The 57,671-nt window shown below is 44.2% G+C and carries 43 protein-coding genes (1 of these 43 running past the window's edge); 30 read left to right on the forward strand and 13 right to left on the reverse strand.

Annotated elements, in window-relative coordinates; translation table 11 throughout:
• Positions 1 to 234 precede the first annotated feature (234 nt).
• Both CLHUN_RS17550 and CLHUN_RS17555 read right to left on the reverse strand, forming a co-directional pair.
• Positions 235 to 726, reverse strand: a complete 492-nt coding sequence (locus tag CLHUN_RS17550; RefSeq protein WP_080065933.1) for a metallophosphoesterase family protein — start codon at positions 724 to 726, stop codon at positions 235 to 237.
• Between the two features lie 16 nt (positions 727 to 742).
• Positions 743 to 1,615 (reverse strand): AraC family transcriptional regulator, encoded by an 873-nt coding sequence (locus CLHUN_RS17555; protein ID WP_080065934.1) that lies wholly within the window; start codon positions 1,613 to 1,615, stop codon positions 743 to 745.
• Positions 1,616 to 2,076: 461 nt separating this feature from the next.
• Between CLHUN_RS17555 and CLHUN_RS17560 the strand changes: the two genes are divergently transcribed.
• The 6 genes from CLHUN_RS17560 to CLHUN_RS17585 all read left to right on the forward strand — a co-directional run bounded on the left by CLHUN_RS17560 (position 2,077) and on the right by CLHUN_RS17585 (position 20,164).
• Positions 2,077 to 3,657, forward strand: coding sequence for a UDP-glucose--hexose-1-phosphate uridylyltransferase (locus tag CLHUN_RS17560; protein ID WP_242656553.1), 1,581 nt, complete (start codon positions 2,077 to 2,079; stop codon positions 3,655 to 3,657).
• Positions 3,658 to 3,770: 113 nt separating this feature from the next.
• Positions 3,771 to 4,970 (forward strand): galactokinase, encoded by a 1,200-nt coding sequence (locus CLHUN_RS17565; protein WP_080065935.1) that lies wholly within the window; start codon positions 3,771 to 3,773, stop codon positions 4,968 to 4,970.
• Between the two features lie 169 nt (positions 4,971 to 5,139).
• Entirely contained in the window at positions 5,140 to 7,548 is a 2,409-nt protein-coding gene (gene secA2 / locus CLHUN_RS17570) for an accessory Sec system translocase SecA2 (protein WP_080065936.1), read from the forward strand.
• A gap of 640 nt (positions 7,549 to 8,188) precedes the next feature.
• Positions 8,189 to 19,315, forward strand: coding sequence for a fibronectin type III domain-containing protein (locus tag CLHUN_RS17575; RefSeq protein ID WP_117387081.1), 11,127 nt, complete (start codon positions 8,189 to 8,191; stop codon positions 19,313 to 19,315).
• A 19-nt stretch (positions 19,316 to 19,334) separates the two neighbouring features.
• Complete coding sequence (locus CLHUN_RS17580; protein ID WP_133051120.1) at positions 19,335 to 19,793, forward strand: hypothetical protein; 459 nt, start codon at positions 19,335 to 19,337, stop codon at positions 19,791 to 19,793.
• 65 nt (positions 19,794 to 19,858) lie between these two features.
• Positions 19,859 to 20,164 carry an RHS repeat-associated core domain-containing protein gene (locus tag CLHUN_RS17585; RefSeq protein WP_165755785.1) on the forward strand — a complete coding sequence of 102 codons (306 nt, stop codon included), beginning with the start codon at positions 19,859 to 19,861 and terminating at the stop codon, positions 20,162 to 20,164.
• 357 nt (positions 20,165 to 20,521) lie between these two features.
• Here CLHUN_RS17585 and CLHUN_RS17590 read toward each other — a convergent pair whose 3' ends face one another.
• The 4 genes from CLHUN_RS17590 to CLHUN_RS17605 are packed head-to-tail and all read right to left on the reverse strand — an operon-like array spanning position 20,522 to position 23,089.
• Positions 20,522 to 20,809 carry a hypothetical protein gene (locus CLHUN_RS17590; RefSeq protein ID WP_080065939.1) on the reverse strand — a complete coding sequence of 96 codons (288 nt, stop codon included), beginning with the start codon at positions 20,807 to 20,809 and terminating at the stop codon, positions 20,522 to 20,524.
• A 22-nt stretch (positions 20,810 to 20,831) separates the two neighbouring features.
• Positions 20,832 to 21,593, reverse strand: a complete 762-nt coding sequence (locus tag CLHUN_RS17595) for an ABC transporter permease (protein ID WP_080065940.1) — start codon at positions 21,591 to 21,593, stop codon at positions 20,832 to 20,834.
• A 9-nt stretch (positions 21,594 to 21,602) separates the two neighbouring features.
• Positions 21,603 to 22,328 carry an ABC transporter permease gene (locus tag CLHUN_RS17600; RefSeq protein WP_080065941.1) on the reverse strand — a complete coding sequence of 242 codons (726 nt, stop codon included), beginning with the start codon at positions 22,326 to 22,328 and terminating at the stop codon, positions 21,603 to 21,605.
• A complete protein-coding gene (locus CLHUN_RS17605) occupies positions 22,325 to 23,089 on the reverse strand; it encodes an ABC transporter ATP-binding protein (RefSeq protein ID WP_080065942.1) in 765 nt (254 codons plus the stop codon). Before CLHUN_RS17605 ends, CLHUN_RS17600 begins: the two co-directional genes overlap by 4 nt.
• A gap of 152 nt (positions 23,090 to 23,241) precedes the next feature.
• Here CLHUN_RS17605 and CLHUN_RS17610 point away from each other — a divergent pair, with 152 nt between their 5' ends.
• Positions 23,242 to 23,949 carry a response regulator transcription factor gene (locus CLHUN_RS17610; RefSeq protein ID WP_080065943.1) on the forward strand — a complete coding sequence of 236 codons (708 nt, stop codon included), beginning with the start codon at positions 23,242 to 23,244 and terminating at the stop codon, positions 23,947 to 23,949.
• Positions 23,950 to 23,953: 4 nt separating this feature from the next.
• Complete coding sequence (locus CLHUN_RS17615; RefSeq protein WP_080065944.1) at positions 23,954 to 25,324, forward strand: sensor histidine kinase; 1,371 nt, start codon at positions 23,954 to 23,956, stop codon at positions 25,322 to 25,324.
• A gap of 378 nt (positions 25,325 to 25,702) precedes the next feature.
• Here CLHUN_RS17615 and CLHUN_RS17620 read toward each other — a convergent pair whose 3' ends face one another.
• From CLHUN_RS17620 to CLHUN_RS17635, 4 genes are all read right to left on the reverse strand, one after another.
• Positions 25,703 to 26,548 carry an AraC family transcriptional regulator gene (locus tag CLHUN_RS17620; protein ID WP_165755786.1) on the reverse strand — a complete coding sequence of 282 codons (846 nt, stop codon included), beginning with the start codon at positions 26,546 to 26,548 and terminating at the stop codon, positions 25,703 to 25,705.
• Positions 26,549 to 26,933: 385 nt separating this feature from the next.
• The gene (locus CLHUN_RS17625; protein ID WP_080065946.1) at positions 26,934 to 28,067 is read right to left on the reverse strand and encodes a hypothetical protein; all 1,134 of its coding nucleotides are present in this window, start codon (positions 28,065 to 28,067) and stop codon (positions 26,934 to 26,936) included.
• Complete coding sequence (locus tag CLHUN_RS17630; protein ID WP_080065947.1) at positions 28,064 to 28,588, reverse strand: RNA polymerase sigma factor; 525 nt, start codon at positions 28,586 to 28,588, stop codon at positions 28,064 to 28,066. Before CLHUN_RS17630 ends, CLHUN_RS17625 begins: the two co-directional genes overlap by 4 nt.
• Positions 28,589 to 28,844: 256 nt before the next feature.
• Positions 28,845 to 29,642 (reverse strand): helix-turn-helix domain-containing protein, encoded by a 798-nt coding sequence (locus tag CLHUN_RS17635; protein WP_080065948.1) that lies wholly within the window; start codon positions 29,640 to 29,642, stop codon positions 28,845 to 28,847.
• Between the two features lie 752 nt (positions 29,643 to 30,394).
• On the opposite strand from CLHUN_RS17635, the gene tpiA reads away from it, so the two are divergent.
• Positions 30,395 to 32,335 (forward strand): triose-phosphate isomerase, encoded by a 1,941-nt coding sequence (gene tpiA, locus CLHUN_RS17640; RefSeq protein ID WP_080065949.1) that lies wholly within the window; start codon positions 30,395 to 30,397, stop codon positions 32,333 to 32,335.
• A gap of 175 nt (positions 32,336 to 32,510) precedes the next feature.
• Positions 32,511 to 34,046, forward strand: a complete 1,536-nt coding sequence (gpmI, locus tag CLHUN_RS17645) for a 2,3-bisphosphoglycerate-independent phosphoglycerate mutase (RefSeq protein WP_080065950.1) — start codon at positions 32,511 to 32,513, stop codon at positions 34,044 to 34,046.
• Positions 34,047 to 34,236: 190 nt separating this feature from the next.
• On the opposite strand, the gene CLHUN_RS17650 is transcribed toward gpmI, so the two are convergent.
• Positions 34,237 to 35,436 carry an Ig-like domain-containing protein gene (locus tag CLHUN_RS17650; RefSeq protein WP_080065951.1) on the reverse strand — a complete coding sequence of 400 codons (1,200 nt, stop codon included), beginning with the start codon at positions 35,434 to 35,436 and terminating at the stop codon, positions 34,237 to 34,239.
• Between the two features lie 255 nt (positions 35,437 to 35,691).
• Here CLHUN_RS17650 and CLHUN_RS17655 point away from each other — a divergent pair, with 255 nt between their 5' ends.
• On the forward strand, positions 35,692 to 36,762 hold the full coding sequence (locus tag CLHUN_RS17655; RefSeq protein ID WP_080065952.1) for a hypothetical protein: 1,071 nt from the start codon (positions 35,692 to 35,694) through the stop codon (positions 36,760 to 36,762).
• Entirely contained in the window at positions 36,713 to 36,916 is a 204-nt protein-coding gene (locus CLHUN_RS17660) for a hypothetical protein (protein WP_080065953.1), read from the forward strand. The genes CLHUN_RS17655 and CLHUN_RS17660 overlap by 50 nt, the downstream gene beginning before the upstream one ends.
• Before the next feature lie 40 nt (positions 36,917 to 36,956).
• On the opposite strand, the gene CLHUN_RS17665 is transcribed toward CLHUN_RS17660, so the two are convergent.
• Complete coding sequence (locus tag CLHUN_RS17665; RefSeq protein WP_080065954.1) at positions 36,957 to 37,379, reverse strand: helix-turn-helix domain-containing protein; 423 nt, start codon at positions 37,377 to 37,379, stop codon at positions 36,957 to 36,959.
• A gap of 210 nt (positions 37,380 to 37,589) precedes the next feature.
• Here CLHUN_RS17665 and CLHUN_RS17670 point away from each other — a divergent pair, with 210 nt between their 5' ends.
• From CLHUN_RS17670 to rnr, 8 genes are all read left to right on the forward strand, one after another.
• The gene (locus tag CLHUN_RS17670) at positions 37,590 to 37,769 is read left to right on the forward strand and encodes an aspartyl-phosphate phosphatase Spo0E family protein (RefSeq protein WP_165755787.1); all 180 of its coding nucleotides are present in this window, start codon (positions 37,590 to 37,592) and stop codon (positions 37,767 to 37,769) included.
• Between the two features lie 301 nt (positions 37,770 to 38,070).
• Positions 38,071 to 39,369, forward strand: coding sequence for a phosphopyruvate hydratase (eno, locus tag CLHUN_RS17675; protein WP_080065956.1), 1,299 nt, complete (start codon positions 38,071 to 38,073; stop codon positions 39,367 to 39,369).
• Between the two features lie 301 nt (positions 39,370 to 39,670).
• Positions 39,671 to 39,919 (forward strand): preprotein translocase subunit SecG, encoded by a 249-nt coding sequence (secG, locus tag CLHUN_RS17680; protein ID WP_080065957.1) that lies wholly within the window; start codon positions 39,671 to 39,673, stop codon positions 39,917 to 39,919.
• A gap of 167 nt (positions 39,920 to 40,086) precedes the next feature.
• Complete coding sequence (locus tag CLHUN_RS17685; RefSeq protein WP_080065958.1) at positions 40,087 to 41,013, forward strand: polysaccharide deacetylase family protein; 927 nt, start codon at positions 40,087 to 40,089, stop codon at positions 41,011 to 41,013.
• Between the two features lie 170 nt (positions 41,014 to 41,183).
• The gene (locus CLHUN_RS17690; protein ID WP_080065959.1) at positions 41,184 to 41,879 is read left to right on the forward strand and encodes a response regulator transcription factor; all 696 of its coding nucleotides are present in this window, start codon (positions 41,184 to 41,186) and stop codon (positions 41,877 to 41,879) included.
• A gap of 1 nt (position 41,880) precedes the next feature.
• A complete protein-coding gene (locus CLHUN_RS17695; RefSeq protein ID WP_080065960.1) occupies positions 41,881 to 43,332 on the forward strand; it encodes a sensor histidine kinase in 1,452 nt (483 codons plus the stop codon).
• Positions 43,304 to 44,815, forward strand: a complete 1,512-nt coding sequence (locus CLHUN_RS17700) for a hypothetical protein (RefSeq protein WP_242656554.1) — start codon at positions 43,304 to 43,306, stop codon at positions 44,813 to 44,815. Before CLHUN_RS17695 ends, CLHUN_RS17700 begins: the two co-directional genes overlap by 29 nt.
• 76 nt (positions 44,816 to 44,891) lie before the next feature.
• Positions 44,892 to 47,351 carry a ribonuclease R gene (gene rnr, locus CLHUN_RS17705; protein ID WP_080065961.1) on the forward strand — a complete coding sequence of 820 codons (2,460 nt, stop codon included), beginning with the start codon at positions 44,892 to 44,894 and terminating at the stop codon, positions 47,349 to 47,351.
• 131 nt (positions 47,352 to 47,482) lie between these two features.
• Here rnr and CLHUN_RS17710 read toward each other — a convergent pair whose 3' ends face one another.
• The gene (locus CLHUN_RS17710; protein WP_080065962.1) at positions 47,483 to 47,710 is read right to left on the reverse strand and encodes an HPr family phosphocarrier protein; all 228 of its coding nucleotides are present in this window, start codon (positions 47,708 to 47,710) and stop codon (positions 47,483 to 47,485) included.
• Between the two features lie 356 nt (positions 47,711 to 48,066).
• Between CLHUN_RS17710 and mtaB the strand changes: the two genes are divergently transcribed.
• The 10 genes from mtaB to CLHUN_RS17760 form a co-directional block, all read left to right on the forward strand.
• Entirely contained in the window at positions 48,067 to 49,434 is a 1,368-nt protein-coding gene (gene mtaB, locus CLHUN_RS17715; RefSeq protein WP_080065963.1) for a tRNA (N(6)-L-threonylcarbamoyladenosine(37)-C(2))-methylthiotransferase MtaB, read from the forward strand.
• 210 nt (positions 49,435 to 49,644) lie between these two features.
• Positions 49,645 to 49,911 (forward strand): IreB family regulatory phosphoprotein, encoded by a 267-nt coding sequence (locus CLHUN_RS17720; protein WP_080065964.1) that lies wholly within the window; start codon positions 49,645 to 49,647, stop codon positions 49,909 to 49,911.
• Positions 49,912 to 50,033: 122 nt separating this feature from the next.
• Complete coding sequence (ruvX, locus tag CLHUN_RS17725; RefSeq protein WP_080065965.1) at positions 50,034 to 50,453, forward strand: Holliday junction resolvase RuvX; 420 nt, start codon at positions 50,034 to 50,036, stop codon at positions 50,451 to 50,453.
• Between the two features lie 161 nt (positions 50,454 to 50,614).
• Complete coding sequence (locus CLHUN_RS17730; protein ID WP_479692038.1) at positions 50,615 to 50,908, forward strand: DUF1292 domain-containing protein; 294 nt, start codon at positions 50,615 to 50,617, stop codon at positions 50,906 to 50,908.
• A 354-nt stretch (positions 50,909 to 51,262) separates the two neighbouring features.
• A complete protein-coding gene (nuoE, locus tag CLHUN_RS17735) occupies positions 51,263 to 51,757 on the forward strand; it encodes an NADH-quinone oxidoreductase subunit NuoE (protein ID WP_080065966.1) in 495 nt (164 codons plus the stop codon).
• Positions 51,758 to 51,816: 59 nt separating this feature from the next.
• Positions 51,817 to 52,395, forward strand: a complete 579-nt coding sequence (locus CLHUN_RS17740; protein WP_080065967.1) for an ATP-binding protein — start codon at positions 51,817 to 51,819, stop codon at positions 52,393 to 52,395.
• On the forward strand, positions 52,379 to 52,753 hold the full coding sequence (locus CLHUN_RS17745) for a (2Fe-2S) ferredoxin domain-containing protein (RefSeq protein WP_080065968.1): 375 nt from the start codon (positions 52,379 to 52,381) through the stop codon (positions 52,751 to 52,753). The genes CLHUN_RS17740 and CLHUN_RS17745 overlap by 17 nt, the downstream gene beginning before the upstream one ends.
• A gap of 31 nt (positions 52,754 to 52,784) precedes the next feature.
• Positions 52,785 to 54,578, forward strand: coding sequence for an NADH-quinone oxidoreductase subunit NuoF (gene nuoF / locus CLHUN_RS17750; protein WP_080065969.1), 1,794 nt, complete (start codon positions 52,785 to 52,787; stop codon positions 54,576 to 54,578).
• Between the two features lie 50 nt (positions 54,579 to 54,628).
• Positions 54,629 to 56,386: an NADH-dependent [FeFe] hydrogenase, group A6 gene (locus CLHUN_RS17755; RefSeq protein ID WP_080065970.1), complete on the forward strand. Its 1,758-nt coding sequence runs from the start codon at positions 54,629 to 54,631 to the stop codon at positions 56,384 to 56,386.
• A gap of 309 nt (positions 56,387 to 56,695) precedes the next feature.
• Positions 56,696 to 57,671, forward strand: partial view of an S-layer homology domain-containing protein gene (locus CLHUN_RS17760; RefSeq protein WP_165755788.1) — the 5' portion only. It continues 137 nt past the right edge of the window; 976 of the gene's 1,113 nt are visible here — the first part of the coding sequence; it begins with the start codon at positions 56,696 to 56,698; its stop codon lies beyond the right edge, outside the window.

Below are 57,671 nucleotides of genomic sequence, written 5' to 3' on the forward strand. Positions count from 1 at the left end.
GGTGTTCTAACACCGCTAGAGAAATATAATCTTTACCTCGCGGCATAAAAAACGACCAGTGGCTTTGTACACCACTAGTCGGGAATATTTTATATTTTTTACTGTCCTCTTGACGGGATGCAGTTCAAAAGCTCCGGTGCCTGTTTTAATTTGTGGAAATGATACCACGTGTTCTACGTGTGGTTATGCCAAGGTCTTGTTATTAAGTGTGATCAAGTGTAATGATTTTGCCCGTTATAGTGTAATAATTTCACCGGTTATATTGTTGCCATGGACCTGCAAAAGGCCATAGCTGCACTTCTCCTGCCTTCTCCTGTCCATAGCCGAGCCGGGGTTAAAGTACAGGATACCATGGTGAAAGGTGTTAACAGGTATGTGACTGTGACCAAAAACAACACAATGAACATTTTCATTTCTGAAGGCTTTTCTGGAATTTTCGGCTGCTGTACCGCTGTACCCGTGACCGTGAAAAACTCCTATCCGGCACTCTTCAACTTCAATTATTTTCTTATAAGGCAGTATGGTCTGAAGGTACTCGTCGTCATTATTCCCCAGTACTGCATATACAGGAGCAAGCTCCTGAAGCTCATACAGCACATGGTCCCTGCATAAATCTCCGGCATGTATTATCATATGGGCTCCCGAAAGTTTGTTCAGCAAGATCTCCGGCAGCTTTGAGCCCCTGCGGGGAATATGGGTATCTGAAATTACTCCTATGGTTGTCATAGTTGCATGCCTCCCGTCATACTTTTCTTATTTGCGAAGGAGTTGTACCGGTAAAATTCTTGAATATCTTATTGAAGTTGGCCAGGTTGTAAAAGCCGCAGTCCAACGCTATGCGGGCAACGGTAGTGTCCGTTTCCCGGAGCATTTCTATGGATTTTGATATTCGCATTTTGTTAAGGTATTCTATGGGGGTAAATCCGGTTGAGAGCTTGAACAGTGTGGAAAAATAGTTGGGAGACATGTAAGCCTGTTCCGCCAGGTCTGTCAGCAGTATTTTTTGCGAATAGTTCCCATTCATATATTCAAATACCTTCTCCAGTTTCTCCAGTCTTCTGCTTTTTGAGGATATGCTCTCAGGACTTTTGCTCTCATCCTGGTAATGCCTTATCAGGTAGGTGATTATGTGCAGGAGCTTGGCTTTTATCATAAGCTTGTAACCAAGAGTCCTGTTAATATATTCTTCTTCAATCTCGGTCAGAAGTGCAAATATCTTTTGGCCTATCTCACTTTTACTGTCTATCCTGTTATTAAAATTCGAGCTCCTTTCAAAAAAAGGCTTCAGGTAATTATAGTCAAAATGGTTTTCGGAGGACCATACCAGTTGAGGTTCAAACATGACCACCGGCATCACCATGTTCACAGGGGGAAGGACCTCCATATAATGTGGCTCGATATTGTTAATCACCACAATGTCGCCTGCATTCATTTCGTAAGCCCTGTTTTCCACATAATAAACTCCCCTGCCCTGCTTGACAAAGGCTATCTCAAGATAATTATGCCAGTGGAAGGTGTTATTCATGCAATAGTAGGGCCCCATATCCGCAAATTTGATATTAAAAGGAAAATCTGCGGGAAAAGGCCTGGGGCTGTATATTTTTGCTGCTTCCATATGTCCTCCTTTACAAATGAATAAAAAGTACCGTTCAAAATAAAATAATTATTTACAATTTGTATATTTAATTCCTGCTAAATCGTAAAATAGTATCATAAGACGGTAAAATAGTCAGAGCTAACAGCGCTGCTTCTTTATATAATAGTATTATACCCTCTATTAACAATGTACAATACGTTTTTGAGCGGCGAATTTACCATTCGGCTACGTTGAAGCCGTTTGTAAGTCACAAAGCCTTCCTTCGCGTCTTCGCCTTGCCGCAAGCCAAATTCTCTCGCTCAAAACTCTCCGACCTCACACCGGGATATTTTGGCAGTTTTCGAGGCGGATGGACGCAGCCTTGCTGATGCAAGGCAAGGACGACAACAAAGAAAAGTGGCAAAATAGCCGGTGTGAGGCGTGTTACACATTGTCAATAGAGGGTAAAAACGGCGTGCATTAAAGGGGTTGACTACAGTATGCAAAAAGAAGTAATAGAACCGGAAGGCAATATGGGAATAAATCCTGCATATGAGATAGAGAGACTGCTCCTGTTCGGGAGAGAGCACGGACTGACAGGTAAGCTGGATGCTGTCATTGCACGGAACCAACTGCTGGCAGTACTTCAAATCCAGGAGCCTTACACAGGTGAAATTGAAGCCGAGGCTTTAAAATATCCCACCGGAATATTGAATCGGCTTGTGGCTTATGCACAGGCGGCGGGACTCTGTGACAAGGGGTCATATACCGCAGGGGAATTGTTTGATACAAAGCTTATGGGCTTTTTGATGCCAAGGCAAGCAGAGATAGAAAGCCAATTCCGCCGACTGCGGGAAAGCAAATCCGTAGAGGCGGCCACAGATTATTTTTATGAGCTCTGTACAGCTTCAAACTATATAAGAACCGCCGCCGTTGAAAAAAATATAGTATGGACGGCAAACACCCGCTACGGCGGGCTGGAAATAACAGTCAACCTGTCAAAGCCGGAAAAAGATCCGGCGGAAATTGTGAGAGAAAGGCTCCAGCCCCAGTCAGGCTATCCAAAGTGCATGCTTTGCCTTGAGAATATAGGATATCCGGGCCGCAGCAACTTTCCTGCGCGGCAGACTCACAGAATCATACCTGTAACCCTTTGCGGAGAGCAGTGGTACCTGCAGTATTCTCCCTATTTGTATTACAGGGAACACTGCATTGTTTTCAGCGAGAGGCATGAGCCCATGAAGATATCGGAAATGACCTTTTCCATGCTGCTGGATTTTGTGCGGCAGTTTCCCCATTATATCTGCGGTTCCAACGCAGACCTGCCCATTGTGGGAGGTTCGATTCTGAGCCACAATCATTTTCAGGGAGGAAAGCATCTCTTTCCCATGCAAAAGGCTCCGGTAATCAGGCGGTTCAGGTCGGAAGAATTCAAAGGGGTTGACATTGCCATTGTTAAATGGCCCTTATCCGTTATACGGGTTGCAGGCAATGACCCGGAAGAGCTGTCGGGCTTTTGCAGCAAGGTTCTCAGTGAATGGAGGCAATACAGCGACAGCAGTGTGGAGGTGCTGGCAGCTTCCCTGGCGGACAACAGCCTTGTGCCCCACAATACAATAACGCCCATTGCCAGACTTAACGAAGCAGGAAAATATGAGCTGGATCTGGTATTGAGAAACAACAGGACTACCTGCGAATATCCCGAAGGGCTGTTTCATCCCCACAGGGAAATTCATCACATAAAAAAGGAAAATATAGGCCTGATAGAAGTGATGGGCCTGGCCATACTGCCGGGGAGGTTGAAAGCTGAACTGGAAAGTGTCAGGGAAATCCTGTGCGGCAGGACTGAAATCTCCGGCAGCATACGGGAAGATGCGCTTCTCTTTAAGCACAGCCGGTGGATAGCCGAGCTTACGGCAAAATATAAGCTGCCTGTGGGAGAGGCAGAAGCAGAGAAGCTTTTAAGGCAGGAGACGGGCAAAAAGTTTGAAACCTGCCTGGAGCATGCAGGAGTATTCAAACAGACCAGGGAGGGCTTGAAGGCCTTTGAACGGTTTATTAAAACCCTGGGCTGCCGCTGAGCCTGAAAAGACTGGAATTATATAGCTGAAGGAAAACGCAGCCGGACTCCCGGCGGGAGCGGTGAAAGACTTCGGCATTGTATAAACAGATTATACGAGGAGGTATCTCAGGCATGGAGAAAGATTATAAGGAGCTTAGGAAAAAGTTCTGTGAGCTGTACGGGGGCAGTGAAGAGGAACTCAGAATTTTTTCGGGGCCGGGAAGGGTGAATCTTATAGGTGAGCATATTGACTACTGCGGGGGCTTTGTTTTTCCTGCCGCTTTGAGCCTTGACTCTACAGTAATCGCAAGGGCAAATAAAGACAATACCTTAAGGATGGCTGCCACGGATTTGCCGGTAAAGGTTGAAGTCAGGCTGGATAATCTCATAAGCGGTAAAACTCTGAGCTGGGGAAATTATCAGGCAGGAGTGGCCTATATGCTGCAAAATGCGGGCTACAAACTGGTGGGAGTGGATATGCTTTTCCATGACACCGTTCCATTGGGTTCGGGCCTGTCCTCCTCCGCTGCAATTGAGCTTGCCGCTGCTGTGGCCCTTGTTACTCTCGGCAATGAGGCCCACGGTATAAATAAGCCTGTGGATTTGGTTGAAATGGCGGTATTGAGCCAAAAAACCGAAAATGAATTCTGCGGTGTAAACTGCGGTATAATGGACCAGTTTGCCTCTGCCATGGGGAAAAAAGATCATGCAATACTTCTTGACTGCTCCACTCTGAAATATGAGTATTTACCCTTGAAGCTGGAGGGGTATAAAATCGTCCTGGGAAATACCAGAAAGAAACGCTCTCTGGGAGAGTCAAAATATAATGAAAGAGTGGCAGAATGTGCAGAGGGACTTGAAATACTGAAAAAATACCTGCCTGAAAAAAAGAATTTGTGCTCAATTACAGTGGAAGAGTTTGAGAGATATAAAAGCAGAATACAAAATGAGGTCATAAGAAAAAGAGCAACCCATGTCATATATGAGAATGACAGGGTTCTGAAGGCGGTGGAGGCCTTGAGGAAAAATGACATTCCGGAGCTGGGCAGACTGCTGGTGGAGGCCAATGCCTCCATAAGAGATTTATATCAGGTCACCGGCAAGGAGCTGGATGTAATGACTGCCGAGGCCATGAAGGTGGAAGGAGTGCTGGGGGCCAGAATGACCGGTGCCGGCTTCGGTGGCTGTACTGTCAATATAGTTCCTGAAGACATGCTGGGCCGGTTTATGGAGCAGGTTGGAAAAAATTACAGGGAACAGACCGGAATTGTTCCACAGTTCCATGTCAGTGCTATAGGGGACGGAGCCAGGGAGATAAAGCCTGAACTCTAGGGTTTTAGTACCGGATATAAAGAAAGCGGTGTGCTGAGAAAGGCATACCGCTTTTTGTCTATTGTTTTGTATTTATTTCCATTATTATAGACTTCTGCCAGGAATTATCGTATAATATGTTGTTTATTATGCGATTTAGTGGATTGTTTGAAGGAATGCGGAGGTTATTATGTTTAAAAGACTTTTAAAGAAACTGGGCAAACCGGCAGAATTCACACGGTATGACGGTCTTGTGGAGAAGATACGTGAAATCGACCTGTCAAGCTTGTCGGATTCCCAGCTTTGCTCATATATTGAGGAATACAGGAAAAGATTCACCCAATGGCTGAAGGAAAGGCAGAAGGAGAAGGCACAGGAGCAGGAGGAACAGGAGGAGCAGGCAGAACAGGCAGAACAGGCAGAACAGGCGGCGGATAATGCCTTGCTGAATGGGCTTCTCAGGGAATGGCCTTTTGCACAGAGCCTTCTGGTGGAAAGCTATGCTGTCACAAAGGAACTCTGCAGGAGATGCCTGGGGCTTGATGCCTATGATTCACAGCTTCTTACGGGCATAGCACTGCACTTCGGAAATATTGCAGAGCTTCCAACCGGGGAGGGAAAGACCATGGCAGCAGTATTTCCCGCTGTGGTCAATGCGTTGGCGGGAAGAGGAGTTCATGTTCTGACCTTTAATGATTATCTTGCCAAAAGAGATGCCCTTTGGATGAAATCCGTCTATGAGAATTGGGGGCTGCGGGTTGAGTTCATACAGGAGGCCATGGAGCCCGGAAGACGCAGGGAAGCCTATCTGGCTGACATAACCTACGTCACTCCAAAAGAAGCCGGTTTCGACTTTTTGAGGGATTCTCTTGTGTACAGCCCCAGGGAAAAGGTGCAGCGCCCTTATAACTATGTTATTGTGGATGAGGCAGATTCGATTATGATAGATGAAGCCCGGGTGCCTCTCGTAATAGCCGGAAAACCGGACGGTGAGCCTGCCGGTATGGACAAGAGGCTGGTGGAAGCTGTTGAGTCCCTGTGCCAGGGAGTGGATTATATGCCTGATGAAAACCTGAGAAATGTCTATCTGACGGATGCGGGCATAAACAGGCTGGAGAAGGTTTTAAACTGCGGCAATCTGTACGACGGCAATCTGGAGCTTCTCACCCTTATAAACAATCTGCTCCATGCCAGAGCCCTTTTAAAAAAGGACATTGACTATATAGTAAGGAACAACAGGGTGGAAATTGTAGATGAATTCACCGGAAGAGTAGCGGATAAAAGAAAATGGCATGACGGGCTTCAAATGGCGGTGGAGGCGCTGGAGGGAATTGAGCATGACCGCAGCAGCAGGATACTTGGGAAAATAACCCTGCAGAACTTTATCAGCCTTTACCCTGAGACCGCAGGTATGACGGCAACTGCCCTGTCTTCCCAGGAGGAGCTGCTGGCTACCTACAACAGAAGGGTGTACGAGGTGCAGCCCCACAAAAAATGCATCCGCATCGATTATTCCGATGAGGTATTTACCCACAGGGAAGCCAAGGAAAGTGCCATAATAGGTGATATAGCTTCGGTGCATAAAACCGGACGCCCCATACTCATAGGCACCTCAAGCGTGGAGGAATCGGAAAAGCTGGCCGCCGGCCTCAAGGACCGCCAGGTGGCTTGTGTGGTGCTCAATGCCAGAAATGACGCCCAGGAGGCGGAAATAATCGCCAGGGCCGGCAGGCTGGGAGCAGTTACCGTCTCTACCAATATGGCCGGCCGGGGTGTTGATATAAAGCTGGGAGACGGAAACCCCGACTCGGAGGAAACCCGCCAGGTCATAGCACTGGGAGGGCTGTATGTTGTGGGAACCAATAAAAATGAGTGTATACGGCTGGACAATCAGCTCAGGGGCAGAGCCGGCCGTCAGGGTGATCCCGGTGCCTCAAGATTTTTTGTAAGCCTTGAGGACCAGCTCTTGACCAGGTTCGGCATAGAAAAGGAGCTGCCCGCAAAATATTTGGGTGTCAGGCAGGAGGCCAGGCTGGAGGACAGCAGGCTGAATTCCCTCATAAATCATATTCAGAGGGTCATAGACGGACAGAACTTCGACATAAGAAAAAGCCTGGGCAAATATTCCCTGCTCCTGGAATACCAGCGAAGGATGCTGGCACAAAGGCGGGAGGAAATAATGGATACCGGAGCGCCGTCGCTGTTTTCAAGCCGAGACCCTCAAATATACAGTCAGTTGTGCGAGCAGCACGGCTCGGAACACGTGGATGCAGTTTCCCGGAGGATAGCCATCCATTGCGTGGATGAGTGCTGGTATGACTTCCTGGAGTTTTGTGAAAGTGTGCAGGAGGGCATAGAGCTGGTCCGGGCCTCAAAAAAGGACCCCCTGGATGAGTACCGGAAGCAGGTCATAGAGGAATTTGACGTTTTAATGTCACAACTGGAGGACAGGGTTGCAGACGAACTGCAAAAGACGGATTTTGCCCTGAGCGAGGACGAGCTTGCAGCAAAAGGCTTCAATACTCCCACTGCCACCTGGACTTACATCATAAACGACAATATCAAGGTAAAGAGGTTTTCCCTGTTGGGATTTCTGTAGGCATACAGGCTGAATAGCAGTTCTTTAAGTAAATGTGAGTTAATATCGTTATTGTAAGTTAACCTGTAGTGCTGATTAAAAATGTGATAACAGAAAGAGAATGCTATTCACTCCCGGACAAGCTTCAAATAAATGCTTGTATATAACGTTTTTGGCGAAATTGTAACACCTTTCGGCATGCTTTTTTAGCCGTCGCAGCAACTCGGCCATCCAGACCTCGGGTGCTGCTTTGCAGTTAAATTGACGTCCTGTCAATTTAACTGCAAAGCAGCATGCGCAAAGCCTACAATTTCAGCAAAAGCTTTTAATCATACTGCGCATTTCATTGAAGTCGTCCTCACGTGAATTGCAAACTTGCCTCTTAATGACTTTATTAACTAGCATAACGGGTTAAGTTAGTATAAGTAAATGCAGGTAAACATAAGCAAATGTAAGTAAAACCAGGTTTTGAAAAAAGACCTGATTTTTTTATGTCCGGGAAAACACCGTTCTATAAAAGCAAAGTCAGCAAATAATTTTTCAATTAAGTAGTATCAGCCCCCTGCATTCTACAAATATTTACAAATAATCCATGATACACTAAATTGTATGAAATCTGAAACGGTAATTTGTAATATATTGTAAAAAAAGGAGCATAAAAATGACTTTTAATAAAAGAACACTAGGCGGCCTTATGGCATTGATATTGTTTTTGGAGTCCTTCGGCTTAGCAGGGGCACAAGCCCCGGACATGAGGCAGTATAAAGCGGAGGCGGGTTACCTGGCTTCCCGGCAGGGCAATTACAATTTCCTGCAAAATGCGGGAGTTTATAAAGACAGCAGGAGGAAATATATTAATGCAGATGAAAAGGCTGTAACAAGGGATATAGCCACAGCTTCGGCAGGCAGTCCGGCAGAAAATGAGAGCGCCGCCGTTAAAGAGACTGTCCCCCCGTCAGACACAGTACAGGAGCCCGCTGCCGTCCTCCGCGGAGATGAAGCTGTTCCGGCGGCAGAGGAGGCAGCAATGGCTATAGGCATTCCCGGGAATATAAAGGTCAGCGCCGGGGAGAGGACTATAGCCGTAAACTGGGACAGTGTTCCTGGGGCACAGGGCTATGAGCTGTCCCTCAACGGAAGTATAACAAGGGTTATAGATACATATTTCACCTATGATAAGCAGGAAGCCAACACTCAATACTTTTTTAAGGTAAGAGCTTTTTCGGAGGACAAGGCCGGTGAATGGAGCCGGGAGCAAGAGTGCCATACACTTCTTTCCGCACCTGTGGGCCTCTCGGCGACGCAGAGCGGCATTTCTGTGGAGCTGGCCTGGCAGCCGTCAAAGGGTGCCGCAGGCTACAGGATATACCGTAATGATATAGAAATAGGATATTCCGCTGTAAATACGTATACGGATATAAGGCTGGAGGATTTTGATACATACATATACAGAGTAAAGGCGGTTAATGAAGCAGGAAATGCTTCCGAGCTGAGCGAGGTGTGCCGGGTGGAAAACACTGCGGCCCAGCAAGTTCCGGGAACAGTGGCCGAACCGGCTGCACCGCAGAAGGCTGACAGCATAACACCGGCAGGAATTAAAGTGCCGGAAACTCAAAATATGGAGGTATTACCGGCTCCTTCCGATTTGACAGCAAAAGCCTCATGCGATTCCCTGCTGGTCAGCTTCAGTCCGGTTGACGGCGCGGAAAGCTATGAGGTTTCCCTTGACGATAATATTATAAGCACAACAGGTTCAAGTCTTATTATTGATAATCTGACTTCCAATACCCGGCATGTGCTAAAGGTCAGGGCTCTCAGCAGCCAGGGGAACAGTGAATGGGGAGATTTAATAACCATATATACCCTGCTTGCTCCGCCGTCAAGGCTGGTTGCTACAGTGTCTGGTACAGCTATTAATTTGACCTGGGAAGGTCCGGAAGGGGCAGCCACCTACGAAGTCTACCGGAATGATATACGTATTGGAACAAGTGACACCGGCACCTATACTGATATGGGATTAAGCTATGGGCAGACTTATGTTTACACGGTCAAAGCATTCAGTGCCGAGGGGAACGAGTCCGAACTCAGCAGTGCTTCTGCCTCCTGTGAAATAGTGGAGGTTCCGGACGTTCCGGCTGATATCAATGTAATTTCTACAGACAAAACGATTACAATTTCATTCCAGCCGTCAGACAGGGCCGCGGGCTATGATATCTCTTTAAACGGGGTAATATCCCACACCTCCGAACCTGGTTGCACAATAGCAGGACTTACCCCCAATCAACAGTATACGGTGAGGGTAAGGGCTGTCAATGGAGGCGGCAGCAGCCAGTGGAGCAGTGAAATATATAAATATACCATGCTGTCAACTCCCGAGAATATTGAAGCAGTTTCGTCAATGACCTCGGTTGAACTGAAATGGAGCCCGGTGGAGGATGCTGCCTGCTATGAAATATATAGGGATGAGACGAAAATTGGAACCGCAGCTAGTAATGTCTACAATGATACAGGTCTGCTACAGGGAAAAACCTATACTTACAGAATCAAGGCCAAAAATGAGACAGGAAATGAATCGGCCTATAGTGCTGCGGTTACGGCAGCTACGCTGGCAGTAACGTATATTGGCAGTGATATGAAATTGACGGAGGATAAGGTTTTCGGTGATGTTTACCTGAACGGCGGAACGCTGGATTTGAATGGGTATAAGATGACTGTAAGAGGAAGCTTGATACAGCCGGGTGGTGTGCTCAAAATAAATGGCGGACAGTTGATTGTGGCAGGGGATTACCGGATACAGACTGAAAACAAGCAAAGCGATGGGAGTATTACATATTCAAAAAGTGTTGGATATCTGTATATGACAAATCCGGAAGACTATATATTGGTAGTAGGAAGCTTTGCAATACAGACAGCCTATGAAAATTCTCTGACTGCTGGAGTGATGGAAGTTAAGGGGGACTTTATTCAGAAATATGGAGGTAACATACTTTATAACTTCGCAGCTACCGGCACCCACAAGGTTCTCCTTAGCGGCAATAATCTCCAAACAGTAAGCTTTGAATTTCCTGGTTACTCATGTTTTAATAATCTAGAATTACAACATGCTGAAGGAATAGAAATAAGGTTTTTAAGTGCTATAAAAATAAACGGTAAATTTGAAACAAAGGGATGTAAGCTGACAGGGTTAGCAATAGTATCGTGGAAGCTTACAGCAGATGGAATATTAAATGGAGATTTGGAAATAGTAGGCTCAACCCTGGATGTGGCAGGACATAACCTGGAGGTAAAGGGCAGGCTGGTACTTTCGGAAGGAAATATAGATATAAATCATGGAAATATGATAGTAGGCGGAAATATGATACAGCCTGGTGGAACAATGAGAGTAAATGGAGGGCGTTTGACAATAGCCGGGGACTATCGGATACAGACTGAAAATAAACAAAGTGATGGGAGTAATACATATTCAAAGAGTGTTGGATATCTGTATATGACAAATCCGGAAGACTATATATTGGTAGTAGGAAGTTTTGCAATACAGACAGCCTATGAAAATTCTCTGACTGCTGGAGTGATGGAAGTTAAGGGGGATTTTATTAATAAATATGGAGGTAACACACTTTATAACTTCGCAGCTACCGGCACCCACAAAGTTCTCCTTAGCGGCAACAATCTCCAGACAGTAAGCTTTGAATTTCCTGGTTACTCATGTTTTAATAATCTAGAATTACAACATGCTGAAGGAATAGAAATAAGGTTTTCAAGCGCCATAAAAATAAACGGTAAATTTGAAACAAAGGGATGTAAGCTGACTGGGTTAACAATAGTATCGTGGAAGCTTACAGCAGATGAAATATTGAATGGAGATTTGGAAATAGTGGGTTCGGCCCTGAATGTAGCAGGATATGAACTCGAGATAAAAGGTCGGGTGGTGCTGTCGGGCGGAGATATAGATATAAATCATGGAAAGATGATAGTCGGCGGAAATATGATACAGCCTGGTGGAACAATGAGAGTCAATGGAGGACGTTTGACAATAGCCGGGGACTACCGGATACAGACAGAAAATAGACAAAGTGATGGAAGTATTACATATTCAAGAAGTGTCGGATATCTGTATATGACAAATCCGGAAGACTATATATTGGTAGTAGGAAGCTTTGCAATACAGACAGCCTATGAAAATTCACTTACTGCTGGAGTGATGGAAGTTAAGGGGGATTTTATTCATAAATATGGAGGTAACGCACTTTATAACTTCGCAGCTACCGGTACCCACAAAGTTCTCCTTAGCGGCAATAATCTCCAGACAGTAAGCTTTGAATTTCCTGGTTACTCATGTTTTAATAATCTAGAATTACAACATGCTGAAGGAATAGAAATAAGGTTTTCAAGCGCCATAAAAATAAACGGTAAATTTGAAACAAAGGGATGTAAGCTGACTGGGTTAACAATAGTATCGTGGAAGCTTACAGCAGATGAAATATTGAATGGAGATTTGGAAATAGTGGGTTCGGCCCTGAATGTAGCAGGATATGAACTCGAGATAAAAGGTCGGGTGGTGCTGTCGGGCGGAGATATAGATATAAATCATGGAAAGATGATAGTCGGCGGAAATATGATACAGCCTGGTGGAACAATGAGAGTCAATGGAGGACGTTTGACAATAGCCGGGGACTACCGGATACAGACAGAAAATAGACAAAGTGATGGAAGTATTACATATTCAAGAAGTGTCGGATATCTGTATATGACAAATCCGGAAGACTATATATTGGTGGGAGGAAGCTTTGCAATACAGACAGCCTATGAAAATTCTCTTACTGCTGGAGTGATGGAAGTTAAGGGGGATTTTATTCATAAATATGGAGGTAACACACTTTATAACTTCACAGCCACCGGTACCCACAAAGTTCTCCTCAGTGGAAATAATTTTCAAACAGTAAGCTTTGAGTTTCCCGGCTCCTCCAAATTCAACATCCTCATAATCACAAAGCCCCTGGATTCGGGCTACAGCTTCAACAGCTACAGCGTCTGGAACGTCCTTATTGAGGATTACCGCTATCAGCAATATTTCGGGCAGAGTGGCACCAATCCTGCCACAGGAAACTTTTCACGGTCATATACTGATTTGACCATGGAAGCTCCCGGCTACGACATTAATTTCACCAGGACATATAATTCCAGGAGCAGCAAGGCCTCCGGCTTTGGCAAGGGCTGGAGCTTCAGCTACGAGGGAAGTGTCAGGGATGCTCAGAATAATTCCAATGCCAAGGAGGTAAGCCTCCCGGACGGAAGTGTGCAGAGCTTTAAAAAGAACAGTGACGGAAGCTTTACAGCCGGTGATTCCCACAATATTCTCGTGAAGAACCCTGACGGCACCTATACTCTCACCTCAAAGCAGCAGGATGTTTTCAGCTTTGACACCAATGGATATCTTGTGAAAATACAGGACAAAAACGGAAATTGCGTGACAATTACAGTGGATTCCCAGGGAAAGGCAACAGGGGTTACCGACCAGGCCGGAAGACATTTTACCGTCAGCTATGAAAACAGTCTCATAAAAAATATAAAGGACGATACAAATAACAGGACAATTTCCTATGAATACACCGGAAGTCATCTAGCCTGTGTTACTGATGCCATGGGAAATAAGACAAGGTATGTGTATGACACGGAAGGCCAGCTTGTTGAAATAAGGGACAGCCTGGACAGCATAACTGAGGAAGTCTCTTACATATCTTCAGGAGAAAACAAGGGCAAGGTAAATAGGCGGACAGACGCCAATGGCAATACCTTTACCTACACTTACGACAATATAAATTGTGTTACAACCATTACAGACAGCAATGCCAGGGTGACCAGAGAAAAATATGACGGCTCCTACAGCATAATAAATTCAACGGATGCAGAGGGAAAGTCCACAATTTATGAATACAGCAAGGATGCCAACGGCATAAACAAATATGGCGAGGAAAAAGCGGTAACCGACCGCAACGGGAACAAAACCCAGTACGACAGGGATTCCAACGGAAATGTAACAAAGGTCACAAATCCTGACAGCAGTACAAAGGTAATAACCTATGATGATAAAAACAACATAACAAGTGAAAGGGATGAAAACGGAAAATATACCTTCTACGTATATGACTCCGGTAAAAAGAACCTCATAAAGAAAGTACAGCCGTTGAACGGCACCGATCAATACCTGGACGGAAGCAGCGATATAAGCAAATTTGCAATAACCGTCTATGCATATTACCAGGAGGCCGAAAGCCAGGCGCTTGGTTACAGGGCCAGGGGCCTTCTGAAATCAGAAACAGACCCCGAAGGCAACACCGTCACCTACACCTATGACGCCTATGGAAACATAAAAACCCGTACGGATGCAGAAGGCAATACAAGTACCTTCCAATACAACACTCAGAGTCAGGTAACAGCAGCCTTCACACCAAAAGGAAACAGTACCGCATACATATATGATAAAAATGGGAACCTGGAAAAGCAGGTGACAGACGGTGATAAAGTCACAAGAATAACCTATGACTCAGAGGGCAGAAAAACCAAGGAAATATCACCCGGGCAGTATGAGCCTTCAAAGGACGATATACAGAACCACCGGTATAACGCAGATGTGGGCTACAGGTATACCTACCTTAACAACGGCAGGATAAAAACTGCAACCGACCCTGAAAATTATACCACGGCCTATACCTATGATATATATGGCAATATGGAAACCGAAACAAAGCCAAACAGCTCAAAATACATATATCAATACGACCTGCTGAACAGGCCGCTGCGAACCTACTTTAAAGCCGACGCCTCAGAGGAGCAGATGCTGCTGGAGGAATATGCCTATGAAATACTGGCCGGAGGGAAAAACCGGCAAACCTGCAAGCAGTATCTAAATGATATTGATGTGGTAATAACGGTCAGAATATACGACTATGCAGGAAGGTTGCTTTCAGAAACACGGCCCGACGGCACAACTGTCGCCACAGCCTACAATGCAAACGGCACCATAAACTATACTACTGATGCCAATGGAAATATAACCTACTACAAATATGACGGCCTGAACAGGCAGACCGAACAGTGGACACCCTTTGAAACAGTGGGCGGAAGCACCAGATACACATATGTTAAGGCCGTATATGACAGGGCAGGGAAAAGGCTCCAGGAAATGGCGGGCAGTGAAACAGTCCTGCAAAACCAGATACCTGCGGGCTTCATAACAAAAACCTATGATTATTATCAAAACGGCAAAATTAAGAGCATTACAGACAATGAAGGCAGAAGGACAGAGTACCTGTATGATGCTGACGGCAATGTAAGCCGTGAACGAGTATATGCAAGTGCTGCGGAATATAAGACAACGTATTACGATAACAACTATCTTGGAAAGGTCACTGACAAAAGGGAGTATGTAAAAGCTGGAGATTTAGAGGGAGATTACATTGACGGCACCCAGGACGTAATTCTGACAACCACCTGCACCTATGACAAAAACGGAAATCTGGAAACAATGACTGCCCCGGACATGGTGACAACTACCTATACCTATGACAGCAGGAACAAGCAGACCTCGGCAGCGCAGCCCGGTATGGATGAAAACGGAAATCCGGCGGATTTAAAAACCACAACCATATACAACTGGCAGGGACAGCCCTTGGAAACCGTAGATGCCAACGGAAACACCACAAGGTATTCCTATGATAAGAGGGGACAGCTTGTAAAAATTACAGACGCAGCCAACAACACCACCGCATATTACTATGACAGGGCCGGAAGAAAAACAGCCGAAGTAGCACCTGTGGACTACGAGCCCTCAAAAAGCCTTGAGAATATGAACAGGGTAGAATATGCCTATGACCTCATGGGGAGAATCAAAACAAAAACCTATATAGGGGAAGAAAAGCGGTTTGATCCCGCAGCAAAGGCATGGACAACCCGGCAGGTGACAATAGTCCAGAGCGCCTACAAATACGACAGCAGCGGAAACCTCGTAAAGGAGCTGGACTCATTGGGCTATGAAGCCGCTTCGGATAAAACAGGCATAGATACACAAATAAACACAGGCTACGGAACAGAATATACCTACAACCTCGCCAGCAAAGTTACTTCCGTACTGGACCCCGTATCAAAGGAAAAGGGCTTGGGCTATACGACAAAATACGGCTATGACGCTCTTGGGCGCAGGGTAGCGGAGACAAATGCAAACGGGGCGGTAACAAGCTGCTATTATGACGGTGCAGGAAATATTATAAAAATTACCGTAAGGAAGACAGCAAATGACCCTGAACAGACTATGGAAGCAAAAACCTGGGACTTCCAGGGAAAGCTGCTGACCGAAACAGATGCAAACGGCAATGTAATAACCTATGAGTATAATGCCTTCGGGCAAATCAGAAAGGCATTATATCCGGGAGATGCCTCAATACCTCCCAATGAAATAACCTGCCTGTATGATGAGATGGGAAGGCTGAAAACTCAAAAAGACTCAAAAGGAGCGGTAGACACTTACATATACAACAGCCTGGGCGATGTTCTGGAACATACACAAAAGGCCCAGGACAACACTGAAGCAATAACTGTCTATTACAGCTATGATAAAAACGGAAACCTGAGATATTCAATTGATGGGAACGGAAATGAAACAGAATATATATACAACAAGCTGAACAAGCTGGCTGCGGAAAGGCGGACGGTTTCAGGAACTGTGCAGGAAACCTCCTATACCTACGATGCCAACGGCAACCAGACAGCAGTAACCGACTGGAGGGGAAATACCACAGCAAAAAGCTATGACGGCTTAAACAGGTTTATAGAAACAAAGGATGCGTATGGCATCAGCATACAGAAGCTGGAATACAACCATAACAACAGCCAGGAAAAAGCCTATGATGCGCTGAACGGTATAACCCGGTACAGCTACGACAGGAACAACAGGCTTGTGTCTGAAATCAGCCCTGAGAGTAAGGAAACAAGCTGGACTTATGACAACGCAGGCAACCTGGAAACGAAAAAAGACGGAAAAAATAACAGCACAGCCTACACCTATGATGAACACAACAGGCTTAAAACAGTAACAAACGCCAAAAACGAGACTACAGTATACACCTATGATCCCAATGGAAACCTGCTTTCACAGACAGATGCAAAAGGCAGCGCCACCACCTATGAATACAATGCGGCAAACAAGGCAACAAAAAGGATAGACCAGGGAGGCAGAACCGGAACACAGGGCAATTACACCTATAATCCCGAAAAAACCGAAACCTATACCTACAACGCCGACGGCAGCCTTGCATCAAAAGCAGACAGGAATGGAATAACCACGGCATATGCATATGACATGCATGGCAGGCTGCTGAGTGAGACGGCAGGAGAAGAAAGCATAACCTATACCTATGATAAAAACGGCAACCGGCTCACAATGACAGACGGCACAGGCACCACCGCCAGAACCTATGACGAACTGAACAGAGTATTGACCAAGGAAGTACCAAACATTGGCAAAAGTTTATACGCATATGATATAATTTCAGGTATGGAAACAGGCTGTTGGGCAGAAACGGCAGCAGACCCCAAAGGGAATGTCACAAAAAAGGAATTTGACCGGACAGGCAGGCTGAAAACAGTCACAGCAGACGGGAAAACCACGATCTACAGCTATTTTGACAATGGGGCAAGGCAAAGCGTAAGCTACAGTGACGGTTCGGGCGAGGAATACACCTATACCCCGGACGGCTTGCTGCAAACCCTGACCAACAAGAAAGCAGACGGAAGCATAATAGATACCTACAGTTACACCTATGATGCCGCCAACAACCAGACCTCCAAAACAGATGCCAGGGGTACCACCGTCTACACCTACGATGCACTGAACAGGCTGGAAACCGCAACAGAGCCAAACGGCACCGTAACCGCCTACACCTACGACAAAGCAGGCAACAGGGAAACGGAAACAATCCGGCAGGGAACCAATACAACACTGAGCACCTACAGCTATAACGAGCAAAACAGGCTGCTCCAGGTGACGGTAAAGCAGAACGGAACCTTGACAGGTACAACGGAATACACCTATGACAGCAACGGCAACCAGCTCACCACAACAGTAAACGGAACAGTAAACATAATCAACAGCTATGACTTGAGAAACCAGCTTGTAAGAACCGTCACCTCCACAGCCACAGTAGAAAACCGCTATAATGGAGAAGGCTACAGGGTGGAGAAAAGAGTCAACGGAGCAATAACGCGATACCTGTACGAATATGACAAGGTTGTACTTGAAACAGACGGAGCAGGACACCAGACAGGCAGGAACGTATACGGCACAAATCTGCTCATGAGAACGGCAGACGGCACCTCCTACTATTACATGTACAACGGGCATGCAGACGTGACAGCCCTGCTGAAGCCTGACGGAACCATAGCGGCAACCTACTACTATGACGCCTTCGGAAACATAACGGACACAACGGGAAGCGCAAGCAACAGCATAACCTACGCAGGCTACCAGTACGATAGGGAAACGGGCTTGTACTACCTGAATGCCAGGATGTATGACCCTAAAACTGCCCGGTTCATACAGGAGGATACCTACAGGGGAGAGCAGAACGACCCTCTGAGCCTGAATCTGTATACCTATTGCAGCAACGAGCCGCTGATGTATACAGACCCAACGGGGCATAGCCCGCTCAGTTGGTTTAAAAGCAAAATAGACACTGCATATGATAAAGTTGCAGCAGGAGCCAAAAAAGTCGGCAAAAAGCTAGAAGATACCTGGGACTATGTTTCAGACAAGGCGGGAGAAGCATGGGATACATCCACAAGCTATGTTTCAGAAAAAGCCTCAGAAGCCTATACCTCACTGAAAAATGATGCCAAGGCTGTAAAGCAGTGGGCCAAGACACAGGCAACCAATACAAAGGAAGGCTTTACGGCATTAACAAACTCCAAGAAGAGAAAAGAAGCCTTTGAAACAATAGACACCTACGGTTCAGAATCAGATAAAATACTGGCAAGAGTTGCAGCAGGAACGGCAGTGGTTGCAGGAACAACAGCAGTGGCGGCAACGGCTGTGTATGCAGCACCGCTTATAGCAGCAGCGGGAGCCTCTGTAACAACTTCAATAATGTCTTCTTCTGCGGCAACCTTTGCAGTAGCAAATGCCGAGGCCATAGCCTGGGGGGCGGTTGGACTCATAGGCGGAGGCGCTGCAGTAAAAAGCGATATACAAAACAAGGAATATGGACAAATACCAGTGGATTTGGCTACGGCAGTCCTTGGGGGCCTAATGTTGAAGAGGACGGCAAATAGTTATAGTTCAACTGTGGGTGTGAAACCGAATGTTGGAGTAAACGGAGGCAGCAGGCTAAAGCCCAATTATCAGCAGTTTGCTGATGATGCGGGGGTGGGTGAGGTAAATAACATAGATTTATCAGGTAGAGGTTATAGACCGCAGCCAGGTGAGCGTACACTAGAGGGATTTGTAAAAAATAATGTTACTCCTGAAGCTGAAATAGGTCTGTATACAAAGTCAGCAGGGTTTAATAATAACTCTATAACTGGTGTAGGAGAACAATTTAAGAGATTCGGAGCTAATCCACAACATGGTATAAATGGACCTCACGTTCACCAACCTACAAGAGGTGTTAATGCAAAAACGGGTGAGATATATGGCTCTCAAGGTTCAAAAACAGCTAACGGTGGAGTTACTTCACCAAGTACAAAAGATGTTAAACAATTATATGATTACATTTTTAATGGAAAATATCAAAAATAAAATTAGTGTGAGGTGCAAAATGATTGAGAATTTTGATTGTACACAGTTTATAACATTTGATTCAACAACCGCTGTGATTGATATTGAAAGGCTGTTAGAAAGGTTTAAGTTGATTGGGTTTGAATTAGTATTAGATTGTAATATAAGGCAGGTCAAAAAAGAATATTTTAAAAAATATGTAAAGCAGCATTTTATTGAATTAAAAGACGATGAGTTTATGGGTGAATTTGAGGATTGGGAAGAGCTAGATAATCCGCCTAGAAAAATTGGAGACTTTATAAGAGAAATTAATTCATTAATAGATTCAAATGTAATTCAAAGAGTTACAATAATGCTAACGCTTTTTGCAGAAGAAGGAACAACAGCAGTTGAGAACATTGAGGTTAGTAAAAACAATATAAAGAAAGGATTGTACAGCATGTCAAAACATAACTTTGAAGTCTGGACAAATAACCTTGTATTAGAAATAGTTGATTAACAGAAATAAGATAGGGTAGGTGTAACTGCCTGCCCTTTTATTTACCAGTAATGGGTGTTGAAAAAGTGGACAGTTTACCCTTAGATTGTTCCATATACAGACAATCAACGGCAGACGGCACCTCCTACTATTACATGTACAACGGGCATGCCGACGTGACAGCCCTGCTGAAACCTGACGGAAGCATAGCTGCAACCTACTACTATGACGCCTTCGGAAATATAACCGATACCATGGGAAGCGCAAGCAACAGCATAACCTACGCAGGCTACCAGTATGACAAGGAAACCGGTCTGTACTGCCTGAATGCCAGGATGTATGACCTTAAAACTGCCCGGTTCATACAGGAGGATACCTACAGGGGAGAGTAGAACGACCCTCTGAGCCTGAATCTGTATACCTATTGCAGCAACGAGCCGCTGATGTATACAAAAAAATACCTCTGCGGGAAAACCCGCGAAAGGTGTCGAATGAAAAATGAGCGCAGTATACGCGCTCATTTTCTATGGCTATTTTGAATCTACAGCATACTTTGTGGTCAGCTACATCCAGCCGTCACGATCAGGTGACGGCCCCTCACGAACAGAAACAAGCGGCTTTGTATACATGGAAATCCTCCAATCCCAAAGTCGCCGGGCAAAATAAACGCGATTATCATGTCCCCCGTATCTTTTCTGCAAGAAAGTCATACGGCGGCTTTGATTGTTCGTTATTTCAGAATTGTTTGGCTATTTCAGAAAAGTTGCTGCCAGAGCAAATAAGACAAATCCGATCATCAGCAGCAATAAAAATCCGCTGATTACGGAAGAAAAAATCACAACTATGTTTCTCCGCTCTTTCTTTCTGACTTGGATCATCGAAAGAGTAAACACAACAAGTACAAACAGGACATTGACCACTGCCCAAACAGTGCGGATTGTGTCCGGCAGGGTTACATGTAGAAATACCGGGATCAAGGTTGCGAACGGAATAATACTGAGCAGTATTGTCGCTTTGCTAAGCGTCGGTGTTTTCATCGCATATCCTTTCTCGCTGAAATCAGCGCATTTCTTTTTTCCCAAATCGGCAACTGGAAACGAGGATGGCAATCAGGGTAATTAGTATCGCCGCAGGGACGAATGGGAACGCATCAAAGGTTGCCTCCATCCCACCCGAGATGCGCTGCAATTCCGTGGTAACGACATACCCACTGTAGCAATATGGATAAGCAGGCCAGAACGGGGTATTGGCCACCAAAACGCCGGGAATAACCAAGAGCATATTAAGACCGATGGATAGAGCAGGCTTTTCAAACATAACCGTAATCATCCACATAGCTGCCGTAGCCGGAACAGCCGTTACAAACAGCAAGACGCTCCACTTGAGTAAATACAGGATTGGCAGGGATTGATTGAGATTCGCGGCCTGTGTTGCAATCGTACCTGCCACGATAAAAGCAGCGAAGAAAACCGCAATTTCCATTGCAAGATAGCACAGCAGGACAACCAGCTTTGCAAGAGCCATTTTTGCGCGGCTTACAGGCAAAGCCAGCATCTTTAGGATGCCATTGTTTTGATTCTCCCGCTGGGCGATCATAACCCCCACAACAACCATGCTGAAAGGCAGAAGATAATACCCAAACAGCAAGGCACTTTGCACCAGCATGGCTTCCCATGCGCTCGGATATTCAGGTGTAAAATAGCGGCTGAGATTGGTGATTCCTGAAATAACTACAAGAAGCGGCGGGATAGAAATCAACAGCAGAATTTTTGAACGCCTGACTTTTTTAAGCTCAATTCGTATCAATTCAAGAAAGCTCATAGGCTCCTCCTATTCATAGCGTATATGCTTCATTAACATTTGCCCTGCGACCAGAAAGACAATCGTTTCTGAAATCGACAGGACAATCACGGTAGTATCGATGACTGTATTTGGGGACATGGCAGGCTCCATTATCAAAACAAAAGGATTGATCAGAAACAGCTTGCTGTTTGCCGTAGTCATCGTCATGCCGCTGAAAAACCCTGCCACACCGATACCAAGCGTGATCCACATGCTTTCAAATCTGGACGATACCGCAAGCATAAAGCTCAGCACCGGCATAGAGGTAACGAAAGAATAAACTGTAAAGCGTAAAAGAACCGCTGCATCAAAAGTTCCTTCCGGCAGGTACAGATTCCCGATGATTGCCAGCGCGATGTTTTGCAGGGCAATTCCTACAGCCACCAACGTAGTCAGAATAGCAAACTTAGTAAAGTAAATTCCCGATATGCTGATAGGCAGCGCCATCATTTTGTTCAGGGCGTTTCCTCTATGCTCCACGTTGTAAATCAGGCAGGCTGCAACAATGATGCCAAACAGATTCATGACCATTATCATGCCGTAAAGCTGTGTCAAAAGTATCGTCATTGGCGGGAGGGGAAGCGAAAGCAGGCTTTCCTTTCGCACCGCAAAGTTTGCAAAAGCATATAACGCGCCCAAAAGACCGACACCAAGCATAACGGGAAAAACGCCGGAACGCCTGCCCTTTTTCAGTTCAATTGAAAGCAGCTTCATAGTTTCACCCTCGTTTTTCGCGCGGCATTGTCCTGCTCAATCATGGACAGGAACATTTCTTCCAGATTTTCCGTTGCGTACCCGCGCTGGACAGCAGCTTTGCGCATTTCATCCAGACTACCCTCAAAGAGCAGACTCCCATGATTCAAGATGCCGATATCGTCCGCAATCAGTTCTATTTCCGACAGGAGATGGGAGGAAATGAGAATTGTGCAGTCATACATTGTCGGCAGCGACTTCACAAGGTTTCGGATTTCATGAATACCGGAGGGATCAAGACCATTGGTGGGTTCGTCAAGAATCAGAATCGCGGGCCTTCCAATCAACGCAGACGCAAGGCCGAGCCTTTGTTTCATGCCAAGAGAATATTTTTTTGCAAGGCGATCTCCAAATTCCGATAGCCCCACCAATTCAAGCGCGTCCTCCACCGAGTTTTTCGGTAAACCTAAAATCCGCCGAATGATATCGAGATTTTCTTTCCCGGTCAGATTCCCATAAAAAGACGGTGCTTCAATTAAAGAGCCAATTTCTTTCAAAATGGCAATGCGGTCTTTCGGAAACTGCTTTCCATCAATAGAAAAGGTTCCAGAGGTAGGATTGGTAAGACCGAGCAGGATTTTCATTGTCGTAGACTTTCCTGCACCGTTAGGGCCAAGAAACCCGTAAATCTTCCCTTTCTGTATGTGCAGCGTTATGCAGTTTACAGCTGCAAACTGTTTGTAGCGTTTTGTAAGCCCATTGGTGGTGATAATATGCTCCATGCGTCACAACACTCCTTTCGCGTTTGATTCAAGCATAACAGCACAACCTTGTGTCATCCTTCTCATAACCTTACATTTGCCTTACAATGGAAGCAGCGACAAACTTTAGACATATGGACATGGTATGATAAAACTATATGAGAGGTGATGATATGGAACTTGATTATCTGAAAAGTAAAAAGCTCCTGCTCGTAGATGATGAGCCGGAGCTGCTTCAAATGCTTCAAACCATTTTAGAGGATGAGGGCTTTACACGCATTGTTACTGCGAAATCTGTTGCGGAGGGTATCTCGGCTTTCCATGAAGAAAAACCAGACTGTGCAATTTTGGATGTTATGCTGCCTGACGGTGATGGCTTTTCTTTGATGTCCGAGCTGCGCCGCATATCTGATATTCCTGTTGTTTTTCTTACAGCCAAAGATGAAGCACAGGACAAGCTCGCCGGGTTAGGGCTTGGTGCGGATGATTATATTATTAAGCCATTTTTGCCGCAGGAATTACTGTTGCGCGTTTACGCAGTTTTGCGCCGGTGCTATCAAAATGAAAATCCCGCCGTGAAGCTGGCGGGAAGTATTGTGGATTTCACAAAGGCTGAGGTACAAAAAAGCGAGGAAACCATCCCTTTAACAGCGAAGGAACACGCCCTTTTGGAAGTCCTCTATCGCAATGCAAACCGCATTGTAACCATTGATGCCTTATGCGAGGCGGTATGGGGTGAAAATCCTTTCGGCTATGAAAATTCTCTAATGGCGCACATACGGCGCATCAGAGAAAAAATTGAGATTAATCCATCCAAGCCTTTATCCTTACTGACGGTCAAGGGATTGGGATATAAGCTGGTTATCGAGGGACGGGGGTGAAGATTTGCGTTCCATTGCTAAATATGTACGGAAGCATCTATTGCTATTTGTTGGCGTTATTGCCCTGATTCTTTTGCTTGATGCCCTGCTGTATTTTTTTGCTTTCCAAGACATGGTTCGTCCAAATCAAGGAACATCCTCACCGGGTTATATGACTGAGCAGACAGCTGGACAGCTTTCGTATAACGACGGGGATTATTCGCTATCATCGGAGCAGCAGGGGCGGTTACGCCAACATGCGATTTGGGCGATGTTGATTGCGGAGAACGGCTCTGTCGTGTGGCAGTTCGATTTGCCGAACGAAATCCCCCAAACGTATTCCATACAAGACATTGCTGTTTTGTCCCGAAACTATTTGCAGGATTATCCTGTGTTTGTATGGGGACGTGATGATGGGCTGCTGGTGCTTGGATATCCAAAGGACAGTTATACAAAATTGACCTCCAATTTCCTCCCCTATGATTCGGTTAAAAATCTTCCTTGGTTTACATTCGGCATATTTTTATTGGATGCACTTTTATTGTTTGGAGCATATCTTCTTTCTAGCCGCAGGATAAGCAAGCATATTGATCCTATCATTCAATCAATCAGCACCTTATCAAAAGGGCAATCTGTCCAATTGCACGTTACAGGCGAATTATCGGAAATTGGTAAAAGCCTGAATCAAGCATCGGAAATTTTGAATAAAAAGGACCATGCAAGAGCCCATTGGATTGCAGGGGTGTCTCATGATATTCGAACACCGCTTTCTATGATTATGGGCTATGCTGATCGGTTGGCTCAAAGCAGCTTTGCGGATGAAAAAACAAAAGAACAGGCGGCGATTATCCGCCGCCAGAGCGTAAAAATAAAGGAACTGATTGAGGACTTAAACCTGACTTCGCAATTAGAATATGCAATGCAGCCAATGCGGATATCCGAGGTTTCTCCTGCCAAGCTGATCAGAGAAATGATAGCAGAATTTATAAACAGCGGTCTGGATAATCGCTATACCTTCGATGTACAGATAGAAGATACGTTGCAGAGCAAAACAATCCATGCGGATGCAAAGCTGTTAAAAAGGGCCTTGCGTAATCTGATTCAAAACAGCATTACCCACAACCCGGACGGATGTACAATCGTAGTAAATATGAATACCGAGAATGACCAACTCTATATGTCTGTTTCTGATAATGGGAAAGGTGTTTCTGCCGACATGCTAAAAAACATCGTTGGCGCTCTGAAGAGAAACAATCAAGAAAGTGATTATGCATCTTCCCGGCACGGTTTAGGGCTTATGATTGTTCGCCGGATTGTTGAAGCGCATCATGGCAGAATGACTATTCATAGCAATTCAGGGAATGGATTTGAAGTGAAGATGATTTTTAATGGCTAAGCGCATAAAGTAGCATGTGGTCAGGCATCCTTGCTATTAGCTTCCAAGAAAAGTAAGTTTTCAAACGGTGGCATGGTTAGGTTGAATCCCTTTCTGCGGTTCAGCTTTCGGTAAATGGCGAACAGGAATAAATACGCCTTTTGCCATGTGTAAACAAGAATCTAAAATTATGAGTTTGAATTATGTCACAAAACGTAACCGATGAAAACTTAACTTAATTACAGCACCGGTTGCCAAAATGAAGGCAGCTTTAGTAATTAAAAAAGCATCAAAATAACACAGGTAGTAAGTAAAAAGGGTACAGGCTCACCTGTACCCTTTACTAACCGAAAATGTCTTCTCGTTCTTATTGCGAAAAGATATATTATTCACCTTACACTATTTAATTGGTATTAATAGCTTGAATGGGTGATAATCAGGATCCAGAAACATTTCTTCGTACACTTCTATGTTATCATTTTCATCAATTATATAATTATTTTGTTCTGCATACTTAAATGTTTTAGTATATGCATCAGGAGTTTTAACCGATTCGGGTACTTCCGCCTGTATAAACTTCTGTTTCTTTATAACTCTTTTAACCATACCTACTGGAACGGCACAGGATTGTTCGACTTCAATTCCTGCCATATAGGTGAATGTATCTCCCTTATCACATGATTCGTACTCACATATACCATACATAGTATTTGGTACAGCCGGCTTTTGTACTTTATCAACATTCCCTAAAAATGTACTCCACAGCCTTCCAATCGCTCCGTCTGCATCCCACTGTTTTGCATTGCATTCCATTCCAATAACGAAAGTTTGATTTTTATTAACTACTTTAAAATCCATATAAATGCTCCTTTCAACCACATTATTATTCTTGCTAACAATAAATTTACCAAAACCACTATCCATATCTGCATTGCGGTATTTTCGGGGTGACATGTCGTATGTCCTATAAAAGGCTCTTGTAAAAACATCATGGGACTCGAATCCATATTCATAAGCTATTTCTGATATATTCTTATTTCTTTTCTTTAATTCATCAGCAGCACATGAAAGCCTTCTTTTTAAAATGTAAGACTTAACTGTTTCACCTACGATCACCTTAAAGATCCGGTAAAAATGGGGTACAGAAAAGTTAACATACTGAGAAATATCATAAAGACTTATATCCTCCTTAAGATGGCTTTCAATGAAATCTATAGCTTTTTGTACAGTTTTATCATAAGACACCGACATACCTCCCATAGTTTAAGTTCAATGCGCATTAACCATATAATAAATATAACACTCACCAGGGACCAAATCTCGATGTTTTTTATCATGTTACCTTTGGTTGTTTGATTATTGAGTAAGGTTATTATTAAAAATCCTTTTTCATTTACTGCTGTCATGGAGAGGCATATTATATGAATGAATTTCAACTTATTATTTAATGCGAACAAAATCCATAATACCTGTTACAAAAGGATTCTTACTATAAGAAGCAAAAATACACCTGACGCAAGGTGTATTTTTGCCTTTTGATATGACATTATGGTAACTCTGACAACCTTGAAAAATAGTAAAAACACAAAATTCGGGACACTCCCCTTACCCTTTATCTGTATTATACAAATTATTTGAACATCACTATTTGAAACGGAGAAATGTCTTTAATGCTATTTAAGTTGCTGGAGTATATTGACTTCATTACCATATCAAAAGTTAACGCAGCATCATTTGTCAACACTATGGCGCCTGAATCTCTCAAGGGATCTCCGAATCTTCCCTCCAAAGTCTTTAGATATAAATATGGCTGCTTTACCTGACTCTTTGAACTGGAATCAAATAAATAAAAATATCCATCGTTATAAAATAAATCTGAGAAATAAGGGCTATCCGCACTTTCAGTATAAAATTTTACTATTCTGATGCCTGCATTTTCTTTTCGCAAAGATGCTTTGACAAAGTTATCCCAGACATTCTTATTTGCAATAACCTCTAAGTCCTGTGTCACAAGGTATCCGTCGTTTTCTGCCTCTTGAATTTTATAATTGGCCGATAGATTGGAAAACCCCGTATAACTGCCGTCTGTGTCTATTATAAATTTCAAATTCTCCCTGTTGACTTTTTCAGGCTTGGATATCAGCGAATAAACTTCTGCACTGTATTTGGAATTACCTGTTTGGTTTATTGCAATTTCAGCCCTGATCCTTTCTTTACCGTTTTTAAGTGCGGAAACAATCACCTTGCCTTGCTTTGCTAATGTACCGTCTTTGGACAAGGGAGACCAGTATATGGTTTCATCCGCTTTGCATTCATAGGTATTTCCCTTGTCCTCCACAATGCCGTCAGGGGCCTTCCATGTCAGAAGCGCACCTTTGTCAACGCTCACATGGATCTCGTCAGCCTCTATGCCTATGGCAGGCATGATGAAGGGAATACCTGGGACAGAGCTCATTAAAGGCGAATATTCTTTTAATGGAATTACAGCATTGGCGGACAATGCAATTTCTTCTCCACTTGCTGCATAGGTCCTGATTGCAAAGCCGTCAAATAGAGGATCAGATTTACTGCGATCATGTAAAAACGGCATACCAAAGTTCAGGCTGCAAAACAGCAAAGCTAAGGTTACTGCAGCAACTGACTTCCATCTGTAGGTTCGCGTTTTGGGCTTTTGCCGGTGGCTGCCCAATTCAAGTACTTTTGCTTTAACTGACGGATTGACATGGATTCCGTTTATAGCGCCAATAATATCTTTTTCCCTCATTGCTGATTCTCCTCCTCCAATTCAACTTTTAATAATTTGCGTCCCCGAAGCAGGCGCATTTTAACGGCTGACCGGGATAAATCTATTATCCTGGCAATTTCTTCAACGTTATATCCCTCAATATAATAAAGGTGAATAACAATTTTGTATTTTGGCGGCAAGGTCAGTATCTGCTCAAGCACATGCCCCTGATCTTCACCAGAGCAGTAATCAGATAGTTCATCGATATGAAGTGTATTATGGCGGAGTTTGAATCTTCGCATGTCCTTGCAAACATTGTTGGCAACCTTTATAAACCAGGCCTTCTCATGTTCGGGCTCATTGAATACGGGTCTTTTATTTATGTAGCGAAGGAAAGTATCCTGTAATGCGTCCTCCGCATCAACTGTGTTGGATAAAATTACGAAACATAATTTAAACAGCATGTTGCCGTACCTGCTATAAGCATTTTCTAAATCATCCTCCGGTGAACCTGAGAGAAAAGGCACCTCATCATCTCCTTTCACTATTAACACGTTCATAAGGCATGAATGGTCACAAAATATAAAAATATAAATCAACCCATGCCATTACATCAGAATGTAAGAATAATGTGGAGCATAACATTATTCGGCAGTTAACTGCTTTGAAAGTTCTTTAATTAAACTTGCGCCATATTCTGCACGCTCGTTATTGCCTTGCTTTCACTGACGGCAAGCCTCCAGTTGCAAGTACCACCTTTTCGGTGGGTAACAAGAGCAGGCGGGCTGGAGGAGTACATTAAATCCGTTTAACAAACTATAAACTCTTTACCCCTTTCCTGTACTCCGTGGGAGTCATTCCATAGGACTGAAGAAAAGCCCTGTTGAAGGTTCTGTAGTTGCCAAAGCCCGACATGAAGGCAACCTCGGTCAGGTTTGAATTTCCGTTGGAAATGAGCTGGGCGGCGTGGCGGGAGCGCAGTGCATTCATATAGCTGTTGAACCCGCAGCCCAGATAGGCATTGAAGAATTTTGAAAAATAATCCTTATTATAGCCGAAGTGCCGGGCCAGAGTTTCAATTGAAAGTGAATCCAAAAAATTCTGCTGCAAATACACCAGTATTTTTCTGGCAAGGTCGGTGCTGCTTGCGGCAGGCTTATCCATAAGCTCCACACAGTCCGATATCATTCCCAGTATATAATAGGCAGCACCCTTGCTGACCAGCTCGTTTGCCGAATACTGGGTCTCCAGCAGCTTTTCCAGCATGCCCAAAATATTGTCCGTGTTTTCACAGCTTCCAATAAAGGGGCTTGAAAAAACCTTGGAACGGATAGCTGCAACATAGCTGTCAACAAGCTCCACAGGAATAATCATGACAATGATATCCGAGTTCTCCTTATTTGTATAGGAATGTATATCATAGCTGTTGGCAACGGAAAGACAGCCCTTTGTCAGGGTTTTTATCTGTCCGTTGATGTTAATGCTGATTTTTCCGCTGACAACATACACCAGTTCAATATTCGAGTGGAAATGGGGCTCAAAGTAGTTTTCAGAAACTCTGAATATGTGGATTTTGTGGTCTGCTTCTCTGGATATTTCAAAGTAGGCGCTCATAAACGACCTCACAAATAATGCTCATATATTGTGGCTATATCAGTTTTTGTCTTGAAATTCATACTTATTTACTATCGATATTATCAAAACAGCAATATCATTGTCAATATGGCAGCGGTATATGCTGCTTGCAGCCTCCTGCTTTTTTACTGCTGCCATCCGGCGGTATAATGCGGCTGAATAATGTCAAGTTTTGACTGGCAAATCAACTCGGCTTTCAGGCTATGACCATGTGATGTCCATTGAGCACCTCTTAAACAGCACTTGAGAAACGTAAACTTTGCACAATACATGAATTAATTGCTGTATGTTTCTTACGAAACACCCGGGGCACATCCGGGCACATTGTGCAAATGTGTTAATTTAATGACAAACCTATTGAAATAACCATGAAAAAGATGTAAAATTACTTTGGTTATCTAAATACATATAAAATACCAATGGTATACAGTCATTTAGCATAATTCAAAATAAATCATGACACCGAGGTTATGATTATATGGAAAATTGGACAATATACATAGTATGCGTAAAGCAGACAGTAAGAGAGTTTTCCCTGAATTCCCACACAGTTTATTAACGAGACTACAGATGTTCGGTTTGCCCGCGGGCGGCTTTACATCCTGCCGCTTTGTTTTTCTGCGGCGGACAAAAAAGTCTTGTTGAAACGGCATATATGGCAAGAAAATTTTTCAACCGAAAAATTTTTTATTGGATTTATGCATTATAAAAATATATAGGAGTGTGAACATATGAGTATGATGAACAAGAAGACCATCGAAGATATTGATGTGTCCGGAAAAAAAGTTATTGTAAGAGTTGATTTTAACGTACCATTGGATGCTGATAGAAATATCACTGACGATAAGAGAATAGTTGGTGCACTTCCTACCATCAAATATCTTGTGGAAAAGGGTGCAAAGACAATATTGGTTTCCCATCTGGGAAGACCCAAGGAAGGTTTTGAAGATAAATACAGTATGAAGCCCACTGCTGTCAGACTTGGAGAGCTTCTCGGCAAGGAAGTTGTCGTGGCAAAGGATGTTATCGGAGAAGATGCCAAGGCTAAGGCTGCCGCATTAAAAAATGGCGAAATACTTATGCTTGAAAACGTAAGATTCCATAAGGAAGAGACAAAGAACAATCCGGAGTTTGCAAAAGAACTTGCAAGCATGGCTGAAATATTTGTAAATGACGCATTCGGGACTGCTCACAGAGCTCACGCTTCAACAGCGGGACTTGCCGACTATTTGCCCGCAGTATGCGGTTTCCTCATAAAGAAGGAAATTGAATTCATGGGCAAGGCGCTGGCTAACCCTGCAAGACCGTTTGTTGCAATCCTGGGCGGTGCAAAAGTGTCCGATAAGATTGCCGTTATTGAAAATCTTATAGATAAGGTTGACACTTTAATAATCGGCGGCGGCATGGCTTATACCTTCTTGAAGGCAAAGGGCTACCATATCGGAAATTCCATCTGTGAGGATGACAAGATCGAGCTTGCAAAGAGCTTGATGGAAAAGGCCGAGACAAAGGGCGTAAATTTGATGCTTCCAATAGGCAGCATGGTTGCACAGGAATTCAAGAACGATACCGAAATCAAATACGTTCCATCCGATGCAATGCCTGACGGCTGGATGGGTATGGATATAGGCTCGCTTACCATAGAGAAGTTTGCAAAGGAAATAAAGAAGGCAAAGACAGTTATCTGGAACGGACCTATGGGAGTTTTTGAATTCCCGAATTTTGCCACAGGTACAAAGGAAATTGCCAAGGCTGTTGCAGAATCCGGCGCTCTTTCAATAGTAGGCGGAGGAGATTCTGCTGCTGCTGTTGAGCAACTGGGCTTTGCTGATAAGATTACCCACATTTCAACCGGTGGAGGAGCTTCTCTGGAATATCTGGAAGGAAAAATACTTCCGGGTATAGCTGTCCTCATGGACAAGAATCCAAGAAAGACTATTGCAGCAGGAAACTGGAAGATGAATAAGACTCCAAAGGAAGCTGTTGAGTTTGTAAACGAATTGAAGGCAAGTGTTGCAGATGCTTCAAACGAAGTAGTTGTTGGAGTTCCCTTTGTTTGCATCCCCGGAGTTGTTGAAGCTGTGAAGGGTACAAACATAAAGGTTGCTGCACAGAATATGCACTGGGAAGAAAAGGGAGCCTTCACCGGCGAAGTTTCAGGCCCCATGCTGGCCGACCTGGGAGTTGATTATGTAATAATCGGACACTCCGAAAGAAGAGAATATTTCGGTGAAACCAACGAAATGATCAATAAAAAGGCTCACGCTATATTCAAATATGGCATGACTCCAATTATCTGCTGCGGTGAGACACTCACTCAGAGAGAGCAGGGAGTTACAGCCGACCACGTAAGATACCAGATCAAGGTTGCTTTACTTGGCTTGACACCTGAGCAGGTCAAGAAGACTGTTATAGCTTATGAGCCTATCTGGGCCATAGGAACAGGAAAAACCGCTACCAATGAACAGGCGAATGAAGTTTGCACGGTTATCAGAGAATTGGTATGCGAGCTCTATGGTGAAGAGGTTACTGAACAGGTAAGAATTCAGTACGGCGGAAGCGTAAATGCAAAGAATGCTGCCGAACTGTTCGCAATGTCCGATATAGACGGTGGTCTTGTAGGCGGAGCAAGCCTGAAGGTTGACGAATTCACAGTAATCGCCAACGCATAAGACTGCTTCAGGCGGAAACTGTCTATTCAACTGTTTTATTAAATGTGATTTATATTATTACCTGAAATAGAATTTGACCCTCCGGTAGGTGCTGTGCTGGGGGGTCAAATTGTAAAATTGGAAGTATATGAGCAAGTCAGATTATTAACCGTTATAACATAAGGGAGAATATTGTATGGAAAAGAAATTAGTTACGTTAATGATCCTGGACGGTTTTGGCAACAATCCCAGAACGGAAGGGAATGCAATTGCTGCTGCAAACAAGCCCAACCTGGACAAATACCTTGCAACCTGCCCGAATACAATCGTCCACACAAGCGGTATGGATGTGGGACTGCCTGAGGGACAGATGGGAAACTCCGAGGTAGGGCATACAAACATAGGTGCCGGAAGAATAGTTTATCAGGAACTGACCAGGATAACCAAGTCAATAATTGACGGAGATTTTTATGAAAAGGAAGAATTCCTGAAGGCCATTGAGAACTGCAAAAAGAATAATTCAAAGCTGCATCTTTTCGGGTTGCTTTCAGACGGAGGAGTACACAGCCACAACACGCATCTGTATGGACTGCTTGAACTGGCCAGGAGAAATGGCTTAAAGGACGTTTTTGTTCATTGCTTCTTTGACGGAAGAGACGTTCCGCCGGACAGCGCAAAGGTTTACACAGAAGAACTTGAGGCAAAGCTTGCGGAAATCGGCGTTGGAAAGGTAGCGTCTGTAATGGGCAGGTACTTCTCCATGGATAGGGACAACCGCTGGGAGAGAGTACAGCAGGCCTATGAAGTGATGGTGCTTGGAAAGGGCCTTACTGCAAACTCTGCTGTGGAGGCGGTTGTAAATTCCTATGAAAAGAAGGAATTTGACGAATTCGTCAAGCCTACTGCCATATTGGAGAACGGAAAGCCCGTTGCTACAATAGCTGCCGGCGACTCTGTAATATTCTTCAACTTCAGGCCGGACAGAGCAAGAGAAATCACAAGAACCTTCGTTGACCCCGAATTCAAAGGCTTCGAAAGGGCAAACGGCTTTTTCCCGCTTTATTATGTGTGCATGACCCAATATGACAGGACCATGCCCAATGTAGTTGTTGCCTTCAAGCCGCAGACCCTTGAAAACACCTTTGGTGAATATATCAGCAAGCTGGGCTACAGACAGCTCAGAATTGCTGAAACAGAAAAGTACGCACATGTTACCTTCTTCTTCAACGGTGGAGTTGAAAACCAGTATGAAGGCGAGGACAGGGCGCTTATACCGTCACCGAAGGTGGCAACCTATGATATGAAGCCTGAAATGAGCGCCTACGAAGTTGCAGACGAGTGTGTCAGGAGAATAGACTCAAAGCAGTACGATGTTATTATACTGAATTTTGCCAACTGTGATATGGTTGGACATACAGGCGACTTCAATGCTGCAAAGGCTGCCGTTGAAGCGGTGGATGCCTGCGTGGGCAAGGTGGTGGACGCTGTCGCCGCACAGGAGGGGATTGTACTTATAACTGCCGACCATGGAAATGCGGAACAGATGATTGACTATGAAAACGGCGGTGCATTTACAGCCCATACAACCTATGTGGTGCCGTTGATAGGTATCGGTCTGGGGGATGCAAAACTCAAGGAAGGAAAGCTTGCCGACCTTACGCCAACTATCCTGGATATTCTGGGAGAAGCCAAGCCGGCGGAAATGACGGGAGAATCCCTGCTGGTAAGGTAATATTATAGAAAAACTGATAAAAAAGAACTGATAATAAGAACTGATAATAAAAAACCCTGCCTGATTCAAATTGAGAAAAGGCAGGGTTTTTAAATTGTTCTTCCCGACGGCTCACATAGCATCAGGAGTATTGTTTCATGTCATCAATCAATAACTGCTGGCGGGGTTAATAAATAAATTACTTTATTTATTAATAATCCTCGTCCTCCTCAGTGACTGTAATAGTCTGTGAGTTGGTTACGCTTCCGCTGGTCATGGTGATGGTTGTAGTTCCTGCGCTGACAGGTGTGATTATGCACATGCCATAAATGTCAGGCTGTGATACTGTGGCAACGCCGGGATTGGAGGAGGTCACTGTAACGGTTCCGGGAGCATTTACAGGAACCTTGTATACGTAAAGTTCTATAGGTTCTCCGCCAACAGTGGTTTCTGTATCAGAAAGATCACAGTCAATAGCAGTCAGTATAACCTTTTTAATTGTTATCTTGCAGGTACCGATGAGCTTTTTGGGATCAGGTTTTTTTGTATCCTCGTATATCTTTACTTCTGTGGTGCCTTCAGCCAGCCCCTTAAGATATGTGGTACCCTCACTGACATAGCCTTCCATCATTTTTTCATCATAGTCAAAGAGATAGCTTACATCCGATCTGCAGTTTTCAATTAAATCAAATGCCAATTCAGAGGAACCCAGGTCGAAGTTTCTCGCTGGAACAACAGTTGCCTTTTTAACGATATACTTGAGGGTCGCTACTGTCCTGGTAACCTTGTTATAGGTTTCCTTAACAGTAACAGTGTAAGTACCTGCAGCAGTGGCGGTATAGCTATGCTTTATAAAATACATACCGTCAAACTTGCTCTGAGTTTCCTTCATGGTGAAGTTCTTGCTGTTTGAAACATAGGTATAGGTCGCATCGTTGTTTCTGCTAATTATTTCAATTGGCTCGGAGGCTGTGCTTGTGCCGATAGTGAGAACAGGAACATAGTCCTGAACAAGAGTGGCAGCCTTTACAGTCACCGCACAGGTTCCGATTTTGGTGGTCTTTCCGTTAAGCTTCTGATTGCAGGTAATAGTGGCTGTACCGGCCTTTAAGCCTGTCAGGACTGCTTTGGCACCGCTGGCCTTTACAGTGAGGACCTTTGTATTGCTGGAAGTAAAGGTGTAGGTTGCCTTTTTGTCGGCATTGGAAACAGACAAGGTATATTTGTTCTCTTTTGAATAATAATCAAAAGCTCCTTCTGTACTGCCTGTGCCGATAATCATTTTTGCCACAATGGCAGGTTTTGCTGCTGCAGCCTGAACCGGATTTGCCGCAAATCCTGCGGGAAGTAATAGTGATGCCAATAATACCACACACACCAATACTTTAAATATTGCGTTCTTCTTAGTCATTGATAACTCCCTCCGTAAATAAGTAAAATATTGAACTGCATAAACTGACATGATAAAACTATTTCTCATAGATTAGTATGAAAAAAATATCAATTTATGTCAATTGTAGCATAAAAACCGATGAGTTTACCATAGTTTAGCAAAAAATATAAAAAGTCAATTTTCAGAGCCAACTTGCCCTTCTTATTTCCCATAAGAAGGTAAAAATTAACTTTTATAGAAATTAAATACATACGCTTAAGGGAGGCTAAGAAAATGAAAAAACCAATAAAGACTGTTTTATTTTTTAAAAAGTTTTCAAAGAACTATAAGAAATTTGGCAGACTTATACACAGGTTATATAAAATCTTAAGGTCCCCTTTTATCAGAACCTTGATCAACTTTCTCTTCACGTTTGTATTTGCATTTCAAATGCAGTTGACGGATTTTCATACATTTAAGTTTGATCAGTTGGAATTTTACGGCGACAAGGTGCATATACTGGTAACATTCGTGTTTATTGTGGTGTACAATTGGCTGGTGCTTGTAATTGACAGCTATCAAAAGTACCAGGCGCAGGCAATAAAGTGCATCAAGGAAACCGTAAACAGGGAAACAGTCATAAATCAGACCATTGGCAGGAAGCTGTACGACATAACAAGCAGTATATCTTTAAAATCAAGTATTATCCCAACCAAATCCGATTTCGGCAATATCAGCTATCAGGATATCGCTGCGCTTGTATGCCATAATATTTATGATGCCATAAAAATTTCTACCGGAAGAGAATCCCATCAGGTTTCTCTCATGCAGAAGTTTAAAGAAAAGCGTTCCGGGTTAGAATATATAAAGATGATCAGCTATGGAAATGCCAACCAGATTTCACCCAGCCAGTTTGACCGGCATTTTTATCTGAAAAGCGATCAGAATTTTTACCAGGTAAGAATTTTTAACAATAACCAGAACAATATTTTTATATTGAAGAAACCGGAGGAAATCAAAAAGGAGTGTGTTTACGGAAAAAACAGCAATGAAAAAATGACCCAGTATATTGCAATGCCTGTTTTCTGTGAAAATCAGGGCATTATATCGCTGCTTCAGATTGAAATTGCTGATGATGTACATATAGGAAGAACTTTTGATGAAATAAGAGAATTTGTTAAGCCATTTATGGCGTATATACATATACTGACAGTGAACTACTATCAGAATGAATTATTCAAGGTATTGGTCAAGAAATTTGATATACTGAAGAAAAGTAAAGAGAGGAAAGTTTTTAATGAAGGGATGAGGAAGTATGAACAAAACTATGGGGAAACTAATACGTTTATTGCCCCAAAAGACTAATGACGCCGAGTATACGAAAATTAACTTCGTTCCGGAGGATACCGATTATATACAGGATCATAAAGCATTTGAGGACAGGAGACAGCAGTTGATAAATGAATATGAATTGCAGTTAAGCCAATATATAAATAATACCACAATGCAGATAATGTAAATGGATACAAACATTTAAAGCCCTCAGTCCACTGAGAGCTTTATTTATTGGTTCCGGGCCTGCCGGGATTAGTATTTCTGCCGGTGCCTCCCTTGCCGGGAAGACTTTTGCCGTGGCTGCGGACGGCGGTATTTTTATATTTCAGCCGCATCAGCTCCACATACTCCTTGACACGCTGGATAGCCTCGTCGGGCAAGTCCCCAAGACGGATATCATAGGCTTCGGGAGATTCGGCAATGTACTCGTCCAGAGGCATGCGCTTGGACGTACGGCCAACAAGATAATCAAGAGAAACCCCGAAAAAGTCCGCAAGCTTCTTCAAAACATATTCATCCTTTGGAAATCTGTTGTTGGCTTCATAATAGCCGATAACCCTGTCGGATATATTGACAATCCTGCCCAACTCTCTTTGAGTCATACCCTTTTCTTCTCTTAATTCTCTAAGTATGTCGCCAAATCCCATATCCTGCCTCCATGAATATTACTATATCACCTGAGTATTTTAATTTACAAAAATAGAATAAAATATTCTTAATTTTTGTTGAAATTGAACGAAATATGCGTTAAAATATAAATAAATGAAAATGTTTGCTTTTTATACATAAAATGTAAACAGAGTAAAAAGGTGTATTGAGAAAACGGGTGAAAAAATTAATGCCGTATGGAGGTGCTGATGAAAAGGATCAATGAAAAAATCAGGAATGAGATTCGGGAACTCAGGGAAAAATTGAACCAGTATATTGATGAAAGGGGTATCAATGATGAACCGGAATTGCTGGCTATCAATGCCAGGCTTGATGAACTGATAATCCAGTGGCTCAATGAGACATACAGCAACAGCTCGGCAAGCTAGACAGGCCTGGCAGACCGGGTAGGCTGGTAAACCGGAAAGGCTGGTGCCGGAATCATGTTTGCGGTTCCTTCCAAAGGGTAAATATACAAGTAGCAAAATAATACTGCTTTGTATGATATTTAGAATTTTACATATAATACTTATTGCTGTGAAAAAAGCCAATCCCTTTGACCCGCCCGGGTATGGGAAGCAAAAGCATACTTTCCCATACATAGGCAAAGTTTTATGAGGGAAATGTTTACAAAAATAATGTTGCAATGTTATTCTAAATACGAATATTTATCTTGAAGGGAGAAGTTGTATGAAACAATATATACCTATTGAAAGTGTTTTTGCCAGGGAAATAATAGATTCGAGAGGAAATCCTACTGTTGAAGTTGAAGTCATTGCGGAGGGTGGCTTTATCGGTCGGGCTTCAGTACCTTCAGGAGCATCCACCGGTGCCTTCGAAGCTATAGAGCTGAGGGACGGAAACAGTGAACGATACCTGGGCAAGGGTGTGGAAACCGCTGTGGAAAATGTAAACAGTACAATAGCGCCTGAAGTGGAAGGAATGAATGTATTTGACCAGGCTGCCATAGACAAGCTTATGATTGAACTGGACGGAACTCCAAACAAGGAAAGGCTTGGAGCAAACGCCATCCTGGGAGTGTCCCTGGCGGTTGCCAAGGCTGCGGCAGAAGCCCTGGGACTTGGCCTGTACCAGTATATCGGCGGAGTAAATGCAAAGACTCTGCCGGTGCCGATGATGAATATTATAAACGGTGGCAAGCACGCCGACAACAGCGTAAATATACAGGAATTCATGATAATGCCGGTAGGTGCTGAGAGCTTCAAGGAGGCCTTGAGAATGTGTGCCGAGGTATTCCACAATCTGAAGAAGGTGCTGCAAAGCAAGGGTTTAAGCACTGCCGTAGGTGATGAGGGCGGATTCGCACCAAACCTTGAAACTGATGAACAGGCCATTCAGGTTATTCTGGAAGCTGTTGTCAAGGCAGGCTACAAGCCCGGAGACCACTTCAGAATTGCCATTGATGCTGCAGCCACAGAAATGTACCAGGAGGACGGAACATATTTCTTCTGGAAGACAAATATAAGGAAAACAAAAGAGGAAATGGTACAATACTGGGCTGACCTTTGTGAAAAGTATCCCATTATTTCTCTGGAGGACGGAGTTTCCGAGGAGGACTGGGAAGGCTGGAAAATGCTTACCGACAAGCTGGGCAAAAAGATACAGTTGGTGGGCGACGATTTATTCGTAACAAATACCAGAAGGCTTGAAAAGGGTATAAAGATGGGAGTTGCAAACTCAATCCTCATAAAAGTAAATCAGATAGGAACCCTTACGGAAACCCTTGATGCCATACAAATGGCCAACAGGGCAGGCTACACGGCAGTTACCTCACACAGATCGGGCGAAACAGAGGATGCCACCATCGCTGATATCGCCGTTGCTACAAACTCCGGACAGATAAAAACAGGAGCTCCTTCCAGAACTGACAGGGTTGCCAAGTACAATCAACTGTTAAGGATTGAAGAAGAACTGGATGAGGTTGCGGAGTATCCTGGAATTAAAGCCTGGTTCAATTTGTACAGGTAATCGGAAAATTGGGCCATAAGCAGGCGGGTTTGCCTTAAGAAAGGTTATAGCAGCGTTTGCTTATATTATATACTATTAATATGTTACAAGCAATATGTTACAAGCAAAGGCCGTTTCAGAAACAAGAAGGTTTGATTTTGAGACGGCCGGCTTTATGTGAAGATTACGGATGCTGAGGCAGGTCTTTATTCTGCTGGAAGCAGTGCAGCGCATGGACACCCTTATAACTGGAAAATTTAATATTGCTTTTTGGATTTATATATGCTAGAATGTTACTTGTCTATTTTAGGAGGTGTTTTGAGTGGAAGTTGCAAGATGGATTGTTAATATAATTCACATTATTTTTGCCATCTCGATAATTGTCATTGTATTGCTTCAATCGGGAAAACAGGCTGGTTTGTCAGGTTCAATAGCTGGTGGGGCTGAAACCTTCTTTGGAAAGAATAAGGGACGTACTATTGATGCATTGCTTGGAAAATATACAGCATTTGCAGCCATTGCTTTCCTTGTTACGTCAGTTGCACTTTATTTGCTGATTAAGTCCATATAAATAGTTGAAACGGAAATAAACCCGGAGTACATTGACTCCGGGTTTTTGTTTGTCAAGAAAGGTTACGGAACAGTAACCTTTTTTTTGTTATTTTGTCACCCTTTACTATTCATTAAATAGTAGAATAGCAGCATAATAATTTTACGACGAGACTAAGGGTGGCGGCTATGAAAAAGATTATCCAGATATCATTGGCACTATTGATTATAATATTTATAACTGCGGGATACACAAGCGGCTATGTGGTCAGTGAAAAGCCTGTGCAGACAGAGGTGGCAGTACAACCGGCGGGACAACCGGCAGACCGGCAGGACGGCAGTGCCTTACAGGAGGCAGCCATAACCCAGGCAGAGGCGCAGGAGCTTTCAAAGCAGGTCCGGGAGCAGCATAAAACGGCGGAGCAGGAGGCTGATCCAGTGCACCGGCAGCCCACGGGGGAAGCCGGGGACAAGCCCGAGGACAAGCTCGAGGGGGACAGGCCTATGGTTGCGCTCACCTTTGATGACGGCCCACATCCGAAGTATACCCTGGAAATACTGGATGCCCTGAAAAGTAACAATGCCAGAGCAACCTTCTTTGTACTGGGGAGCAGGGCGGAAAGATACAAGGAGGTTATTGGCCGCATCGGTGAAAATGGCAATGAGATTGGCAATCATACATATGATCACAGGGAACTCACAAAGCTCAGCGGTGGTGGCATTACCGGCGAGCTGAGCAGAACCACGGGAATACTGGAGCATATAACCGGTGTAAAGCCTGTCCTGACAAGGCCCACCTATGGCAGCGTGAATGAAAAAGTCAGAAAGTATGCCGGTTCTCCTCTTGTATTGTGGTCTATAGACACCCTGGACTGGAAGACCAGGGATACTGAAAAAATAGTACATGAGGCTATGAGTAATGTTAAGGACGGCGATATAATTCTCATGCACGATATATATAAAACAACTGCCGAGGCCGCCGGAAAAATCATAGAAAAGCTTAAGGCCCGGGGATTTGATATTGTCACGGTAAGCGACCTTTACAAGGCCAGGGGAATCAGCCTTCAAAACGGAAAAGAATACTACAGGTGCAGTCCCTCCATAGCAAAAAAATAGATTTGGCCCGCTTGCTTCATATATTGGCGGCGGAGCCGGCCGGCTCGTTGCAGACGACGAAAAAAGTCTGTAACGGGCTGCTTTATTTTGTGTCGTATACAGGCTGTTTTGACTGTTGATTAATTGAACAATAAGGTATAATTAAAATAGTGCATTAGAGGAGAAGGAATATGACCAACAGGATTCTGATAGTTGAGGATGAAGAGAGTATAAGGGGTTTTCTCAAAATAAATTTCAGGAAGAACGACTTCCTGGTTTTTGAAGCGGGCACCGGCGAGGAGGGTGTGGTAAAAGCCAGGCAGGAGAGGCCGGACGTGGTCTTGCTGGATGTGATGCTTCCGGGTATGGATGGCTTTGCAGTCTGTGAAGTGTTAAGAAAGGAATTCCCGGACATGGGAATAATAATGCTTACGGCCAGGGGGCAGGACATAGACAGGATAAAGGGCCTGGAATTCGGCGCCGATGACTATGTACTTAAGCCCTTCAATACTACCGAGCTTGTTTTGAGGACAAAGTCTCTGCTCCGCCGGCTGGGAGGCAAGCCCGGCGGTGAAGGCAATGAAACCGTCAAGTGCGGTGCATTCAGGCTGGAGGTTTACTCCCAGAGGGTTTTTAAGGACGAAGCGGAAATCATGCTCACCCCCAAGGAATACATGCTGCTTAAGCTTTTTCTTGAAAACCAGAACAAGGCTTTTACAAGAGACGAACTGCTGGACAAAATATGGGGCTATGATTTTGTGGGAGACACAAAGATCGTTGATGTAAATATCAGAAGGCTGAGAAGCAAGATTGAAGATAAAAAATCCACTGCAATGTATATAGAAACTGTCTGGGGTACGGGGTACAGATGGAGGAAGGAACATTGATATGTCGGCGGCTGAAAAGGAAAAAACTGCGCATAAGAGCATCAAGGCCAGGCTGGTAGGCAATTTTATAATTATCATATTGATAAGTGTCCTGGCATTTGAAGGACTCCTGGTTTACTTTACCCGGTTTTATTTTTACGGTAATGTAGAGGGTATTCTTACAAATCAAATACGTACCGCTTCCGATTTCTATTCACAGTACTTTTCAAATGTTTCACTTGAGGTGAATATTGCCGACAATGCAGACGTGTTCTGGAGACAGACCGAGGCACAGGTGCAGATAGTCCGGCAGGACGGAGAGATACTGCTGGACTCGGAAGGGCTGAAAAGCAACCGGAAGGTGGAGGCCGGCGACTTTAAAAATGCCGCTTCAGGAGAAAAGGGAGTGTGGACAGGTTACATTCAGGGCACAAGTAAAAAGGAGCACGCCATGGCTGTGGCCTATCCTTTAAAAGCTGACGGGGAGCAGGTGGGAGTGCTGAGATTTATTACCTCCCTGGAGGAAATAGACAAGATAATTTTCAATATATCCGTGATATTTATAGTCATCGGGATCTTTGTAATACTTGTGACCATTGTAATCAGCCTTATACTGGCACACAGCATAGTGCAGCCTCTGAAGCTTATAACCGCGGCGGCGGGAACCATGGCAAAGGGCAACCTGGATATCAGGATACAAAAGGACAGGAATGACGAGATCGGGGTTTTGGCAGACACACTCAACTATATGGTAGCCGAGGTGCAGAAAAGGGACAGGATAAAAAACGATTTTATATCCATGGTATCCCACGAGCTCAGAACACCTCTTACATCTATTAAGGGCTGGGCAAATACCATAATTGACGATGGGTTTAAAGACAGGGAGATTCTGGAGGATGGTCTGAACATAATTGTCAAGGAAAGCGACAGGCTGACCAATATGGTTGAGGAGCTGCTGGACTTTTCAAGGTTTGTATCCGGAAAAGTCGAATTGAACAGGGAGAAAACCCAGGTGGACCAACTGGTGGATCACCTGGGGAAATATATGCTCACCAGAGCGAAAAAGGAAAATATAAATTTTACCGCTGAGTGCGGAAAAATTCCCGAAACGGAATTGGACAGGGATAAGCTCAAGCAGGTCCTGCTTAACCTGCTGGGCAATGCCTTCAAATTTACACAGCCCGGAGGAAATGTTTCTCTTAAAGCTTCTTACAGCCAGGGTCAGATTGTTTTCAGAGTTGAAGACGACGGCTGCGGCATAAGCAGTGAGGAGCTTCCGCTTGTGAAGGAGAAATTCTACAAGGGCAAGAACAGTAAATCCCAGACCGGGCTCGGACTGTCAATATGTGACGAAATAGTCAGGCTTCACGGCGGAGAACTGCTGATAGAAAGCCGTCAGGGGCAGGGCACGGCTGTTACGGTAAAGCTGCCCCATGCAGGCACATATGGTAGCAGCGGCAACGGGCAGCCATAAATGGAAAATGAGGAGAGACATGAAACGGAATTACAGGTTCTGGATTATTACATTTGCAGCAGCATTCTGCTTTATATTTACCGGGTGCTCCAGTATCGGGTTTGATATCGAGTCCACCATAAACCCTCCTGAGTATGGCACTTTGGCGGTTCAGGGCACCTGGAAGATAGACGGCTTCATATCGGCCTTGCCCCAGGGAAAAAATGCCGGGGAAAAACAGGAGCTTGTTAAAAACAAATACCTGGAGCAGTGGGCAGTCTTTGACAACGAGCTGGGAGCCGTAGGCCCGGAAACCTGCGTAAATCCCAAATACAGGATAATAAAAACAACGGCTGACTCCTTTATACAGGGAAAATACAGGGTGGATGAAACAGAGCTGGGGCTGGGCAAACAGGAAGTATATGTGGTCAGCATATCAAATGGCAGCCAACTGTTTTACGAACTGATTATAACCGACTCAAATACTGCATATGTCTATATGGATAACGGCTTCCTGGTGCTGAAGAAAACTTCCGACCAAGTGGACGCAAAGCTCAAGGAAAAGAGTCTCAGCCATGTGGGACAAAATGTCAACAGCGGACGGTATGAAGAGGACCCTTTATTGAGGTCGGGCATACTTCTGGGCATACGTGCCGCAGACAATTCCTACAGAACCCTGTGGATATATTCCAAGAACAGGGAAATCGAAACGACGGGCTGGACAAGGCAACTGCTGGTTCCCAGGGCAAAAGGCTTCTGGCAGGTGGGAACCATAAATGAAAGCAATATCCACGCAATATATGCGCAGGCCTTTAACGAAAATTACATGCCTCCCAAAAACCTTGCGGATGTGCTGAACGGCAATATGCTGAAAATAGATCAGGGAACGAAACTCAATTTTGCAGGAAACGATTATATTGGAATTGAAGACAGTGACCTGCTGCGGGTCTATCCGGTTGAAAACCTTAAGGACGGTCTGGCGGTATCATTAAAGGATATAGCTCAAGGGGATGCTGACAATATATTTGACCAGTCCGCAAAGGATTTCGCAGCATCCGTCAAGGGTGAAGCCTATGATAAATTAATCCGCAAGACAGATACCAGAAATTTTACCTTAATGAGACGGAACGGGCACTGGGTTTTGAAAAGCAGGCTTTATTTTTCTCAGCCCTATGAAAAGGATTTTATGGATTTTGATTTAAGGCTGATGGTTCCGGACAGGCTGATTCAATATGATGAGATGAATATTCCGTGGAATGATATAAAGGCAAAGCTTCCGTGGACATCAGACGCTTTCATGTCGCCAAACAAGGATATAGCCGTCCTGGCAGACAGCAAAAGCCTGTGTGTATACTCCATAAAAAACAGCAGCGGCATAAACCGGCAGCTCCTGAAGCTTGAGCTGGCCAAGGGCGATACTATAGTAATGGCCGAATGGTCTATTGGAAGATATGCCGATTTGTGGGATAATTTTGTTGATAAGCTGCAAAAAATGAATTATTGATTATATTAGCAGGAATAATATAAGGTATGCTTTAGCAATCTGGAACATAATTATAGCAATTGAAAGGTAGAGGGTTATGATTGAACTGGAAGCAAGAAAAGAACGTATAGTGGCATTTATGAGGGAATCGGCGTACAAACCGCTGTTATTTAAAGAGCTGGTCATGGTACTTGACGTACCATCCGAAGATACGGAACTCTTCAATCAGGTATTGACCGAACTGGAACAGGAGGGAAGGATATTCAGGACCCATGCCAGCAGATATGGTGTTCCCTCAAGGCTCAACCTGGTTGCAGGCAGAATCCAGGGACACGAGAGAGGTTATGGCTTTCTGATTCCAGATGATGAAATGCTGGAGGACATATTTATTCCTGCCGACAGTCTCAACGGAGCCATGCATGGAGACAAGGCAGTAGCAAGGGTGAATAAGAAAAGCTCTTCCGACAGGAGGATGGAGGGGGAGATTGTAAAAATCATAAAACGTGCCAATTCCACCCTGGTAGGAACTTTTGAAAAAAGTCTCAGCTTTGGCTTTGTAATACCTGACAACAAGCGTATATCCGGGGATATATTTGTATCAAAGGGCGAATTCAACGGTGCGAAAAAAGGTCAGAAGGTTGTCGTGGAAATATTGAAGTACCCTGAGCAGAGAAGAAATGCCGAGGGCAGGATAGTTGAGATCATAGGTGATGCAGATCAGCCCGGGACGGATATACTGTCCATAATAAAATCCTATAACCTGGAGGAGGAATTCCCGGCGGAGGTAATGGCACAGGCGGAAAATATCAGCGATACCGTTACCGGAGAAATGCAGAAGGGGAGAAGGGACTTAAGGGGTCTGAGAATGGTCACCATAGACGGAGAGGATGCAAAGGACCTGGATGATGCCGTATCGGTGGAAATACTGCCCAACGGCAACTACCGGCTGGGAGTGCACATAGCCGATGTTACCCATTATGTAACGGAAAATTCTCCTCTGGATATTGAGGCTCTTAACAGGGGTACCAGTGTCTATCTTGTAGACAGGGTCATACCAATGCTGCCCCGGAAGCTGTCAAACGGCATTTGCAGCCTGAATCCGCAGATTGACAGGCTGAGCTTTACCGTAATGATGGAAATAGACAAAAACGGCAAGGTATATAACCACGAGATATTTGAAAGCGTTATAAACATTGATGAAAGAATGACCTATACAAATGTATATAAAATCCTGAAAGACCATGATGAGGAACTGATAGAAAGGTACAGGCAGGTTGTGCCGGATTTCCATACAATGCATGAACTGGCCCTGCTGCTGAGAAAGAAGCGTTTTCAAAGGGGTGCAATTGACTTTGATTTTGATGAGGCGAAGGTCGTGCTTGACGAGAACGGAAAACCTGTTGAAGTCAAGAGGTATGAGATAACCATAGCAAACCAGATTATTGAGGAGTTCATGCTGGTGTGCAATGAGACTGTGGCAGAGCATTTCTTCTGGACAAATACGCCCTTTGTGTATAGAATCCATGAAGACCCTGATGAGGAGAAAATTGCGGCGCTGAACGAATTTGTATATAATCTGGGCTACAGCATCAAGGGCATCAATAAAATTCATCCCAGAGCTCTTCAGGACCTTTTGGAGAAAGTAAAGGGAACACAGCATGAAAGAATCATAAGCACAGTCATGCTCAGATCTTTGCAGAAGGCAAAATACAGCAGTGAAAGTGTAGGACATTTCGGACTGGCTGCCAAATACTACTGCCACTTTACTTCACCTATCAGAAGATATCCCGATCTGATAATACACAGGATCATGAAGCAGTACCTGAAGGGGGAAATGTCAGAGCAGAGAATCGGACATTTGGAAGGGCTGCTCCCAGAGATAGCAAAGCAGTGCTCCGAACGGGAACGGGCCGCTGATGAGGCGGAAAGGGAAAGTGAAGACCTGAAAAAGGTTGAGTATATGAAGGCTCATGAAGGAGAAGTGTTTAAAGGCATTATTGCCAATGTCACCTCCTTCGGCATGTTCATTGAACTTGACAATACCATAGAGGGGCTTGTCAGAATGAGCAGCATGGAGGATGACTATTACAACTATGATGAAAGGCGCTTTTCACTGATTGGTGAGCGGACCAAAAAGGTGTACAGAATAGGGGACACTGTGGGCGTAATACTTGCCAGGGCGGATATTTCAACCAGGAAGATAGAGTTTGTCCTGGTGGACGCAGAGGACGGGGAAGAGGAAGAGGACCTGTGGAACTTTGACGAGACGGCGGAAGATAAATTTGTTTTCGGCAGGCAGGCAAAACCCCAGGCAGGCCGTTCAAAAGCGGAGGGAGCCAAGGCGGGAGCCGCAAGGACAACAGGTGCCAAGTCTTCAGGTGCAAAGGCCGCAGGTGCCAAAAGGAAGGCTTTGACCAACAGGGACAAGGCTCTTGGTGCCTCACAAATATCAGAGAAAAAAACAACTGCCGAAAATAAGCCGAATAAAAAAGGCAAGATACTGGATAAAAAAGTTTACGATAAGATAAACGGCAAGGGCAGAAGAAAGAAAAAATAGACACAGCCGGAAAATGGAAAATTAACCTGAAAATCAAAAGGAGCTGTAAACCCAACTTGAAAATTGGTTTTACAGCTCCCCATTCAGCGCATGAGCGCCTGGATTCCAATTAAAACGGCTTAAGCCTGAAATTAAACTACGAAACGTTTGATTTCATCGCAGAAGTTTCCGCAATCATCAATCTGAATCTCTACTCTGATGGGCTTGCTCAGATCAAGGCTGAAAATGCCCATAATTGACTTGGCATCTACAATGTAACGGCCTGATGACAAATCAACATCAAAATCATACTTGTTTACAATATTAACGAAATCTTTTACATCATTAATAGATTTTAAAGAAATATCAAATGCCTTCATATTATCCATCCTCCTATAAAAGGTAAAAATCAAAATTGCTAAATTTATACTTTAATATTATCTTCTTTTTATATTTTAGTCAATCGAGATGTTTGTATACCCTCGGACAAATAATGCAAAAAAGCCCTTAAACCTGCACAAATAAAGGGGTTTGGACGGTGTTGTGCATATTTTACAAACTTTTCTTGTCGTTTTCATTCAATAATATCAGTTGCTGCCGTCACCAGGGTGCCCGGTTACAAGGGTATGGGGCGTAAGGTAAAGCTTTTCTTCTCCCATAATGCTGTTAAAACTCATTAAGTTGTGGTAAAATAGCGATACTTGTTTTATATAGCAATGAGAGGAAATATGCCGGCATGGAGAAAAATAATATTGAAAATATAGACCAAAATCCCAATGGTGAGGGGCTTAACAGCAGAAAAAAGACCGTGAGCTTCCACACCCTTGGCTGCAAGGTAAACCAGTATGAGTCGGAGGCAGTCTCAGCCCTGTTTGAAAAGGCGGGCTATGCTATCGCTTCCTTTGATGAGAACTCGGATGTGTATATAATAAATACCTGTACCGTGACAAATCTCAGTGACAGGAAGTCCAGACAGGCAATAAGGAAGGCAAAGAAGCAGAACCCTGATTCTATAGTAGCCGTCATGGGCTGTTATTCCCAGACCGCTCCTGATGAGGTTTTAAAAATACCCGGGGTGAATCTGGTCATAGGTACAAAGGACAGGAACAGGATACTGGAGTATGTGGACAGGCTTGAAGCCGGGGAATGCAGGATAAACGCGGTGGATAACATAATGGCTTCCAGGAGCTTTGAAGAGCTGAAGGTAAACACCTATAAGGAGAGGACCAGAGCGTACCTGAAGATACAGGAAGGGTGCAGCCAGTTCTGCTCCTATTGCATAATACCCTATGCCAGAGGCCCCATCAGAAGCAGGAATCCTCAGGACATAATCGCTGAAGTGAGGGAATTGTCAAAAAACGGCTATACGGAAATTGTACTTACCGGAATCCATCTTGCATCCTATGGCAGGGACTTGAAGACCACAAGCCTCCTGGAAATTATAAAGAGCCTTAATGAAATAGAGGGGATTCAGAGAATAAGGCTGGGCTCCATTGAGCCTACCACTATAACTGAAGAATTTGTCAAGGCGGCAGGGGAAATGCCCAGACTTTGCCCACACTACCACCTGTCGCTGCAAAGCGGCTGTGACAGGACTTTAAAGGCCATGAACAGGAAATATACCTGTGAGGATTATAAAAAGAGTGTTGACCTGCTGAAAGCGTTTATACCGGATGTTGCAATTACCACTGATATAATGGTGGGCTTCCCGGGGGAAACTGAAGAGGATTTTGCCCATTCGCTGGAGTTCGCCGAAAAAATTGGCTTTGCAAAAATCCATGTATTCAAGTATTCTCCCAGAAAAGGAACACCTGCGGCAGAAGCTGCGGAGCAGGTGGCTCCGGAAGTAAAAGAGGTCAGAAGCGAAAAAATGCTGGCATTGTCGGATAGCCTTGAAGAACAGTATTTATGCAATTATATAAACCGGGAAATGGAAGTTTTGTTTGAACAGGAATCCGGCGAAAAGAAGGGCAGTATGGAGGGCCTGACAAAGAACTATATGCGGGTGGCTGCCGAGGGCGGTCCGGAACTGTCAGGAAAGCTTCTGGGAACAAAGCTGAAAAAAGTTAAAGGGAGCCTGTTTGAAGGGGATATTTTATGGTAAATAAAAGCTATATGCAAATATTCCAAAAAGGCTTGGAAATATTTGGTGAGTATTTTGTCATTGGTACAGCAAAATTGTTGCAAAAGCTTTGAGGATATATTAGTATTATTATATAGCGTATATGGATAATTCAAACCTGTTGTTCAGGCCAGGCAGTATACAAAAGCATAAAAAACAGAGACTACAGCTACGCTAGGAAGGTGATTTGAAATGGGCATTAATGAAACTATGATGTTTAATGTTGATAAGGAAAAGGATAACGAAGCAAAAGAGATTTTGATTTCAGTTCATCAGGCGCTGAAGGAAAAAGGCTATAACCCCATAAATCAGATGGTTGGCTATATTTTGTCCGGAGATCCTACTTACATCACAAACTACAAAAATGCAAGAAGTATTATTCGCAGACTGGAAAGAGACGAGCTGCTGGAGGAAGTTTTGAAATATTACCTTGAAAGCAACAATACTGCTGTGGAATAAATATTATCAGTATTTTAAGGCACTCTAAATAAATGGAGTGCCTATTAATTTATTTCAGCTTGTCATATGACGGATTTGGCATAAATTTGACCGGATACTTTAAAAGCGGCATGGAGGTTTAAGTGAGAATATTAGGGATAGATTACGGGGATTCCAGAATAGGTATTGCGGTCAGCGACCCTATGGGATGGACGGCGCAGGGGCTTGAAACCGTCAAGAGCAAGGACAGCCTTAAAAAGGCCATAGCAAGAATTCTGGAGATAATAAGGCAATATGATATAAAGGACATTGTCATCGGCTATCCGTTGAATATGAACGGAACAGCCGGCCCAAGAACAGAAAGGACCGAGGCTTTTATAAAAAAGCTGCTGGAGTGGGACGACTTCAATATAGTCAAGTGGGATGAGCGCCTGACCACGGTTTCGGCTCACAGGGCCATGAACGAACTTGGGGTAAAAGCTTCAAACAAAAAGAATATTGTGGACACCATGTCTGCAGTGCTCATCCTTCAGGGCTATCTGGACAGAAAAAGCAGAGCATAGGTTGTACTGGACCTTCACCAAGGTTTAAAAAACTTTAATATTGGAAATCCTGTGCAAGTGTGATATTATTAAATCAATAATTTTCAGTATTCAGGTTATTGAAATTATTGAAGGTAATTTATTATAGCAGCAGATTGTATTATATCAGGAGGAAAATAGATATGAGCAACATGGATGAAGAAAGAGACGACATAGTAGTACTGGTTGGTGAAGATGGAGAAGAAGTAGAATTTGAACACGTTGATACCATAGAGATGAACGGAAATGAATATGTGGTTCTTCTTCCGGTAGAAGAGCAGGAAAACGAAGAGGTGGATGAGGTTGTCATTCTCAAGGTGGACCACAATGAAGACGGTGAGGATTCCTTCGTAACTGTTGATGATGAAGAAGAGTTGAACAGCGTTTTTGAAGAATTCAAAACCAGAATGGAAGAGGAATACGACTTCGAAGAATAAGCTGCGTAAAAAATAGAAGGCCTCCAAATGGGTGAACATGCATCGGTTTGGAGGTTTTTATCTAGCTGTTAATCCCTTATATTGCATTATATTATACTGTATTATTGCCAATATTCCCGGCAGTACACTGCCATTCGCATTTTAACCGACACAGTTCTTATTTATGGACATACTCTATAAAACACATTATACACAGAAAAAATGAATTGATTATTTTGCCATACCTTATCTATAATATGGTAATTTTTTACTAGCTTTATTGAATATTAAAAAGTTATTTGTTATAATATTAACGAATATTGTTAATATTATAACAATTTAATTAAACACATTATTTTAAGGGGGTCTGAAGTAATGAATGAAAATGAGTGCTGCTGCGGATGCACAGACGTAAACAGCTCAAAGCTCACAGAGATTATTGCTAAATATGTAGACACCAGAGGTGCTCTGATACCTGTTTTGCATGAAGCTCAAGAAGTATATGGCTATTTGCCCGAGACAGTTCTGAAAAAGATATCGGACGGGCTGAATGTACCTATGGCTGAAATTTACGGCGTAGTGACCTTTTATACTCAATTTTCATTGAATCCGAAAGGGCGTTTCAAAATCAATGTCTGTATGGGCACAGCCTGCTATGTTAAAGGTTCGGGAGATATCCTGGAGGCTTTCAGGAAAAAGCTTGGAATCGATGTGGGACAGTGCACGGAAGACGGAAAGTTTTCGCTGGATGCGTGCAGGTGCATAGGAGCCTGCGGCCTTGCTCCTGTAATCATGATTAATGATGACGTTCATGGAAGGTTGCTTCCCGAGGATGTTGACGGGATTCTGGAAAAGTATGAAGAGCTGTAAGGCTTTGCCGGCAGGCACAAGCTGAAGAAATTATAGAGATGAAAAATCCGGAGAGAAATATGAGAGACTTGTCACTTCACATACTTGATATAGTACAAAATTCCATTAATGCAAAGGCAACAAGTATTACTGTAAGCATGGAGCAAAGGTATACCGCCGTGCAGAGGAAAAAAATCCTCGAACTGAAAATAGGCGATAATGGAACAGGTATTGACCACCAGCTTCTTGGCAGAGTGGAGGACCCGTTTATTACCACAAGAACCACCCGTAAGGTGGGTCTGGGCATTCCCCTGCTGAAGGAATCGGCAAAAAAGTGTGAGGGCAGCTTTTATGTTAAATCTCATAAAAATGTCGGAACTGAAATTTCGGCTGCTTTTTCTATTAACCATATTGATCGACTCCCTATTGGTGATGTGGGTGAAACCATGATTACCTTGATTTTATCGAATCCTCAAATACGGTTTATTTTATTTTTAACCAGTGAAAAGGGAAATTTCAGACTGGATACTGAAGAAGCTGCTAAATCGTTTAAGGGTGTAACTGGTACGGAATACGAATATATAAATTGGCTAAAAGAGTTTATTGATGACGGTATTAAAAATATTTTCGGAGGTGTACTTAATGAAGTCGATAGCTGAATTGGATGAGATCAGAAAGAAAACTCTTGCTCAGATCTCGCTCAGATCAAATGAAAACGGCCTGAGGGTCATAGTTGGAATGGCTACCTGTGGGATTGCGGCTGGAGCCAGACCGGTAATGAAGGCGTTTATGGAAGAAATAAACAAAAGAAAACTTCAGAATATTACCGTATCTATGACCGGATGCATCGGTGCATGCAGGCTTGAACCCATAGTAGATATTATTGACAATGATGGAAATAAGGTAACCTATGTCAAAATGACTCCCGAAAAGGCTGAAAGAGTTGTTTTGGAACACCTGGTAAACGGTAAGGTATGCGCTGACCTCACAATCGGGGCAGAGGAAGCAAAAAAATAATAAATCGTAATTTTCACAGGAGGGTTAAAAAATGCAATTATATAGAGCACATGTGCTTGTTTGTGCAGGTACTGGCTGTACTTCCTCCAATTCATTAAAAATAATGGAGGAAATGGAGTCCTTACTTAAAAAAAGTAACCTGGCAGATGAAGTAAAAATTGTCAAGACAGGCTGCTTCGGTCTTTGTGCCGAGGGCCCTATTGTTGTAGTATATCCTGAAGGCGCCATGTACGTGAGAGTGGAAGCTGCTGATGTCAAGGACATAGTAGAGGAGCATCTGCTCAAGGGCAGGATTGTAAGAAGGCTGCTTGCAGGAGAGAAGGAAGCGGAGGATATTACAAAGGTACTTGAGAACGTGGATTTTTTCAAGAGGCAGCAGCGTATAGCCTTAAGGAACTGCGGCCGTATAAATCCTGAAAATATCGATGAATACATAGCCTTCGACGGATATAAGGCACTTGAAAAAGTTTTGACTGAGCTGACTCCGGAAGGGGTAATTGACACGGTTAAAAGGTCAGGTCTTAGAGGCAGAGGGGGCGGAGGCTTCCCTACAGGCATAAAGTGGGAGTTTGCGGCAAAACAGGTGTCAGATCAGAAGTATGTCTGTTGTAACGCCGATGAAGGAGATCCGGGAGCTTTTATGGACAGAAGTGTACTTGAAGGTGATCCCCATTCGCTTATAGAAGCCATGTCTATTGCAGGCTATGCCATTGGAGCAACCGAAGGGTTCATTTATGTAAGAGCCGAATACCCCATAGCCGTCAAAAGACTCCAACTGGCAATAGACCAGGCAAAGGAATACGGAATTCTGGGAGACAATGTCCTTGGAACAGGCCACAGGTTTGACCTGGAAATAAGGCTTGGTGCGGGAGCTTTTGTATGCGGTGAAGAAACCGCCCTGATGACTTCAATAGAGGGCCACAGGGGAGAACCCAGACCAAGGCCGCCATTCCCTGCGGTCAAGGGCTTATGGCAGAAACCTACCATACTCAACAATGTTGAGACCTATGCAAATATTCCTGTGATTATTCTCAATGGCGCGGAATGGTTTTCCAGTATTGGAACTGAGAAGAGCAAGGGCACCAAGGTTTTTGCCCTGGGTGGAAAAATAAATAATACCGGCCTTGTGGAGGTTCCCATGGGAACTACCTTGAGGGAGGTCGTTTATGATATAGGAGGCGGCATTCCCAAAGGTAAAAAATTCAAGGCCGCCCAGACCGGAGGGCCGTCCGGAGGCTGTATCCCGGCTTCACATCTGGATACCCCCATTGACTATGATTCACTTATCGCCCTTGGCTCCATGATGGGTTCAGGGGGACTTATAGTCATGGATGAAGATAACTGCATGGTGGATATAGCTAAGTTCTTCCTTGAATTCACAGTTGATGAATCCTGCGGAAAATGTCCTCCCTGTAGGATTGGAACCAAGCGCATGCTTGAAATTCTTGAGAGGATAACGGAAGGAAAGGGAGAAGAAGGTGATATTGAAAAGCTGGAGCTGCTGGCCAGGAATATCAAGGCTTCGGCTCTCTGCGGTCTCGGACAGACTGCTCCAAACCCCGTACTCAGTACGTTGAGATATTTCAGGGACGAATATGAAGCCCATGTATACGAAAAAAGATGTCCGTCAGGGGTTTGTAAATCCATGCTCAGATATACCATTGAACCATCCAAATGCAAGAGCTGCGGGCTGTGTACCAAGGTTTGTCCAATGAACTGCATCAGCGGTGAGAAAAAGGTGCCTTACGTTATTGATCAGAGCAAGTGTGCAAAATGCGGCGCCTGTGTGGAAAAATGTCCATTCAAGGCAATTGCTGTAGTGTAGGTTTTTATATCTATAAATTGCGTGCATATGAACGCTAATAGGAGGTTAGTATGTCAACGGTTAATATAACAATAGACGGCAAGAAACTACAGGTTGAAAAGGATATGACTATTTTGGAGGCGGCAAGAAGAGCCAACATCAAGATACCTACTCTTTGCTTCCTGAAGGATATAAATGAAATAGGCGCATGCAGGATGTGCGTTGTTGAAATAAAAGGCGCCAGGGCACTTCAGGCGGCTTGTGTCTATCCTGTGGCCGAGGGGCTTGAAATATACACCCAGAGTCCCAACGTCAGAGAAGCCAGAAGGGTGACTCTGGAATTGATATTGTCCAACCATGATAAAAAATGCCTTACCTGTGTAAGAAACAGAAACTGTGAGCTCCAGACCCTGTCCGAGGAATTGAACATCAGCCAGCTCAGGTTTGAGGGCCAGAGTACCAATCTGCCTCTGGACAATTTTTCACCATCAATTGTGAGGGACCCCAACAAGTGCATACTATGCAGGCGCTGTGTCAGCGTGTGTAAGGATGTCCAGACTGTTTCGGTCATCAGCGCCACGGAGAGAGGCTTTAAATCAGCCATTTCATGTGCTTTTGACAAGTCTCTGGCAGATGTGCCCTGTACAATGTGCGGACAATGTATAAGTGTTTGTCCGGTAGGAGCACTGAGGGAAAAAGATGATACCGACAGGGTGTGGGAAGCACTTGCCAATCCGGACCTTCATGTGGTGGTTCAGACTGCCCCGGCAGTCAGAGTGGCATTGGGTGAGGAATTCGGCCTGCCCATAGGTTCAAGGGTTACGGGTAAAATGGTTTCCGCATTGAGCCGTTTGGGGTTTGCCAAGGTATTCGATACCGATACTGCTGCCGACCTTACAATCATGGAGGAAGGTACGGAACTGCTGAACAGGCTTAAAAACGGAGGCAGGCTTCCGGTTATAACCTCCTGCAGTCCGGGCTGGATAAAGTTCTGTGAGCACAACTATCCTGAATTTCTGGATAACCTGTCCTCCTGCAAATCTCCCCATGAAATGTTCGGTGCGGTGCTTAAGTCCTACTATGCGGAAAAAACGGGTATTGAGCCCTCTAAGCTCTTCGTTGTATCAATCATGCCCTGTACTGCAAAGAAGTTTGAGGCACAGCGGCCTGAGCTTTCAGCATCGGGTTTTGCAGATGTAGATGTGGTGCTTACCACAAGGGAACTGGCCAAAATGATCAAGGAAGCGGGAATTGACTTTAATAACCTGGAAGACGGACGGTTTGATGATCCCATGGGCGAAGCCACCGGTGCGGCGGTTATTTTCGGAGCTACCGGAGGAGTTATGGAAGCGGCTTTGCGCACCGTGGCTGAAATTGTATCGGGCAAATCCTTTGACAATGTGAAGTATGAGGCTGTCCGAGGGATTGAGGGTATTAAGGAAGCTACAGTGGAAATAGGCGACATGAGGCTGAAGGCTGCCGTGGCACATGGCCTGGGCAACGCCAGAAAGCTGCTTGACAGCATAAAGGCAGGGGAGGCGAAGTATGATTTCGTAGAAATCATGGCATGCCCGGGAGGTTGTGTAAATGGGGGAGGACAGCCTATACAGCCGTCCTCCGTCAGAAGCTGGACCGACCTGAGAAGTGAAAGGGCAAAGGCCATATATGAGGAGGATGAGAGCCTCACCTTCAGAAAGTCCCATGACAATCCCATAGTGAAGGAAATGTATGAGAAATATTTCGGAGAGCCGGGAAGTCATAAGGCTCACAAGGTTTTGCATACTCACTATGCCCCAAGAGAGAATTATCCTGTGAAAGAAGATATATGAGAGAATACAGACTGAAATAAGTCGCTATGACCTTTCGGCCCACCCTGGGTGATTTTGCCGCAATATACCGTTCAGACCCTGGCTCCATGCCGGGAGTTATGGGGACGGGGAGGCAAACAACCGGGGTGGGTTGTTTGCATGCATTTATTTGGGGCTTTCCATGCTGACCGTTTAGTAAATGCCGGGAATTGCCGAATAATATATATAAAGATTATAGATATTACACAGAGAATTATAGAAAGCTTGCTAAGTATTTCATTGCAGTATAAAAAGCGTAAATTCACAGCTATAAACAAAGGGGATCAGGTCATGGGTAAGAAATTTGGTTATTACATACTGGCAGTGGTATTTTTTATTGTTTTATGGGGTAATGCCGCAAGTGCTGTTGCATTCTCCGATGTGGGAAATCACCGGGGGGCAGGGCATATCAACAGAATGGCAGCCGAAGGAGTCCTGGGAGGGTATCCTGACGGAACCTTCAAGCCCGACAGGAATATCAGCAGGGTTGAGCTGGCTGCAATAATAAACGGTATTTTTAATAACCAGGAAAAAAGCTCCAGGAAGTTCAGGGATGTTGCTCCAAAAGATTGGTTCAGCGGGGAAATAGCCAAGGCTGTGGCAGCAGGATATATCACCGGCTATGAGGACGGCACTGTAAGGCCGGGAAAGTTTGTCACCAGACAGGAAGGCTATAAAATAGTTGCAGATGCATTCGGATTATCCGGCCTGGCATCTGACTCCTATGCTGCATTCAGCGATGCGGGTGCTGTACAGCAGTGGGCCAGAAACAGCACAGGAGTGTTGCTGGACAGGGGATATATAATTGACGACGGCTCCGGAAAACTGCTGCCCCGCAAATTTATGACCAGGGCAGAGGCGGTTGAGCTCCTGGACAGGGCGGCAGGCCTGATAATAAATGCAAATGTGGCTTCTTTCAAGGATAAAACGGTGGAAGGAAATCTTTTTGTACGCTCATCGGTTTCAGCACTTGAAAATATTTCTGTAAATGGCGACCTGTATATCCCGCAAAGTGCCTTGAAGCAAAATATTGTACTGGATAACGTAAGGATAAAGGGCAGGCTTTATATCAGGAACAACAAGCTGGACAGCATACGTATAAAGGGCGGAGAAACGGGCGGCATAATAATAGCCGGACAGTCTGCCAGGGTGCATTTGGAACTTGAGGGCAGTACCGTTTCCGGTACGCTGGGAGTATTTGCAGCTTCTTTTATAAATGTGGGGAGCGGCAGCAGGGTGAAAAAGGTGGAGCTGGAAGCGGGGGCGT

It is taken from the genome of Ruminiclostridium hungatei, from assembly GCF_002051585.1.
GTDB classification, from domain to species: Bacteria; Bacillota; Clostridia; order Acetivibrionales; family DSM-1351; genus Ruminiclostridium; species Ruminiclostridium hungatei.

What these genes read in the sequence shown, in the direction of transcription:
- CLHUN_RS17730 (WP_479692038.1), top strand. Translation starts at nt 50,615, where the DNA reads ATGAGCAACATGGATGAAGAAAGAGACGACATAGTAGTACTGGTTGGT.
- CLHUN_RS17580 (WP_133051120.1), top strand. Translation starts at nt 19,335, where the DNA reads ATGATTGAGAATTTTGATTGTACACAGTTTATAACATTTGATTCAACA.
- nuoE (WP_080065966.1), top strand. Translation starts at nt 51,263, where the DNA reads ATGAATGAAAATGAGTGCTGCTGCGGATGCACAGACGTAAACAGCTCA.
- CLHUN_RS17740 (WP_080065967.1), top strand. Translation starts at nt 51,817, where the DNA reads ATGAGAGACTTGTCACTTCACATACTTGATATAGTACAAAATTCCATT.
- CLHUN_RS17625 (WP_080065946.1), bottom strand. Translation starts at nt 28,067, where the DNA reads ATGAGGGAAAAAGATATTATTGGCGCTATAAACGGAATCCATGTCAAT.
- CLHUN_RS17590 (WP_080065939.1), bottom strand. Translation starts at nt 20,809, where the DNA reads ATGAAAACACCGACGCTTAGCAAAGCGACAATACTGCTCAGTATTATT.
- CLHUN_RS17720 (WP_080065964.1), top strand. Translation starts at nt 49,645, where the DNA reads ATGGGCATTAATGAAACTATGATGTTTAATGTTGATAAGGAAAAGGAT.
- CLHUN_RS17690 (WP_080065959.1), top strand. Translation starts at nt 41,184, where the DNA reads ATGACCAACAGGATTCTGATAGTTGAGGATGAAGAGAGTATAAGGGGT.
- CLHUN_RS17610 (WP_080065943.1), top strand. Translation starts at nt 23,242, where the DNA reads ATGGAACTTGATTATCTGAAAAGTAAAAAGCTCCTGCTCGTAGATGAT.
- CLHUN_RS17695 (WP_080065960.1), top strand. Translation starts at nt 41,881, where the DNA reads ATGTCGGCGGCTGAAAAGGAAAAAACTGCGCATAAGAGCATCAAGGCC.
- CLHUN_RS17670 (WP_165755787.1), top strand. Translation starts at nt 37,590, where the DNA reads ATGAAAAGGATCAATGAAAAAATCAGGAATGAGATTCGGGAACTCAGG.
- CLHUN_RS17700 (WP_242656554.1), top strand. Translation starts at nt 43,304, where the DNA reads ATGGTAGCAGCGGCAACGGGCAGCCATAAATGGAAAATGAGGAGAGAC.
- CLHUN_RS17660 (WP_080065953.1), top strand. Translation starts at nt 36,713, where the DNA reads ATGAACAAAACTATGGGGAAACTAATACGTTTATTGCCCCAAAAGACT.
- mtaB (WP_080065963.1), top strand. Translation starts at nt 48,067, where the DNA reads ATGGAGAAAAATAATATTGAAAATATAGACCAAAATCCCAATGGTGAG.
- CLHUN_RS17560 (WP_242656553.1), top strand. Translation starts at nt 2,077, where the DNA reads ATGCAAAAAGAAGTAATAGAACCGGAAGGCAATATGGGAATAAATCCT.
- CLHUN_RS17685 (WP_080065958.1), top strand. Translation starts at nt 40,087, where the DNA reads ATGAAAAAGATTATCCAGATATCATTGGCACTATTGATTATAATATTT.
- secA2 (WP_080065936.1), top strand. Translation starts at nt 5,140, where the DNA reads ATGTTTAAAAGACTTTTAAAGAAACTGGGCAAACCGGCAGAATTCACA.
- CLHUN_RS17650 (WP_080065951.1), bottom strand. Translation starts at nt 35,436, where the DNA reads ATGACTAAGAAGAACGCAATATTTAAAGTATTGGTGTGTGTGGTATTA.
- CLHUN_RS17655 (WP_080065952.1), top strand. Translation starts at nt 35,692, where the DNA reads ATGAAAAAACCAATAAAGACTGTTTTATTTTTTAAAAAGTTTTCAAAG.
- eno (WP_080065956.1), top strand. Translation starts at nt 38,071, where the DNA reads ATGAAACAATATATACCTATTGAAAGTGTTTTTGCCAGGGAAATAATA.
- CLHUN_RS17595 (WP_080065940.1), bottom strand. Translation starts at nt 21,593, where the DNA reads ATGAGCTTTCTTGAATTGATACGAATTGAGCTTAAAAAAGTCAGGCGT.
- CLHUN_RS17550 (WP_080065933.1), bottom strand. Translation starts at nt 726, where the DNA reads ATGACAACCATAGGAGTAATTTCAGATACCCATATTCCCCGCAGGGGC.
- CLHUN_RS17710 (WP_080065962.1), bottom strand. Translation starts at nt 47,710, where the DNA reads ATGAAGGCATTTGATATTTCTTTAAAATCTATTAATGATGTAAAAGAT.
- CLHUN_RS17555 (WP_080065934.1), bottom strand. Translation starts at nt 1,615, where the DNA reads ATGGAAGCAGCAAAAATATACAGCCCCAGGCCTTTTCCCGCAGATTTT.
- nuoF (WP_080065969.1), top strand. Translation starts at nt 52,785, where the DNA reads ATGCAATTATATAGAGCACATGTGCTTGTTTGTGCAGGTACTGGCTGT.
- CLHUN_RS17565 (WP_080065935.1), top strand. Translation starts at nt 3,771, where the DNA reads ATGGAGAAAGATTATAAGGAGCTTAGGAAAAAGTTCTGTGAGCTGTAC.
- CLHUN_RS17600 (WP_080065941.1), bottom strand. Translation starts at nt 22,328, where the DNA reads ATGAAGCTGCTTTCAATTGAACTGAAAAAGGGCAGGCGTTCCGGCGTT.
- CLHUN_RS17745 (WP_080065968.1), top strand. Translation starts at nt 52,379, where the DNA reads ATGAAGTCGATAGCTGAATTGGATGAGATCAGAAAGAAAACTCTTGCT.
- CLHUN_RS17630 (WP_080065947.1), bottom strand. Translation starts at nt 28,588, where the DNA reads ATGAACGTGTTAATAGTGAAAGGAGATGATGAGGTGCCTTTTCTCTCA.
- rnr (WP_080065961.1), top strand. Translation starts at nt 44,892, where the DNA reads ATGATTGAACTGGAAGCAAGAAAAGAACGTATAGTGGCATTTATGAGG.
- tpiA (WP_080065949.1), top strand. Translation starts at nt 30,395, where the DNA reads ATGAGTATGATGAACAAGAAGACCATCGAAGATATTGATGTGTCCGGA.
- CLHUN_RS17605 (WP_080065942.1), bottom strand. Translation starts at nt 23,089, where the DNA reads ATGGAGCATATTATCACCACCAATGGGCTTACAAAACGCTACAAACAG.
- CLHUN_RS17755 (WP_080065970.1), top strand. Translation starts at nt 54,629, where the DNA reads ATGTCAACGGTTAATATAACAATAGACGGCAAGAAACTACAGGTTGAA.
- CLHUN_RS17635 (WP_080065948.1), bottom strand. Translation starts at nt 29,642, where the DNA reads ATGAGCGCCTACTTTGAAATATCCAGAGAAGCAGACCACAAAATCCAC.
- gpmI (WP_080065950.1), top strand. Translation starts at nt 32,511, where the DNA reads ATGGAAAAGAAATTAGTTACGTTAATGATCCTGGACGGTTTTGGCAAC.
- CLHUN_RS17665 (WP_080065954.1), bottom strand. Translation starts at nt 37,379, where the DNA reads ATGGGATTTGGCGACATACTTAGAGAATTAAGAGAAGAAAAGGGTATG.
- CLHUN_RS17575 (WP_117387081.1), top strand. Translation starts at nt 8,189, where the DNA reads ATGACTTTTAATAAAAGAACACTAGGCGGCCTTATGGCATTGATATTG.